The 52,750-nt window shown below is 68.1% G+C and carries 61 protein-coding genes (1 of these 61 cut by a window edge); 29 read left to right on the top strand and 32 right to left on the bottom strand.

Going from position 1 to position 52,750, the window contains the following annotated elements:
• Together cysE and O5O54_RS17135 are read left to right on the top strand one after the other, a co-directional pair.
• Positions 1-757: the 3' portion of a serine O-acetyltransferase gene (gene cysE / locus O5O54_RS17140; protein ID WP_279483049.1), read on the top strand. 65 nt of this gene lie to the left of the window's left edge; the window shows 757 of its 822 coding nt (coding positions 66-822); the start codon falls outside the window, past its left edge; the stop codon is at positions 755-757.
• Between the two features lie 73 nt (positions 758-830).
• The gene (locus O5O54_RS17135) at positions 831-1,040 is read left to right on the top strand and encodes a DUF3126 family protein (protein WP_279483048.1); all 210 of its coding nucleotides are present in this window, start codon (positions 831-833) and stop codon (positions 1,038-1,040) included.
• A gap of 90 nt (positions 1,041-1,130) precedes the next feature.
• On the opposite strand, the gene O5O54_RS17130 is transcribed toward O5O54_RS17135, so the two are convergent.
• The gene (locus O5O54_RS17130) at positions 1,131-1,724 is read right to left on the bottom strand and encodes a transglutaminase-like cysteine peptidase (RefSeq protein ID WP_279483047.1); all 594 of its coding nucleotides are present in this window, start codon (positions 1,722-1,724) and stop codon (positions 1,131-1,133) included.
• A 438-nt stretch (positions 1,725-2,162) separates the two neighbouring features.
• The gene (locus O5O54_RS17125) at positions 2,163-2,768 is read right to left on the bottom strand and encodes a PilZ domain-containing protein (RefSeq protein ID WP_279483046.1); all 606 of its coding nucleotides are present in this window, start codon (positions 2,766-2,768) and stop codon (positions 2,163-2,165) included.
• Positions 2,769-2,932: 164 nt separating this feature from the next.
• Between O5O54_RS17125 and O5O54_RS17120 the strand changes: the two genes are divergently transcribed.
• Positions 2,933-3,670 (top strand): rhomboid family intramembrane serine protease, encoded by a 738-nt coding sequence (locus O5O54_RS17120; RefSeq protein ID WP_279483045.1) that lies wholly within the window; start codon positions 2,933-2,935, stop codon positions 3,668-3,670.
• Positions 3,671-3,734: 64 nt separating this feature from the next.
• A complete protein-coding gene (locus O5O54_RS17115; RefSeq protein ID WP_279483044.1) occupies positions 3,735-4,172 on the top strand; it encodes a CBS domain-containing protein in 438 nt (145 codons plus the stop codon).
• A 7-nt stretch (positions 4,173-4,179) separates the two neighbouring features.
• Here the strand turns inward: O5O54_RS17115 and O5O54_RS17110 are convergent, their stop codons facing one another.
• The 3 genes from O5O54_RS17110 to folE form a co-directional block, all read right to left on the bottom strand.
• Complete coding sequence (locus tag O5O54_RS17110) at positions 4,180-5,157, bottom strand: patatin-like phospholipase family protein (RefSeq protein WP_407061725.1); 978 nt, start codon at positions 5,155-5,157, stop codon at positions 4,180-4,182.
• 117 nt (positions 5,158-5,274) lie between these two features.
• The gene (gene hisI, locus O5O54_RS17105; RefSeq protein ID WP_279483042.1) at positions 5,275-5,688 is read right to left on the bottom strand and encodes a phosphoribosyl-AMP cyclohydrolase; all 414 of its coding nucleotides are present in this window, start codon (positions 5,686-5,688) and stop codon (positions 5,275-5,277) included.
• Positions 5,685-6,305 carry a GTP cyclohydrolase I FolE gene (gene folE / locus O5O54_RS17100; RefSeq protein ID WP_279483041.1) on the bottom strand — a complete coding sequence of 207 codons (621 nt, stop codon included), beginning with the start codon at positions 6,303-6,305 and terminating at the stop codon, positions 5,685-5,687. Before folE ends, hisI begins: the two co-directional genes overlap by 4 nt.
• A 223-nt stretch (positions 6,306-6,528) precedes the next feature.
• Here folE and O5O54_RS17095 point away from each other — a divergent pair, with 223 nt between their 5' ends.
• The 4 genes from O5O54_RS17095 to thrS all read left to right on the top strand — a co-directional run bounded on the left by O5O54_RS17095 (position 6,529) and on the right by thrS (position 9,632).
• On the top strand, positions 6,529-6,972 hold the full coding sequence (locus tag O5O54_RS17095; RefSeq protein ID WP_279483040.1) for an iron-sulfur cluster assembly scaffold protein: 444 nt from the start codon (positions 6,529-6,531) through the stop codon (positions 6,970-6,972).
• Between the two features lie 2 nt (positions 6,973-6,974).
• Entirely contained in the window at positions 6,975-7,265 is a 291-nt protein-coding gene (locus tag O5O54_RS17090) for a nucleotidyltransferase family protein (protein ID WP_279483039.1), read from the top strand.
• Positions 7,220-7,537 carry a membrane protein insertion efficiency factor YidD gene (gene yidD / locus O5O54_RS17085; protein WP_279483078.1) on the top strand — a complete coding sequence of 106 codons (318 nt, stop codon included), beginning with the start codon at positions 7,220-7,222 and terminating at the stop codon, positions 7,535-7,537. The genes O5O54_RS17090 and yidD overlap by 46 nt, the downstream gene beginning before the upstream one ends.
• Positions 7,538-7,670: 133 nt before the next feature.
• On the top strand, positions 7,671-9,632 hold the full coding sequence (thrS, locus tag O5O54_RS17080; protein WP_279483038.1) for a threonine--tRNA ligase: 1,962 nt from the start codon (positions 7,671-7,673) through the stop codon (positions 9,630-9,632).
• Between the two features lie 25 nt (positions 9,633-9,657).
• Here the strand turns inward: thrS and O5O54_RS17075 are convergent, their stop codons facing one another.
• Positions 9,658-10,767 (bottom strand): hypothetical protein, encoded by a 1,110-nt coding sequence (locus O5O54_RS17075; RefSeq protein ID WP_279483037.1) that lies wholly within the window; start codon positions 10,765-10,767, stop codon positions 9,658-9,660.
• 146 nt (positions 10,768-10,913) lie between these two features.
• On the opposite strand from O5O54_RS17075, the gene O5O54_RS17070 reads away from it, so the two are divergent.
• The 3 genes from O5O54_RS17070 to O5O54_RS17060 are packed head-to-tail and all read left to right on the top strand — an operon-like array spanning position 10,914 to position 13,345.
• Positions 10,914-11,495: a nitroreductase gene (locus O5O54_RS17070; RefSeq protein ID WP_279483036.1), complete on the top strand. Its 582-nt coding sequence runs from the start codon at positions 10,914-10,916 to the stop codon at positions 11,493-11,495.
• Entirely contained in the window at positions 11,495-12,118 is a 624-nt protein-coding gene (locus O5O54_RS17065; protein WP_279483035.1) for a flavin reductase family protein, read from the top strand. The genes O5O54_RS17070 and O5O54_RS17065 overlap by 1 nt, the downstream gene beginning before the upstream one ends.
• A 51-nt stretch (positions 12,119-12,169) precedes the next feature.
• A complete protein-coding gene (locus O5O54_RS17060; protein WP_279483034.1) occupies positions 12,170-13,345 on the top strand; it encodes a DUF2336 domain-containing protein in 1,176 nt (391 codons plus the stop codon).
• Between the two features lie 2 nt (positions 13,346-13,347).
• On the opposite strand, the gene O5O54_RS17055 is transcribed toward O5O54_RS17060, so the two are convergent.
• The 3 genes from O5O54_RS17055 to O5O54_RS17045 form a co-directional block, all read right to left on the bottom strand.
• Positions 13,348-14,121, bottom strand: a complete 774-nt coding sequence (locus O5O54_RS17055) for an NAD kinase (protein WP_279483033.1) — start codon at positions 14,119-14,121, stop codon at positions 13,348-13,350.
• A gap of 81 nt (positions 14,122-14,202) precedes the next feature.
• Positions 14,203-15,342: a Gfo/Idh/MocA family oxidoreductase gene (locus tag O5O54_RS17050; RefSeq protein WP_279483032.1), complete on the bottom strand. Its 1,140-nt coding sequence runs from the start codon at positions 15,340-15,342 to the stop codon at positions 14,203-14,205.
• A gap of 67 nt (positions 15,343-15,409) precedes the next feature.
• Positions 15,410-16,798, bottom strand: coding sequence for an MFS transporter (locus O5O54_RS17045; RefSeq protein ID WP_347814892.1), 1,389 nt, complete (start codon positions 16,796-16,798; stop codon positions 15,410-15,412).
• A 150-nt stretch (positions 16,799-16,948) separates the two neighbouring features.
• Between O5O54_RS17045 and O5O54_RS17040 the strand changes: the two genes are divergently transcribed.
• Positions 16,949-17,599, top strand: coding sequence for an SOS response-associated peptidase (locus tag O5O54_RS17040; protein ID WP_279483077.1), 651 nt, complete (start codon positions 16,949-16,951; stop codon positions 17,597-17,599).
• 2 nt (positions 17,600-17,601) lie between these two features.
• Here the strand turns inward: O5O54_RS17040 and O5O54_RS17035 are convergent, their stop codons facing one another.
• Together O5O54_RS17035 and O5O54_RS17030 are read right to left on the bottom strand one after the other, a co-directional pair.
• On the bottom strand, positions 17,602-17,940 hold the full coding sequence (locus O5O54_RS17035) for a hypothetical protein (RefSeq protein ID WP_279483030.1): 339 nt from the start codon (positions 17,938-17,940) through the stop codon (positions 17,602-17,604).
• Between the two features lie 24 nt (positions 17,941-17,964).
• The gene (locus O5O54_RS17030) at positions 17,965-18,309 is read right to left on the bottom strand and encodes a DUF2934 domain-containing protein (RefSeq protein ID WP_279483029.1); all 345 of its coding nucleotides are present in this window, start codon (positions 18,307-18,309) and stop codon (positions 17,965-17,967) included.
• A 138-nt stretch (positions 18,310-18,447) separates the two neighbouring features.
• Between O5O54_RS17030 and O5O54_RS17025 the strand changes: the two genes are divergently transcribed.
• On the top strand, positions 18,448-19,530 hold the full coding sequence (locus O5O54_RS17025) for an enoyl-CoA hydratase/isomerase family protein (protein ID WP_279483028.1): 1,083 nt from the start codon (positions 18,448-18,450) through the stop codon (positions 19,528-19,530).
• On the opposite strand, the gene O5O54_RS17020 is transcribed toward O5O54_RS17025, so the two are convergent.
• The gene (locus O5O54_RS17020; protein WP_279483027.1) at positions 19,531-19,716 is read right to left on the bottom strand and encodes a hypothetical protein; all 186 of its coding nucleotides are present in this window, start codon (positions 19,714-19,716) and stop codon (positions 19,531-19,533) included.
• A 129-nt stretch (positions 19,717-19,845) separates the two neighbouring features.
• On the opposite strand from O5O54_RS17020, the gene O5O54_RS17015 reads away from it, so the two are divergent.
• Positions 19,846-20,835, top strand: a complete 990-nt coding sequence (locus O5O54_RS17015; protein ID WP_279483026.1) for an SDR family oxidoreductase — start codon at positions 19,846-19,848, stop codon at positions 20,833-20,835.
• Positions 20,836-20,880: 45 nt separating this feature from the next.
• Here the strand turns inward: O5O54_RS17015 and O5O54_RS17010 are convergent, their stop codons facing one another.
• Both O5O54_RS17010 and O5O54_RS17005 read right to left on the bottom strand, forming a co-directional pair.
• The gene (locus O5O54_RS17010; protein ID WP_279483025.1) at positions 20,881-21,057 is read right to left on the bottom strand and encodes a hypothetical protein; all 177 of its coding nucleotides are present in this window, start codon (positions 21,055-21,057) and stop codon (positions 20,881-20,883) included.
• A complete protein-coding gene (locus O5O54_RS17005; RefSeq protein ID WP_279483024.1) occupies positions 21,054-21,287 on the bottom strand; it encodes a hypothetical protein in 234 nt (77 codons plus the stop codon). Before O5O54_RS17005 ends, O5O54_RS17010 begins: the two co-directional genes overlap by 4 nt.
• 138 nt (positions 21,288-21,425) lie before the next feature.
• Between O5O54_RS17005 and O5O54_RS17000 the strand changes: the two genes are divergently transcribed.
• From O5O54_RS17000 to O5O54_RS16990, 3 genes are all read left to right on the top strand, one after another.
• On the top strand, positions 21,426-21,620 hold the full coding sequence (locus O5O54_RS17000; protein WP_279483023.1) for a hypothetical protein: 195 nt from the start codon (positions 21,426-21,428) through the stop codon (positions 21,618-21,620).
• A 167-nt stretch (positions 21,621-21,787) separates the two neighbouring features.
• Positions 21,788-22,987 carry an MFS transporter gene (locus O5O54_RS16995; protein WP_279483022.1) on the top strand — a complete coding sequence of 400 codons (1,200 nt, stop codon included), beginning with the start codon at positions 21,788-21,790 and terminating at the stop codon, positions 22,985-22,987.
• 31 nt (positions 22,988-23,018) lie between these two features.
• The gene (locus O5O54_RS16990) at positions 23,019-23,999 is read left to right on the top strand and encodes an asparaginase (protein ID WP_279483021.1); all 981 of its coding nucleotides are present in this window, start codon (positions 23,019-23,021) and stop codon (positions 23,997-23,999) included.
• A gap of 62 nt (positions 24,000-24,061) precedes the next feature.
• On the opposite strand, the gene O5O54_RS16985 is transcribed toward O5O54_RS16990, so the two are convergent.
• Entirely contained in the window at positions 24,062-24,808 is a 747-nt protein-coding gene (locus O5O54_RS16985; RefSeq protein ID WP_279483020.1) for a Crp/Fnr family transcriptional regulator, read from the bottom strand.
• 78 nt (positions 24,809-24,886) lie between these two features.
• On the opposite strand from O5O54_RS16985, the gene O5O54_RS16980 reads away from it, so the two are divergent.
• From O5O54_RS16980 to O5O54_RS16970, 3 genes are all read left to right on the top strand, one after another.
• The gene (locus O5O54_RS16980) at positions 24,887-25,189 is read left to right on the top strand and encodes a hypothetical protein (RefSeq protein ID WP_279483019.1); all 303 of its coding nucleotides are present in this window, start codon (positions 24,887-24,889) and stop codon (positions 25,187-25,189) included.
• Positions 25,190-25,345: 156 nt separating this feature from the next.
• Complete coding sequence (locus tag O5O54_RS16975) at positions 25,346-25,849, top strand: MarR family winged helix-turn-helix transcriptional regulator (RefSeq protein ID WP_279483018.1); 504 nt, start codon at positions 25,346-25,348, stop codon at positions 25,847-25,849.
• Positions 25,850-25,940: 91 nt separating this feature from the next.
• Positions 25,941-26,102, top strand: coding sequence for a hypothetical protein (locus O5O54_RS16970; RefSeq protein ID WP_279483017.1), 162 nt, complete (start codon positions 25,941-25,943; stop codon positions 26,100-26,102).
• Positions 26,103-26,112: 10 nt separating this feature from the next.
• On the opposite strand, the gene O5O54_RS16965 is transcribed toward O5O54_RS16970, so the two are convergent.
• From O5O54_RS16965 to O5O54_RS16955, 3 genes are all read right to left on the bottom strand, one after another.
• A complete protein-coding gene (locus tag O5O54_RS16965; protein ID WP_279483016.1) occupies positions 26,113-26,442 on the bottom strand; it encodes a VanZ family protein in 330 nt (109 codons plus the stop codon).
• Between the two features lie 190 nt (positions 26,443-26,632).
• Positions 26,633-29,011, bottom strand: coding sequence for an EAL domain-containing protein (locus O5O54_RS16960; protein WP_279483015.1), 2,379 nt, complete (start codon positions 29,009-29,011; stop codon positions 26,633-26,635).
• Positions 29,012-29,152: 141 nt separating this feature from the next.
• Positions 29,153-30,049 carry a LysR family transcriptional regulator gene (locus tag O5O54_RS16955; RefSeq protein WP_279483014.1) on the bottom strand — a complete coding sequence of 299 codons (897 nt, stop codon included), beginning with the start codon at positions 30,047-30,049 and terminating at the stop codon, positions 29,153-29,155.
• A gap of 139 nt (positions 30,050-30,188) precedes the next feature.
• Here O5O54_RS16955 and O5O54_RS16950 point away from each other — a divergent pair, with 139 nt between their 5' ends.
• From O5O54_RS16950 to O5O54_RS16920, 7 genes are read left to right on the top strand one after another with little or no spacing between them, the layout of a single operon-like run.
• The gene (locus tag O5O54_RS16950; protein ID WP_279483013.1) at positions 30,189-31,025 is read left to right on the top strand and encodes an ABC transporter ATP-binding protein; all 837 of its coding nucleotides are present in this window, start codon (positions 30,189-30,191) and stop codon (positions 31,023-31,025) included.
• On the top strand, positions 31,015-32,979 hold the full coding sequence (locus O5O54_RS16945; RefSeq protein ID WP_279483012.1) for a long-chain fatty acid--CoA ligase: 1,965 nt from the start codon (positions 31,015-31,017) through the stop codon (positions 32,977-32,979). The genes O5O54_RS16950 and O5O54_RS16945 overlap by 11 nt, the downstream gene beginning before the upstream one ends.
• Positions 32,976-33,854 carry a branched-chain amino acid ABC transporter permease gene (locus tag O5O54_RS16940; protein WP_279483011.1) on the top strand — a complete coding sequence of 293 codons (879 nt, stop codon included), beginning with the start codon at positions 32,976-32,978 and terminating at the stop codon, positions 33,852-33,854. Before O5O54_RS16945 ends, O5O54_RS16940 begins: the two co-directional genes overlap by 4 nt.
• 2 nt (positions 33,855-33,856) lie before the next feature.
• Entirely contained in the window at positions 33,857-34,930 is a 1,074-nt protein-coding gene (locus tag O5O54_RS16935) for a branched-chain amino acid ABC transporter permease (RefSeq protein WP_279483010.1), read from the top strand.
• Positions 34,931-34,965: 35 nt separating this feature from the next.
• Positions 34,966-36,207: an ABC transporter substrate-binding protein gene (locus O5O54_RS16930; protein ID WP_279483009.1), complete on the top strand. Its 1,242-nt coding sequence runs from the start codon at positions 34,966-34,968 to the stop codon at positions 36,205-36,207.
• Positions 36,208-36,210: 3 nt separating this feature from the next.
• The gene (locus O5O54_RS16925) at positions 36,211-37,002 is read left to right on the top strand and encodes an ABC transporter ATP-binding protein (protein ID WP_279483008.1); all 792 of its coding nucleotides are present in this window, start codon (positions 36,211-36,213) and stop codon (positions 37,000-37,002) included.
• Between the two features lie 23 nt (positions 37,003-37,025).
• Entirely contained in the window at positions 37,026-38,258 is a 1,233-nt protein-coding gene (locus O5O54_RS16920; protein WP_279483007.1) for a phenylacetate--CoA ligase family protein, read from the top strand.
• A gap of 9 nt (positions 38,259-38,267) precedes the next feature.
• On the opposite strand, the gene O5O54_RS16915 is transcribed toward O5O54_RS16920, so the two are convergent.
• The 11 genes from O5O54_RS16915 to O5O54_RS16865 all read right to left on the bottom strand — a co-directional run bounded on the left by O5O54_RS16915 (position 38,268) and on the right by O5O54_RS16865 (position 50,077).
• Positions 38,268-39,062 carry a thioesterase family protein gene (locus O5O54_RS16915; protein WP_279483006.1) on the bottom strand — a complete coding sequence of 265 codons (795 nt, stop codon included), beginning with the start codon at positions 39,060-39,062 and terminating at the stop codon, positions 38,268-38,270.
• Positions 39,059-39,910, bottom strand: coding sequence for a CoA ester lyase (locus tag O5O54_RS16910; protein ID WP_279483005.1), 852 nt, complete (start codon positions 39,908-39,910; stop codon positions 39,059-39,061). Before O5O54_RS16910 ends, O5O54_RS16915 begins: the two co-directional genes overlap by 4 nt.
• Positions 39,907-40,362 (bottom strand): MaoC family dehydratase, encoded by a 456-nt coding sequence (locus tag O5O54_RS16905; protein WP_279483004.1) that lies wholly within the window; start codon positions 40,360-40,362, stop codon positions 39,907-39,909. Before O5O54_RS16905 ends, O5O54_RS16910 begins: the two co-directional genes overlap by 4 nt.
• Entirely contained in the window at positions 40,362-42,218 is a 1,857-nt protein-coding gene (locus O5O54_RS16900) for a biotin carboxylase N-terminal domain-containing protein (RefSeq protein ID WP_279483003.1), read from the bottom strand. The genes O5O54_RS16905 and O5O54_RS16900 overlap by 1 nt, the downstream gene beginning before the upstream one ends.
• A gap of 2 nt (positions 42,219-42,220) precedes the next feature.
• On the bottom strand, positions 42,221-43,816 hold the full coding sequence (locus O5O54_RS16895) for a carboxyl transferase domain-containing protein (protein ID WP_279483002.1): 1,596 nt from the start codon (positions 43,814-43,816) through the stop codon (positions 42,221-42,223).
• A 7-nt stretch (positions 43,817-43,823) separates the two neighbouring features.
• A complete protein-coding gene (locus O5O54_RS16890; RefSeq protein WP_279483076.1) occupies positions 43,824-44,963 on the bottom strand; it encodes an isovaleryl-CoA dehydrogenase in 1,140 nt (379 codons plus the stop codon).
• A 119-nt stretch (positions 44,964-45,082) separates the two neighbouring features.
• Complete coding sequence (locus O5O54_RS16885) at positions 45,083-45,952, bottom strand: LysR family transcriptional regulator (RefSeq protein WP_279483001.1); 870 nt, start codon at positions 45,950-45,952, stop codon at positions 45,083-45,085.
• A gap of 194 nt (positions 45,953-46,146) precedes the next feature.
• Positions 46,147-46,773, bottom strand: coding sequence for a ZinT family metal-binding protein (locus O5O54_RS22475; RefSeq protein WP_407061724.1), 627 nt, complete (start codon positions 46,771-46,773; stop codon positions 46,147-46,149).
• A gap of 1,222 nt (positions 46,774-47,995) precedes the next feature.
• Positions 47,996-48,847: a zinc ABC transporter substrate-binding protein AztC gene (gene aztC / locus O5O54_RS16875; RefSeq protein WP_347814894.1), complete on the bottom strand. Its 852-nt coding sequence runs from the start codon at positions 48,845-48,847 to the stop codon at positions 47,996-47,998.
• A gap of 349 nt (positions 48,848-49,196) precedes the next feature.
• A complete protein-coding gene (locus O5O54_RS16870) occupies positions 49,197-49,412 on the bottom strand; it encodes a hypothetical protein (protein WP_279482998.1) in 216 nt (71 codons plus the stop codon).
• Between the two features lie 128 nt (positions 49,413-49,540).
• On the bottom strand, positions 49,541-50,077 hold the full coding sequence (locus O5O54_RS16865) for a PAS domain-containing protein (protein WP_279482997.1): 537 nt from the start codon (positions 50,075-50,077) through the stop codon (positions 49,541-49,543).
• 166 nt (positions 50,078-50,243) lie between these two features.
• Here O5O54_RS16865 and O5O54_RS16860 point away from each other — a divergent pair, with 166 nt between their 5' ends.
• On the top strand, positions 50,244-50,627 hold the full coding sequence (locus O5O54_RS16860; protein ID WP_279482996.1) for a helix-turn-helix transcriptional regulator: 384 nt from the start codon (positions 50,244-50,246) through the stop codon (positions 50,625-50,627).
• Positions 50,628-50,986: 359 nt separating this feature from the next.
• Here the strand turns inward: O5O54_RS16860 and O5O54_RS16855 are convergent, their stop codons facing one another.
• Genes O5O54_RS16855 through O5O54_RS16845 form a run of 3 tightly spaced genes read right to left on the bottom strand, consistent with a single transcriptional unit; the run spans position 50,987 to position 52,203 of the window.
• Positions 50,987-51,430, bottom strand: coding sequence for a DUF6691 family protein (locus tag O5O54_RS16855; protein ID WP_279482995.1), 444 nt, complete (start codon positions 51,428-51,430; stop codon positions 50,987-50,989).
• A gap of 3 nt (positions 51,431-51,433) precedes the next feature.
• Entirely contained in the window at positions 51,434-51,850 is a 417-nt protein-coding gene (locus O5O54_RS16850; RefSeq protein ID WP_279482994.1) for a YeeE/YedE family protein, read from the bottom strand.
• Positions 51,851-51,852: 2 nt separating this feature from the next.
• A complete protein-coding gene (locus O5O54_RS16845) occupies positions 51,853-52,203 on the bottom strand; it encodes a metalloregulator ArsR/SmtB family transcription factor (RefSeq protein WP_279482993.1) in 351 nt (116 codons plus the stop codon).
• A 171-nt stretch (positions 52,204-52,374) separates the two neighbouring features.
• Here O5O54_RS16845 and O5O54_RS16840 point away from each other — a divergent pair, with 171 nt between their 5' ends.
• Positions 52,375-52,674, top strand: a complete 300-nt coding sequence (locus O5O54_RS16840; protein WP_279482992.1) for a hypothetical protein — start codon at positions 52,375-52,377, stop codon at positions 52,672-52,674.
• Positions 52,675-52,750 lie beyond the last annotated feature (76 nt).

Raw genomic sequence — 52,750 nt, 5'->3', positions numbered from 1 at the left:
CCGCGAGGAAGCGCTCTCGGCCAGCGAGCGCGAGCCCGCGCTGAGCGGCTTCCTGTATGCGACCATTCTCAACCACCGTTCGCTGGAAGCCTCGATCGCGCACCGTATCGGCCAGCGGCTCGACCATGCCGACCTGCCGGCTTGCCATATCGAGCAGGCCTTCGAGGAGATGACGGCCGCGCGAGCCGAGTGGGGCGGGGTCCTGCGGATCGACCTCCAGGCCGTGTTCGACCGCGATCCGGCCTGCGAGCGGATGATCGAGCCCTTGCTCTATTTCAAGGGCTTCCACGCCATCCAGACCCACCGGCTGGCGCACTGGCTCTGGAACGAGGGGCGAAAGGACTTCGCGCTCTACCTCCAGTCCCGGTCGTCCTCCGTCTTTCAGACCGACATCCATCCGGCCTCGCGCATGGGGCGGGGCATCTTCCTCGACCATGCCACGGGTCTCGTCGTCGGCTTCACCGCCACGATCGGCGACAATGTCTCGATCCTCCAGGACGTGACGCTCGGCGGCACGGGCAAGGAGTTCGGCGACCGGCACCCCAAGATCGGCAACGGCGTCTTGATCGGAGCCGGGGCGAAGATCCTCGGCAACATCAAGGTCGGCGACTGCTCCAAGATCGCGTCCGGCTCGGTCGTGCTGGCCGAGGTGCCCGCGAACTCGACCGTCGCCGGCGTGCCCGCGCGCATCGTCGGGAGCTCCGGCTGCGCCGAGCCGGCTCGGGCCATGGACCACAATTTCTCTCGCGCAGATTGAGCGCGGGCATCCGATCGGCCTCCCGGCCGTTATACCCCTCGACGCGCGGGACGCGCCCAAGGAGACTGACCACGTGAAGCCCGACGAAATCCGAAAGCTCGAAGCCTATCTCAACCGCACCTTCAAGACCTCCGGCATCCAGGTGAAGGCCATGCCGCGCAAGAAGGACACGGCCGAGATCTACGTGGGCGAGGACTTCGTCGGCACGGTCGGCAAGGACACGGACGAGGGGGAGACCTCCTACCACGTCACCATCACCGTCCTCGATATCGACCTCGATTGACCGCCCCCTGGGCGGCGACGAACTGACAGGCATGAACGAGAAAGGCCGGCGCGACGCCGGCCTTTCTCGTTCGGGAAGGGAAGGGCGCGGTCAGCGCACGCTGCCGACCAGCATGTCCCGTCCGTCCTCGATCGCCACCCACTTGGCCGAGTTCTGCTCGGACTGCCGCTTGAGGTAGCGATAAGGCGTCAGCGTCCAGTCCTGGGCGCGCTTGTCGAGGTTGTCGAGAACGATGTCGCCGCGATCGGTGCGCACGGTCAGGACGGCATGGCCCTCGCCGTTCGGCTGCCGGACCACGGTGATGAGGAGAGCCGAGCGCGGGAAGCCCTCGCGCTCCAGCATGTACTGCTTCAACAGGACGAAGTCTTCGCAGTCCCCCTCGATCGAAGGGTAGGACCAGAGCTCGGGAACGCCGTGCATCTCCTGGTCGGTGCGGGGGATGATCCCCTCGTTCACCGCGTTGTTGACCTCGACGATCGTCGTCCAAGTGCGGTCGCTCATCTGGATCAGGCCAGTCGTCGCATTGGGGCCGCACGTATCCGGGTAGGACTTGCAGAACTCGAAATGGCCGATCGGCTGGGACGTCGGCCCACGCAGCCGCATTCCGGCTTCGGCGGCGCTCGCCGAAAAGAGGCCGGCGGCGAGAAGGGCGAACGACGAAAGGATGCGGGTCGAGAACTGCACGGTCGGTCTCCAGCGGTGACGGACCCACAGTCGCAGACCGGGTTTACTTCAAGTCCAAGCGCGAAGTGCGGATTTTCATCGAATATTCCGCGAATTGTTCAGATGTTTTGCTTGCCGCGGACTGAACAAACGACGTTAAGGCGCAGTTGCCGGCCGCAATGCTTCGATAAGCATGCGGTCCCCGCATGCACGAAGATGAAGGCGGGCCGAGCGGGGAGGGGCAGGGGACGGGGCGAGACGGGCCGAAAGGTTAACGCGGCCGTCCGTCAAGCGTTAACGCGTCGCCTGCGGGCGGCGACGCGGGATGGGCGCCGGCCCGCCTCACTCGTTAAGGGAGGATGGACGAGATCCTAACGGCCGCGTGGTCACGCGCCGGCAGGCCGACAAGAGCGGCCCGCGATATCCACAGGTTTGGTGAACGAATCGACGCTTTTCGGCTCAGCCGAGGTGGTCGAGGAGCGACTCGCGCGTCTGGAGCGAGGAGAACTCGATGGCGACCCCGTCCTCGAGCTGGCGCACGACCCGGCCCGTCATGGTGCCGAGCGTCAGGCGCGAGCCGATCGCCGGGCGGACGGCGCACGAGATCGCGGCGCCGGACAGCGACAGGTCGTTGATCCGCACGTCGTAGCCGCGCCCGTCTTCCAGCACCATGCGGATCATCGGGTTGCGCGGCTCGATACGCTCGTGGCGCCGGTCCTCGGGCAGCGAGAGCTCGGACCGGTTGGCCAGCCACATCAACTGGGCGGCCAACTTCTCGCGCTTGCGCTCCGTGGCGTTGAGCACCAGGGCGAAGCCGCCGGGGAAGCTGCGCGCGACGATGCCCTCCAGCCGGCCGACCTGGTCGGCATAGAGGATGACGCGTTCGCCCTTGGTCGCCTCGACGGGCGTGACGACGCCGACGTCGCCCGGCGACATGTTGTTCACGCGGCAGGGGTATTCGCGCTGGTCCTCGAGCATGAAGCGACCGAGAAGATCGATCGAGACGCGCTTGAAGTGACGGCGGTCTTCCGTCACGGCAAGGGTCTTGGGCAAGGTGTTCAGCATGATCAGGCCCGCTTCTCTCGTATCCAAAAGATAAGCGGGAAGCGTTAACGGGGCCTTTCCCCGGTCCCCCTGCGGAAACCGATCGGGAACCTGTTTCCCGCATTCGACGCATTGCCCCGGGCGCGCCAGGCGATAGAACGTGGCGGCCACCTGGAGTTTGCCCCTTGTCCCCCGATCCCCGCTTCCCCCCGCACGACGAGCCTCCGCAGCGCGTGCCCGCCTTCAACGTGCCGGGCATCGTCCTCGTCCTCCTGGCGCTGCTCGCCGTAATCCACTGGGTGCGGGTCGAATGGCTGGACGACGTCCAGGCCGCCTGGACGCTCCTGAACTTCTCGTTCCTGGCCGGGTGCTACGGGTCGCCCGACGCGCTCTGCCTCCTGCGCGAGCCGTTCGCCGGCTGGGTCTCGCCGCTGACGCACGCCTTCCTGCACGGGGACTGGACGCATCTGGCGACCAACGCCGTATGGATGCTCGCCTTCGGCACGCCGGTCGCGCGGCGGCTGGGCGTCGGCCGGTTCCTCGCCTTCTGCGCCTTCGGTGCGGTGGCCGGGGCAGCGCTCTTCTATGTGGTGAACCCCGACCTCATCCAGCCGATGATCGGCGCCTCGGGCGTCGTCTCGGCGCTGATGGGGGGCGCCGCCCGTTTCGCGCTGGGCTCCATGGGGCGCGGCGACGTCGCCTACGCGCCGCTCCTGTCCATCCCCCGGAGCCTGTCCGACCGGACCGTGCTCTTCTTCATCATCGTCTTCTTCGCCACCAACCTCGCGCTCGGCTCGGGTGCCGGCCTCCTTCTCGGGGAGGGGAGCGCCATCGCGTGGGAAGCGCATGTCGGCGGCTTCCTGTTCGGCTTCCTCTGCTTCTCGGTCTTCGATCCGCGCCGGCAGCACCCCGTGGGGATCTGACGCCGGTTGCGAAGCGCGTAGCTTCGTCGCACCATAGCCTCGACAACGATGGAAGGAGGCCATGATGACCGTACGTCGAATTCTCGAAGCCAAGGGCCGGGACGTCGTGACGATCGAGCCGGCCACCACGGTCGCCGACGCCGTCCGGCTTCTCGCCGAGCGCAAGATCGGTGTCCTCGTGGTGACCGGGTCGGGAGGCGAGCTCGCGGGCATCCTGTCCGAGCGGGACGTGGTGCGGATCGTGGCGGGCGGCGGTACCGATGCGCTGTCGGGCACGATCGCCGACGTGATGACGCGAGACGTGACGACGGCGACCGAGGAGACCACGGTAGACGAGGCCATGGAGATCATGACCCGCCGGCGCTTCCGCCATCTGCCGGTCTGCGTCGACGGGCGGCTCGTCGGCATCGTGTCGATCGGCGACGTGGTGAAGCGCCGGATCGAAGCGGCCGAGCAGGAGGCCGAGGAAATGCGCAGCTACATCCACGCCGCGGCGGGCTGAGGTTTCGTCAGGTCGCGGGCAGGCATTCCTGAAGCCGGCGGATTTCGTTCATGGAGCGCATCGTCTCCTCGTAACCGAAGGCGATGCATTCCTTGGCCCGGAAGAACTCCGAGAGGCCGATGTCGCGCACCCGCGGATGCACCGAAAGGTCGGGCGGGTCGCCGGCGAGGCGAGACCGCGAGATGCGGTCCTGGATGATGTTGAAGGCGTCGACCACCGAACGGGCGATGCCGATCTTGTCCCGCCGGTTGTCGGCCGGCATGCGCGCCGTGGCGAGGGCGTCGACCGGGCTTTCCGGCGCGTCGGGATCGGTGTTCTCCGCCTTCATGCGCAGCACGGCGGCGCGGCCGAACAGGTCGTAGTGCAGATTGACGGCCACCACGAGCGGCTGCTCGTAGGCGCGGCAGACGGAGACTGGCACCGGATTGACCAGCGCGCCGTCGAACAGGCGCCGACCGCCGCACTCCACCGGCAGGAAGATGCCGGGAACGGCGTAGGAGGCGCGCATCGCGAGCACGAGCGAGCCGGAGTCCATCCAGACCTCGTGCCCGTTCCGCCCTTCCGTGGCCACCGCCACGAAGGGTCGGTCGAGATCTTCGATCCGGGCGTCCTTCAGGGCGCTGACCAGCCGAGCGTTCAGCCGCATGCCGCCGATCAGCCCTTCTCCGCTGAGCCTGAAGTCCAGGAGCCCCATCAGCCCGCGCCGCGTCAGCGACAGGGCGAAGGCCTCCAGCTCGTCCAGCCGCCCCGCGAGATAGCAGCCGCCGACAAGGGCGCCGATCGAGGTGCCCGCGATCATCGAGACGGGGATGCCGGCCTCGTCCAGCGCCCGCAGCACGCCGATATGCGCCCAGCCGCGCGCCGCGCCGCCCCCGAGCGCGAGGGCCACGCCCTTGCGCGGCGCCTGCCGCTCGGGCGGCTTGGCGGCGCCCGCCCCCTTCTCCGCCACGGCGCGTTCGGCTTGCCTGAAAATGCGATCCAGCATCATGTCCATCGTCCATCGGCCGGCTTTTCCAGCCTAGGATGGGCCTCTGGCCTTTCCGCTCCATGGACGATCAGCGTTAACGCGGACACAACATGTTGTGCGGCGCGGCACGAACTGTCATCCGCCCGTCAAAGTGCCGCCATCCGCCCCGAGCGTGACCCTGCGGTAGAAGCAGGTCGGGCGGTGCGTGTGACACGTGTCCTCGGGCCTGGCGACCGAGACCTTGATCCACACCGCATCCTGGTCGCAGTCCACCCGCATCTCGCGGACACTCTGCAGCGCGCCCGACGTCTCGCCCTTCTTCCAGAGCGCGCTGCGCGAGCGGCTCCAGTAGTGAGCGACGCCGGTGCGGATCGTGAGGTCCAGAGCCTCGGAGTTCATATGCGCGACCATCAGCAGGCCGCCGCTCTCGGCGTCGGTCACCACGGCGGTCACGAGGCCGGCCGCGTCGAAGCGCGGCGTCAGCGCCGATCCCTCCTCCAGTTCGTCCTTGGGGCCGGGAGGGGGGAAGTTCGTGCCCGACGCGCTCACCGGCTGCCGACCATCGCGAGGAAGCGCGTCTGCTCTTCCCGTTCGTCGCGGAACGAGCCGTAGAAGCTGGTGGTGACGGTGGTGGAGCCGTGCGTGCGGATTCCGCGCATGGACATGCACATATGCTCGGCCTCCAGCATCACGGCCACGCCCTTGGGCGTCAGTGCGCCGTCAATCACGGCGGCGATCTGCTCGGTGAGCTTTTCCTGCGTCTGGAGGCGGCGCGCGAAGATTTCGACCACGCGCGGGATCTTGGACAGACCCAGAACCCGCCCGTCCGGCACATAGGCGACATGCGCCTTGCCGATGATCGGCACCATGTGGTGCTCGCAATGCGACGTGAACGGGATGTCGCGCAGGAGCACCATTTCCTGGTAACCCGCGACCTCCTCAAAGGTCCGCGTCAGGACGTCGGCGGGCTGCTGCCCGTAGCCGCCGTAGAGCTCCTCATAGGCCTTAACCACGCGACGCGGCGTGTCGAGAAGGCCTTCGCGGCCGGGATCCTCGCCGATCCAGCGCAGAAGCGTCTCGACGGCGGCCTCCGCCTCCTCGCGCGTGGGGCGGCTGACCGGTTCGGCCGCAACGGCCGAGGCGAGCTTTCTGATCGTGGCGTCCATGATGAACCCTGAGCCGAGGCGACTGCGCCGAAGGGACCGATGCGTCTTCGCCGCCGCGATCCGAAGGCCCGTTGATGTTATAGTGTACCAAATCCGTCAAGCGGCGGATCCTGGCCGCATCGTCCGGGCGCCTTCCGACACCGCGATGCGACCCCTATATAGACATGGTCGGCGGCGCTTCCCAGCACTGCCGTTCCTCGATGCAGCGTCCACGGGACAAGCCATGATCGACGATCTCTACAACGACAGAATTCTCGATCTGGCCGGCAACATTCCGCGCATCGGGCGTCTCGCGGCACCGCACGGCTCGGCCAAGGCCCATTCCAAGCTCTGCGGCTCGACCGTGACCGTCGATCTCGCGCTGGAGAACGGCGTCGTGTCGGACTTCGCGCACGAGGTGCGCGCCTGCGCGCTCGGTCAGGCGTCCTCGTCCGTCATGGCCCGTCACATCCTCGGTGCGACGCCGGACGAGTTGCGCGCGGTGCGCGAGGCGATGGAGCGTATGCTGAAGGCCGGCGGACCGCCGCCCGAGGGGCGCTTCGCCGAGTTGCGCTATCTCGAACCGGTACGCGACCACAAGGCGCGCCACGCCTCCACCATGCTGACCTTCGACGCGGTGGTCGAGGCGCTCGCCAAGGCCGAGGCCGAGCACCGGGAGGTCGCCTGACCATGCGTCCGTCGGAAGCGCTGGAGCGGCATCGCGAAGAGGTGCGCGCCATCGTTCGCCGCTTCGACGCAGACAACCCGCGCCTGTTCGGCTCCGTGGCGCGCGGCGAGGACGTCGAGGGCAGCGACATCGACATCCTGGTCGATCTGCCGCGAAGTGAGTCGTACCGTCAGATCTTCCGCATCGAGGATGCCATCGAGACACTCCTCGGATGCAAGGTGGAGGTCTATCCCGCCGACAATCCGAAATCGCGCTTCTACGAACGAATTTCCGAAGACCTGAGGCCGATTTGACCGGCCGTAACTACGCCGGCCCCTGGCGCCGCACGCCGGGCCGTCTCTTCGGCACCGGCTTCGTGCGGCTTTATCAGCTCACCTTCTCGCCGCTGGTCGGCGGTCATTGCCGGCACGTTCCGACCTGCTCGGAATATGCCTACGAGGCGATCGCACGGCATGGGCTCCTTCGCGGTGGCTGGCTGGCGGCGCGGCGCGTCGGGCGCTGCGGGCCGTTCGGCTCGGGCGGCCTCGATCCCGTGCCGGACGAGGAGAAGCCTGCCGGACGCTGACCTCGCCGTCCCGTCCCTGCTTGCGCTGTCCCGAAGCGGTGGTAGAAGTCGCGCCTTCGCTTGAGGGGCGCGTGCCCCATCGATCCAGCTTTCCCGCAATCGTTGGCGGGGGTGAGCACTGAAGGACCATGCCATGATCGACCTCGTCTTCCCCGACCAGTCCGTCCGCTCCTACGAGCCCTCCGCAACCGGTGCCGACATCGCGGCCGGCATCTCCAAGTCGCTCGCCAAGAAGGCTGTCGCCTACGCCCTGGACGGCGAGGTCCGCGACCTCTCGGACCCCGTGGGGCGGGGTGGACGGCTCGAGATTCTGACGCGCGACGATCCGCGTGCGCTGGAGCTGATCCGCCACGACACGGCGCACGTGCTGGCCGAGGCGGTGCAGGAGCTCTGGCCGGGCACGCAGGTGACGATCGGTCCCGTCATCGAGAACGGCTTCTACTACGACTTCGCCAGGGACACGCCCTTCACGCCCGACGACCTGCCGGTCATCGAGAAGAAGATGGCGGAGATCATCCGCCGCAACGCGCCCTTCACCAAGGAGGTCTGGTCGCGCGAGGAGGCGCGCCGCGTGTTCGGCGAGAAGGGCGAGACCTATAAGGTCCAGCTCGTGGACGCGATCCCCGAGGGCCAGGACCTCAAGATCTACCGCCAGGGCGAGTGGTTCGACCTCTGCCGCGGCCCGCACATGGCCTCCACGGGCCAGATCGGCGAGGCCTTCAAGCTGATGAAGGTCGCGGGCGCCTATTGGCGCGGCGATTCGAACAACCCGATGCTGACGCGCATCTACGGCACGGCCTGGGCGACGCCGGAGCAGCTCAAGTCCTACCTCCACATGCTGGAGGAGGCCGAGAAGCGCGACCATCGCCGGCTCGGCCGCGAGATGGACCTCTTCCACTTCCAGGAGGAGGGGCCGGGCGTCGTCTTCTGGCACCCCAAGGGCTGGTCGCTGTTCCAGGATCTCGTCGCCTATATGCGCCGCCGCCTGAAGGGCGACTATGCCGAGGTGAACGCGCCGCAGGTGCTCGACAAGTCGCTCTGGGAAACGTCCGGCCACTGGGGCTGGTATCGTGAGAACATGTTCCAGGTGCAGTCGGCGGGCGACGAGGCGGAGGACAAGCGCGTCTTCGCCCTCAAGCCGATGAATTGCCCCGGCCACGTGATGATCTTCAAGCACGGCCTGAAGTCCTATCGCGAGCTGCCGATCCGTTATGCCGAGTTCGGCACGGTGCACCGCTACGAGCCGTCGGGCGCCATGCACGGGCTGATGCGCGTGCGCGGCTTCACGCAGGACGACGCGCACATCTTCTGCACCGACGAGCAGATGGAAGCCGAGTGCCTGAAGATCAACGACCTGATCCTCTCGGTCTATCGCGATTTCGGCTTCGAGGAGATCGTGGTCAAGCTCTCGACGCGCCCCGAGAAGCGCGTCGGCACGGACGCCATGTGGGACCGCGCCGAAAGCGTGATGCGCGACGTGCTCAAGACCATCGAGGCGCAGTCGGGCGGGCGCATCAAGACCGGCATCAACGAGGGCGAGGGCGCCTTCTACGGCCCGAAGTTCGAGTACACCTTGAAGGACGCGATCGGCCGCGAATGGCAGTGCGGCACGACGCAGGTGGACTTCAACCTGCCGGAGCGGTTCGGCGCGTTCTATATCGACAGCAATTCCGACAAGGTGCCGCCGGTGATGATCCACCGGGCCATCTGCGGCTCGCTGGAGCGCTTCCTCGGCATCCTGATCGAGAACTTCGCGGGCCACTTCCCGCTCTGGCTGGCCCCGACGCAGGTCGTCGTCGCCACGATCACCTCCGAGGCGGACGACTACGCCCGCGAGGTGGCGGAAGAGCTGAAGGCTGCGGGCATGCGTGTCGAGATCGACGTGCGCAACGAGAAGATCAACTACAAGGTCCGCGAGCACTCGCTCGCCAAGGTCCCGGTGATCCTCGTCTGCGGCAAGCGCGAAGCGGAGGAGCGTTCGGTCAACCTGCGCCGCCTCGGCTCGCGCGACCAGGAGGCGATGAGCCTTGCCGACGCGCTGACGCTTCTCGCCGACGAGGCCGTCGCGCCCGACCTCAAGGCGCGCGCCGCCTGAAACCTATCTCGCCGGCGGCTGGTTCTCAGTCGCCGGTGCCGACCTTCGGGTCGTTGGGATCGACGAGGTCGCTGGTCAGGACCTCGACTTCCTCGTTCTCGCCCGGCCGGACCGCCACCTCGCGCTGGAAGATTCGGTCCTTGTTGCGGGCGACGAGGACGTAGTCCCCTTCCGTCAGCACCATGGAGGCGAAGGCGCCGACGCTTTCCTCGATGATGTCGCCCTGGGCCGAGGTCACCGACCAGGCCGTGTCCGCCAGCGCCTCGCCGCCCTTCTCGCGCACGAGCTTCATCGTCACCTCGGCCGCGCGGTGGTGAAGCGTCGCGTCGGTGATCTTGCCGGCCTCGACCCGGATGTCGGCGCGCGCCACGGCGTTCACCGAGCCGTAGCGCGAAATGACGTGGTAGTTTCCGGCATTCAGGCGCAACACGGCACCGGGATCGACGTCCGTGGCGAGGAGCCGGCGTTCGCCCCCGGCATCGGCGCTGTAGACGTCGAAGCGCAGCTTATCCTTCGAGAGCACCTTGCCGTCGAGGATCGCGGCGTGGAGGCGCAGGCCGCCTGCATCCAGCGCCACGGTCTCCTGCGTGTCCTCGCCGGAAAAGTCGATCCGCTTCGTCATGCCGGCGCGGCCGAAGCCGACATGAAGCAGATAGCCGCCGGCCGGAACGTCGAAGCTCGCCTGCGGGCCTTTGGCCATGGCGACGACGGGCAGCTTGCCGTCGGGGCCGGGCAGGGGGGCGAACAGGCGCCAGACCAGATCGGACGGGATTTCCGGCCCGTCCTTGCCGAGCGTCGCCTTGAGGCGAAGGCTCTTAGGCGGCCGCACGATGTCGAGTTGCGGCGTCGGCGGTGGTGCGAAGCCGCGCAGCGAAGGCAGATCGATATTCGAGCCGAGACCTTCGTCCGGCCGCTCGGGCAGCGCGATCGGCTCAAGCCGGCGCATGCCGACCGACGGGGCGACGCCGATGTCGCGCGATTGCGGGTCCTGCGGTATGGCGGACGGCGAAGCGTAGGCGCCCGGTACGTCCGGGCCGCCGTTCGGGCCGGGCGGGGCATCCTGTGCGGAGGCCGAAGCGTGCGGAAGGAGGACGGCCGCGAGGGAGACGGCGATGCCGGGCGCGCGCTTGATCAACCTTCATCCTCCACAGGCCTTGCCCCGGTCGAGGCCATCAAAGCCATCTCGTCGTCCATTTCAAGGCGGAGCCGCGATTGCGCGGAGGACAGGTTGGCGCCATCGCCGAGTTCGGCTAGGTCGGACGCAGCGAAGAGGAGCCTGCCATGATCGACGCCAAGACACTTCTGGCCACCCGCCGTTCGGTCTCCATTCCCGGCCTTCAAGCGCCGGGACCTTCCGAAGCGGAGCTTGGGGAGATCCTGTCCGCCGCCTCGCGCGTGCCGGACCACGGCAAGCTGGCGCCCTGGCGCTTCATCCTGTTCCGGGGCGCCGCCGCGCCCGCGATCGGTCGGGCGCTGGCCGACCTCGCCGAGCGCCGCGAGGGACCGCTCAGCGACGCGCGCCGCGCCTTCGAGGAAGCGCGATTCACCCGCGCGCCGCTCGTGGTCGGCGTCGTCTCGACCGCCAAGCCGCATTTCAAGATCCCGGAATGGGAGCAGGTCCTGTCGGCAGGCGCCGCGACCATGAACCTGATCCATGCCGCCCATGCCAGGGGCTATGCGGCCAACTGGATCACCGAATGGGTGGCCTACGACGAGGACGCCAAGGCGCTGATGGGCATCGCCCCGGAGGAGAAGATCGTCGGCTTCGTCTATATCGGCACGGCGAGCGAGGTACCGAGCGACCGGCCGCGACCGGACCTCGCGGCCGTCGTTTCCGACGCGCCCATGCCGGCGGGCGTCTGATGTTCTACGAGACCGCCACCAACGACCACGGCCTGCCGCACGATCCGTTCAAGGCCATCGTCGCGCCCCGCCCGATCGGCTGGATCTCGACACGCGCCACGGACGGGACGACCAACCTCTCGCCCTACAGCTTCTTCAACGCGCTGTCGGACAAGCCGAAGCTCGTGATGTTCTCCTCGACCGGCATGAAGCACAGCGCGGGCAACGCGATCGCGACCGGCGAGTTCGTGGTGAACCTGGCGACCCGCGATCTGGCCGAAGCGGTCAACGCCTCGTCGGTTCCCGCGCCCCAGGGGGTAAGCGAGTTCGCGCTCTCGGGCCTCACCGAAGCGCCTTGCCGGCTCGTGGCCGCGCCACGTGTCGCCGAGGCGCCGGCGGCGCTCGAGTGCCGCCTGACGCAATGGTTCCGCCCCGTCGGCCTCGACGGCGCGGAAGGCGATGCGGTGATGGTGATCGGCCAGGTGGTCGGCATCCACATCGACGAGCGCATCCTGCGCGACGGGCGCATCGCGCTGGACCTCGCCCGTCCGCTGTCGCGGCTCGGCTATCTCGACTTCGCCTCCACGGAGGAGGCGTTTCCGATGCGCCGCCCGAAGTACGACGAGGCGTCCCGGCAGGGTTAAGCGGCCCTTTCGGAACGTGGTGAACCGTTTCTTAAAGCTTTGAGCTCCACCATGGTCCGCATCGGTTTCCTGCGGATCATGGAACTCATGCTGGCACAGCAATTCGTCTACTGGTGCGAGACCGCGTCTGCCGCAGAGCGCTGCGCGGCCGTCGCGATGCTGGCCGACGCCGTGGTGAACCGCAAGTTCCTGCCGAGCGACCTGCGCGAGGCGGAGGCCGCCCTGATGGTGGCCGCCGAGGACCCGTCGCCGCGCGTGCGCCGTGCGATCGCGGACGGCGTCGCATCGGCTGGCAACGCGCCCCGTCAGCTCGTCCGCCTCCTGTCCAGGGACATCGACGACGTCGCCGTTCCGGTCATCGTCCTGTCGCCGCTCCTGACGGTAGAGGATCTCTGCGACCTCGTGCGTGCCGGGCGCCCGGCCGTGTCCCTGGCGGTCGCCAAGAGGCTTCAGCTTCCCGCGACGGTGGCCGCCGAGATCGTCGCCGGCGGTGATGCCGTCGCCTGCCTCGAACTTGCTCGCAACCAGACGGCCGAGCTGGAAGGCGCTGCGCTCTGCCACCTTGTCGAAGAGGCGGCGCAGGCGAGCGACCTGCGCTTCGCGCTGCTCCAGCGCGGCGACCTTCCGGCGGGCCTTCGCCATGCGCTCCTGTCCTGCCTCGGCGACGCCCTGTGCCGCTCGGCCCTCGTCGCCAACATCGTCGGCCCCACGCGCGCCGAGCGGCTGCGCCAGGACGTCCACGAGCAGGCGACCGCCTCCCTGATCGACAGCGTCAAGGCGGACGAGCTTTCGGCCTTCGTGGAGCAGCTCCGCGGCACCAGCCAGCTCAACGCCGCCGTCCTGGTGCGGGCGGTGTGCATGGGCCGGATCGACCTCTTCGCCGCCTCCATGGCGCGACTGACGGGCCTGTCCGACGAGCGCGTGCGCTCGGTGATCGCCGACGCGCGCGAGCCCGCCTTCATGGCGCTCGCCTCGGCCGCCGGTCTGCCGAAGACCGTCGTGCCGCTGCTCCTGTCGGCCGTGCGCGTCTGGAAGGACATGGCGGGCGACGATCGCTTCGACCATGCCGACGTCGCGTCGTCCGTCATGGAGCGCGTCGTGATCGCGTTTCGGAAGGATGCGGACGGAGCGGAAGCCGACGAGCTGTCGCGGCTCCTTCATCGCATGTCCTGCGAAATGCAGCAGGCCTCCGCGCGCCGGCGGACCGACCGCTACCTCGCTGCCTGAGGTCAGTAGCGGAACTGCTCGGCCAGGATTCGCTCGTCCCAGGAGTGCTCGGCGTCGAACAGGATGAGGCTGCGCAGATCGGCCGATTCGCGGATGCGGATCGACTGGACCGACTTCACCTCTCGATGGTCCGCCACCGCATTGACCGGCCGCTTCTGCGCTTCCAGCACCTCGATATCGACGATCTGGTGTCGCGACAGGAGCGCGCCGCGCCAGCGCCGCGGCCGGAAGGCGCTGACGGGCGTCAGCGCGAGCAGCGGCGCGCTGATCGGCAGGATCGGCCCCTGGGCCGAGAGGTTGTAGGCCGTGGAACCGGTCGGCGTCGCGACCAGCACGCCGTCGCAGACCAACTCCTCCAGCCGCGTCTTGCCGTCGATGCTGATCTTAAGACGCGCCGCCTGATAGGACTGGCGGAACAGCGCCACCTCGTTGATCGCCAGCGCCGAATGGGGGAGGCCGTCGCCGTCCACCGCCGTCATCTCCAGGGGATGGATCTCGGTCTCCGTAGCCCTCTCCAGCCGTTCGGAGAGACCGTCCTCCCGATATTCGTTCATCAGGAAGCCGACGGTTCCCTTGTTCATACCGTAGATCGGCTTGCCCGTGTCCATGAAGCGGTGGAGGACATGCAGCATGAACCCGTCGCCACCGAGCGCCACGATGACCTCGGCGACCTCCGGCTCGACCGTGCGGTAAAGGGAAGACAGCCGCTCGGCGGCGTCGGCGGCTTCCGGCGTGTCGCTCGCAAGGATGGCGATGGGGCGTGACGTGCTCTGCATGACGATCCGATGGGGACGGGCTGGCCGCCGACGCTCGGCACGAACCTAGCCGCAACGGACATGGGCGCAAGCCCTCGGGCGTCAGAACGTCGAGCGCGGCCGATAGGGCATGGGAAAGCGCTCGGCGCTTTGTGCCACGATCGAGAGTTCCGTGACGTGGAGCGCGAAGGCGTCCGCGAGCGGCGCGCGGGCGCCCGCACGAATCGCTTCCGCCATCGCGGCCGGCCCGCGCATGAAGTCCATTCGCGACGAGGTTTCGGGCACGACGGCCTGGCTCGACGACACAGGCACGCGTTTCCCAAACCAGTGCTTCAGCGGGCGCCCGCGCTCCAGCCGACGCATCACCTTGCCGAGGACGCCGACGCGCGGTCGCCAGTGGCCGGCCGTGTCACGCAGGTAGACGGGAGAAGCCGCGTTCCAGCCGTCCGTCAGCGACAGGACGCCTTCGGTGCCGACGACATGCAGCGACCGGTCGCTCGGTGCCGCAAGGCCGCAGGTGAGGCGGGCGACGGGGCCGCTGCGAAAGCGAAGACAGGCGATCGAGAAGTCGTTGGCGATCTCGCCGGGGGCTTGGCCCGTGCCCTTGTCGGGAAAGAGCTTGGCCGAGAAGGCCGTCATCTCTTCGACAGGCCCGAAGAACTCGCACAGCCACGTGAGGTAGTAGCCGGCATGCTCCAGCGTGCAGCCGACGGCGAACTCGTCCTCCGCCGGCCAGGGCGCGCCCGACAGGCTGCGCCAGGAGCGGTAGTTCTCGCGGAAGACCATCGAGTCTTCCATCTCGGCATAGACGAGGCGCGGCTCGCCGATCGCACCGTCGACGATTGCGCGGCGAAGACCCTGCGCGGCTTCCCCGAGGACGGAGGACGGAGCCGAGGCGATCTGGAGCCCCTTCTCGCGCGCCAGAGCGACGAGGTGCTCGGCTTCGCCGATGTCCATCGCGAGCGGCTTCTCGGAATAGACGTGGCGCCCGGCTTCGAGGCAGGCGCGCGAGACGGCGTAATGGCTGGACGGGTTGGTGAGGTTGAGGACGAGCCCGATCGCGGGATCGGCCAGCAGCGCATCCAACGTCTCGAAGACACGGGCGCCGTGGAACGCCGCGAAGCGTTTCGCGGCCTCCGGATCGCGGTCGAAGACCCCGACGAGGCGCAGTTCCGGATGGTTCGGCAGCGTCGTCATGTAGTAGTCGGCGACGAAGCCGCAGCCGACGATCGCGATGTCCATGGCGGGCTCCGGGTGCTGAGACGATCCCTCTCTGCCATCGAAGCCGATAAGGAATCGCCAACGGTCGCTACCCGCCGGCGGCCATGTCCTCCGCCTGGACGGCGCGCGCCGGCGCTGCCGCCGGTTGCGGCTCGTAGCGGCGCAGGAGGCTCGGCACGATGCCGGTGGCGGCGAGAACGGCGGCCAGCAGGAGAGCGGCCTTCAAGGGCTCCGCAGCGACGAGCCCGAGCATCACCGCCACCAGCGCGACACCGAGCGACTGGCCGACGAGCCGCGCGGTGGACTGGATGCCGCTTGCCCCGCCGCTGCGCTCGCGCGGAGCGCTGGTGATCAGGATCTTGTTGTTGGGCGTCTGGAACAGGCCGAAGCCGAAGCCGGCGAGTGCCAGCCGCCAGACGAGGTCGGCGTCGCCGGCGCCGGTCGGCAGGAACACGAGCGCCAGGAGGCCGGCGGAGAACAGGACGAGGCCGAGCGCGCTGAGGCGTCCCGGATCGTAGCGGTCGGCGAGGCGGCCGGAGACGGCGGCGGCGATGGCGGTCGCGATCGGCCAGGGCGTGAGCAGAAGGCCGGTCTCGGCGGCCGAGCGCCCGAGTTCATCGTGCAGCAGGAAAGGCAGCGAAACGAAGGCGATGCCCTGCGCGCCGAAGGAGCAGACCGAGGTCGTCGCCGACAGGGCGAAGATCGGGCGCCGGAGGAGATCGACCGGCAAGATCGGCTCCTCCATCCGCAACTGCATGCGCACGAAAAAGACACCGACCACGAGCCCGGCGGCGAGGAGGCCCAGCGAGGGTAGCAGTCCTTCCGAATGGCCGATCCCATTGACGCCGGAGATCACCATGCCGAAGGTCGCGGCGCTGAGAAGCGCGCTGGTGATGTGGAATGGGCGGTTCGATCGCGGCGTGTCGGGGAGGGTTCGCGAGCCGGCGACCAGCGCGAGCAGCCCGATCGGCACGTTGATCAGGAACAGCGCCTGCCACGAAGCCACCGACAGGATCGCCCCCGCGATGGAGGGGCCGGCGGCGGACGAGACGCCGACCACGATGGCGACGCGCCCGACCGCGCGGCCGAGGCGCGAGGCCGGAAAGATGAAGCGTACGAGCGCGATGTTGACGCTCATGACGCCGGCCGCGCCCATGCCCTGCAGGACGCGGGCGGCGATCAGCATGTCGAGCGAGCGCGACAAGGCGCAGGCGAGGGAGGCCAGCGTGAAGATACCGAGGCCCGTGAGGTAGACGCGGCGATAGCCGAGAATCTCGCCCAGCCGCGCGAGCGGCAGGAGAAGGACAGTAACGGCGAGCTGGTAGCCGTTCACCACCCAGATCGCCTCGACCGGCTGGATCCCGAGGTCCTGCGTGATGGGCGGCAGGGCGACGTTGGCGACGGTTCCGTCGAGAACCGCCACGAACAAAGCCATGGCGATGGTGGCGAAGGCGAGCCGGCGGCGAAGGGGTGGCAACCCGTCCTGATGCATGGGAGACCGATCGAGCGTTGAGCAACCCGAGCCGGCCGGGGGGACGCTGGTCCGAGAGCTGGCGGGGGCTAGTTGTCCGGCGATGCAGCATAGGCCTGCCCCGCGGGCAAGTCCTCATTCGTAAGGGAGGCTGCGATCTGCAACCTTTATTCGATCACCACCTCGCAATCCGCGATGCGGCGATTGTTTCGCGCCTCGCGCGACGATCTCGGCAATCTCGCCGCCATGCCCGCCGTCTTTCCCGATCAGGCCGCGCCGATCTTGCGGATGGCGGACGGCGAGCGGGAGCTTGCGCTCGCCCGCTGGGGCATGCCGTCCCCGCAGTTCGCCCTGAAGGGCCGCAGCACCGATCCCGGCGTCACCAACATCCGCAACACGGCGAGCCCGCACTGGCGGCGCTGGCTGTCGCCGGCTCATCGCTGCCTCGCGCCGTTCAACGCCTTCTGCGAATACGAGACGACGGACGATGGTGCCAAGGTGCCGGTCTGGTTCGCCGCCTCGCCCGAGCGTCCGACGCTCGCCTTCGCCGGCATCTGGACAAGCTGGACCAGCACGCGGCGAAAGGCGGAAAGGGAGGTGACCGTGGACGCCTTCGGCTTTCTGACGACGACGGCCAATGCCGTCGTCGCCCCGATCCACCCGAAGGCCATGCCGGTGATTCTCACCGAGCCGGAGGAGATCGACCTCTGGTTGGAAGCGCCGTGGGACGAGGCCAAGACGCTGCAGCGCCCGCTCCCCGACGACGCGCTGCGCATCGTCGCGAAGGGCGAGCGCAGCGACGGTTAGCCTTACGCCTTGAAGTCGAGTTCGGCCGGGCTGCCGGTCACCCGGTCCTCGGCTTGGGCGCGGACGGCCTCGTCTTGGTCGGCGAGGCCGTCCTCCGTCTCGTCGTAGCCGGTGCCCGGCATCGGCGCGGTGACTTCGCTGCGCGGCTCGGCGCGCACGTCGAGCCGGGTCGCGTCGTCGTCGGCCGGCGAACCGGCGCGACGGTCGGCGGGATCGCGCGCGGCTTCCGCCGTCGCGCTTTCGAGAAGAGCGCGGTCGGCCGCGCTGATCTCGGACGTCTCGGCGAATTCGCTGCGCTGCCGGTCATTCGGCACGCGCTGCTCGGGGAAATCCTTGGCCATCTTGGTGATGCTCCTTGACGCGCCTCAGGCGCGGGTGCCCTGCGAGGGCACGGTGTTGTCGGGATCGGCGTCGTCGTCGTTGGCGCCGGTCGTTTCGCGGGCGGCCTGCCAGCTCGGGCCGCGCGCCCCTTCGCCGATGTCGGTCAGTTCGGGAAACTCGCCCTGGTTCTCGAAGGCGACGGCCGGCTCAGGCTCGTCCTCCAGCGTTTCCTCGACCGGCGTCAGGGTCGAGCCGTAGCTGTCCTTCAGGGCGACGATCTCGCGCGCCTGCAGCCAGTGCGATTCGGCACGCCCGTCCGGACGTCCTTCCGATTCCCAGATCTCGTGCGCCTTCTGGCGAACCCGCTCCTCGTCCAGCGTCGTGCTCATGTGCTTCGTCCCGTTCACGTCAGTCGTGATGGGACTACGCGCGAGCCGCCGCGCCGGTTGCATGGCCCGGTCGTCGCACGCCGTGACAGGGGTCGCTTTTCCGGGCAGGCTGGCACCCTGTTTGGGAGGATGGACCGCATGACCGAAGAGCAGCCGACGATCGTCGTCACCCGCGAGGGCGGCGCGGGCATCCTGCGGCTGAACCGCCCGAAGGCGCTGAACGCGCTGGACCTCGACATGGTGCGCGCCCTGCGCCGGGCGCTCGACGCCTTCCTCGACGACCCGGCCGTGGCCCTCGTGATCCTCGAGGGCACCGGCGAGCGCGCCTTCTGCGCCGGCGGCGACATCCGCGCCGTGGCCGTGAGCGGCCGGGCGGGCGACGGGATCGCGGAAGCCTTCTGGCGCGAGGAATACGAGCTTCTGTCGCGCCTCGCCCATGCGACAAAGCCGATCGTCGCGCTGGCGGACGGCATCGTCATGGGCGGCGGCGCGGGGCTGGTGATGCATCTGAAGCACCGCGTCGCGACCGAGCGCGTGCGCTTCGCCATGCCGGAGGTCGGCATCGGCTTCCTGCCCGATGTCGGCGCGACTTTCGTCCTGCCGCGCTTGGAGGGTGCGTTCGGCCGATACCTCGCTCTGACCGGCGAGACGGTCGAGGCGGGGGATGCGCTGGCCGCCGGCCTGCTCGACCGCTGCGTGCCGTCGAGCCGGACAGCCGAGCTGCGCGCCGCGCTGATCGGGCTGGATCCGGGCGCAAGCCACGCGGACGTCGAGCGCCTGATCGCCGACCGTGCGGAGCTGCTCCCCGCGCCGCTCATCGCCCGCCACGGCGAGGCCATCGCCGCGGCCTTTTCGCGCCCGGAGGTCGAGGCGATCGAGGCGGCCTTGGAGGAGATGTCGAGCGATGCGGCGCAGGGCGAGTTCGCCGCCCGGACCCTGGCGACCATGCGCGGCCGCTCGCCCTGGTCTATGGCGCTGACCCATGCGCTTCTGGCGGAAGGTTCCCGGAGCACGACGCTGGAGGACTGCCTCGTCCGCGAGTTCCGCGCCGCCTGTTATTGCCTGCGCGTCGAGGATTTCCACGAGGGCGTGCGCGCCGCCGTCATCGACAAGGACCGCAACCCGCGCTGGCCCTCGCTCGACGAGGGCTGGCGTCAGCCGCCGCTCGCCGAGATCCTGCGCGAAGTGCCCGGACGGCCGGATCCCGTCTTCGCCGATTGATCAGTCCTCGGACGAGGGCGCCTTCGCGTCGAGCTGGCGGGCGAGCTCGACAGCCGTGCCGGAAAAGGTCCTGCCGCGTTCGGGGTCGCGGAAGCACTTCCAGAGGCCGGTCTTCTTGTCGCGCTTCCAGCCGGCCTTGGCGATCTTCGCCTCGGCGGCGGTTTCGTGCGGCGTCTTGAAGGCCATCGGCTCGGCTCCCTGTCGTGTCCGCCGCCTTCATACGCAACCTCGTCGCGGATGCGAAACCCCGGCAACCATTCGGCCGTCCGGGCCTTCTGCCATCGACGCCAGACGCAAGGGGATCGAAGGTCGGACATGACGAGAACGGTGGTGATCACGGGCGGAACGGCGGGCATCGGCCTTGCCACCGCCGAGACATTCGCGCGCGACGGGTGGAACGTCGGAATTCTGGCGCGTGGCGAAGAACGGCTGCGGGAGGTGGAGGAGCGGCTGCGCGCGCTCGGCGTGAAGGCGCTGGGCATCGCGACCGACGTGTCGGACGCCGACGCGGTGGATGCCGCGGCGGAGCGCTGCGAGACGGAGCTCGGCCCGATCGAGGCCTGGATCAACAACGCCATGGCGACGGTCGTCGCGCCCGCCGACCAGATCTCGCCCGACGAGTATCGCCGCGTGACGGACGTCACCTATCACGGGCAGGTCTTCGGCACGCTCGCCGCCCTGAAGCGCATGCGCGCGCGCGACCGCGGCACCATCGTGCAGGTGAACTCGGTGCTCGGCATCCGGCCCTTCCCGCTCCAGTCCGCCTATGACGGCGCCAAGGCGGCGGCGCTCGGCTTCACCAACGCGCTGCGCGGCGAGCTCGGCCATCTCGGCAGCAATGTGCAACTCGTCACCGTCTTTCTGCCGGCGGTGAACACGCCGCAGTTCGACGGCTGGGCTCGCAACAAGGTCGGCCGGCGGCAGATCGCGCCCGATCCCGTCTACGACGCACGCCTGTGCGCCAACGCCATCCATTTCGGCGTGCTCCATCCACGCCGCGACATCTGGGTCGGGCGCACCACGGTGATGGCGAGCCTCCTGCAGCGCCTCTGGCCGAACGCCGCCGACGTCCAGTCGCGCAGCGGCTGGGAGGGCCAGCTCTCCGACGAGACCATTCCGCGGATCGAGGGAAACCTCTTCGAGCCGGGGCAGGGGCCTGCGCGGATCGAGGGACCGTTCACCGATCGCACGCTCGCCTCGCGCCACACCTTCTTCACCAGCCGGCAGCGCGACGTCGCGGTCCTGGGGCTGATCGGCGCCGGCGTCCTCGGTCTGGCGGCGGCGTTCAGGCGTCGCCTGTCCTGACGCCGCAAGCGGGGCCGCCGACCGGTTTCGGCGGCCTCGGCCCGTTCAGGGGCCGCCCGCGACCGATCCCATGACGACCATCACGAGGTCGTCGAGATCGACCGGGCCATTCAGCGTCACGCCCTTCTCGGTTTCCTCGACCGTCAATCGACCTTCGCCGATCTCGGCCTGGCGCCGAAGTTCGGCGACGATCGCCTCGCGGATGCTGTCCTCGACCGTCATTGACCGGCCTCCGGCCTGCTGGTCCGGACGCCCGGCGGATACTGGAGCCCGCCGGCGCTCGTTTCGTCCACCTCCTCGGCGGAAAGCGTCTCGTCCCGCGCCTCGGGTTTGCCATCGGCGGCCGCCACCTCGACCAGATCGTTGTCGAGCCCGGCGAACTGGGCCTCGATCTGCCGCGCGTCCTCTTCGGGTGTGCCGGAATCCGGCCTTTTGGTCGTATCGTTTGTCATTTCCTCAGCTCCAGCTGGTGTCGCATGGAGCGGGAACGCGCGGATGCGCGCTGCGCTCCGAGATTTGACCGTGGACGGCGCGACAATGCCGCCGAACGACCCATATCCGCTGTCGAGACGAAACCGGGAAGCAGCGCCTTGGCCAAGTTCGACAAGCCCTCCAACCGAAAGCGCGGTTCGCTCTGGGCGGTGGTGACGGCTGTCGTCGTGACTACGGTCCTCTATTTCATGTTCTTCTCCAGTCGCGAGGGCGAGCGGCCTGTCACGAACCCCGGCGGCGGCGTGACGACCGGCGCGGCGCCCGTGACCGGGGGCTCGACGCCGGCGCAGTAGGACGGGCCGCCTGACCGTTGCCCGCGTTCTGCGGGCGCGGCCAAAGACAGCGAGATGCCCTGGCGACAACCTGTGCGATCACATGCTAGAGGATCCAGCGATCCGTTCGTCGGCCTTATCATGCGGCCGCGAAGCGGGGAGCGCGAGGCCGAGAGCCGGGGTTCGTCATGTCATCCATATCCGTCGCGTCGCAGCCGCTGCCGCAAAAGACCACGCTCTCGATCCTCGTGGCGATGAGCGCCTGCCACATGCTGAACGACGTCATGCAGTCGCTGCTGGCATCGCTCTACCCGCTCCTCAAGGCGAACTACGCGCTGGACTTCGCCCAGATCGGTCTCCTGACCATGACGTTCCAGGTCACGGCCTCGCTGCTGCAGCCGGCTGTCGGCGTGGTCACCGATCGCTGGCCCATGCCCTATTCGCTGCCTGTCGGCATGGCATCGACTCTGGTCGGTCTGCTGCTCCTGTCCTCCGCCGGCAGCTTTCCGATGCTGCTCCTGGCGGCGAGCCTGATCGGCTTCGGCTCGGCCGTGTTCCATCCGGAAGCCTCGCGCGTCGCGCGAGCGGCTTCCGGCGGCCGGCACGGCTTCGCGCAGTCGCTGTTCCAGCTCGGCGGCAACGCGGGCACGGCGCTCGGCCCGCTGCTCGCGGCCTTCATCGTCCTGCCCTACGGCCAGCACAGCATCGCCTGGTTCGCCGTCATCGCCTTCACCGGCATGGCGATCCTCACCTGGGCGGGCAACTGGTACGCGGCGCACCGCCGGGCGCAGATCGGTCGGGGCCCGGTCAGCCGCGCTCTGCCGCTGCCGCGCAACACGGTGCTGATGGCCGTGGGCATCCTCGTGCTGCTGACGGCCACCAAGAACGTCTACATGGCGAGCTTCTCCAGCTACTACACGTTCTACGTCATCGACCGCTTCGGCCTGTCGGTGCGGGAGGCGCAGCTCATGCTGTTCCTGTTCCTCGGCTCGGCGGCGGCCGGCACGTTCCTCGGCGGGCCGATCGGCGACCGCTACGGCGCCCGCTTCGTGATCTGGTTCTCCATCCTCGGCGTCATCCCGTTCGCGCTGGTCCTGCCCTATGCCAACCTGCCGCTGACGGCCGTCCTGACGGCGGTGATCGGCTTCGTCCTCGCCTCCGCCTTCCCGGCCATCGTGGTCTTCGCACAGGAGCTCCTGCCGGGGCGGGTCGGGCTCGTCGCCGGCATGTTTTTCGGCTTCGCCTTCGGCGCGGGCGGGCTCGGGGCGGCCTTCCTCGGCGATTTCGCCGATACGGCCGGCATCGAGTTCGTGTATCGGACCGTGTCCTTCCTGCCGCTTCTGGGGCTGGCGACGATTCTCCTGCCGAGGATCCCGTCGATGCGCTGAAGCCGGCGGCCTTCGTCAGGAGAGCCAGACCATGCCGCGCATCCGACTCGTCACCACCGGCGGAACCATCGCGTCCCGCGCAGAGACCGCGCAGGCGGACGCCGACGTCGTGGCCTCGATCCAGGGCGAGGCGCTGCGCGCGGGGCTCCACGACCGCTTGGAGGGCATCGAGATCGAGGTGGACGACTTCTGCAGCGTCAACTCGTTCTCGATCGACCTGCCGCTCGCCTTCGCTATGGCCCAGCGCATCGACGCGCATCTGTCGGACCCCGCCTGCGACGGTGTGGTGGTGACGCACGGCACCGATACGATGGAGGAGAGCGCCTATCTCGCCGACCTCGTCGTGCGGTCGCAGAAGCCCGTCGTCTTCACCGGCGCCCAGCGCAGCGCCGATGCGCCCGACACGGACGGGCCGCGCAACATCGCCGAAGCCGTCCGGCTCGCGGCGGCGCCGGAGGCGGCCGGCCTCGGGGCGACCATCCTGTTCGAGAGCGAGTTCCACGCGGCGCGCGACGTCACCAAGACGCACACCTCGCGCACCGACACGTTCCGCTCGGGCGAGCACGGCAAGCTCGGCGAGGTGGACGGGACGCTGGTGCGCATTTACCGCCGCCCGGTGCTTCGTCGGACCTTCGCGCCGACGCGCATCGAGACCGGCGTCGACCTTGTGCGCATGGCCATGGGCGCTTCGGACCGCGTTCTCCGCTTTCTGGCGAGCGAAGGCGCGCGCGCCATCGTGGTGGAAGGGTTCGGCCTCGGCAACACGCCGCCCGCAGTGACCAAGGCCGCGGCCGAGATCATCGCGGCCGGCATCCCGGTGATCGTGACCTCCCGCTGCCCGGAAGGCCGCGTGAAACCGGTCTATGGCAACGGCGGTGCGAAGGATCTGGAGCGGGCGGGAGCGATCTTCGCAGGGGACCTCACGGGCGCGAAGGCGCGTATCCTCGCGGCGGTCGTGCTGGGATGCGAAGGCGCCGACCTTCGCGGCGCCTTCGCCGAACTCGGCGGCTGATCCGCGGGCTTCTCGAAGGCCGTTTCGGGCGTTCCCGCCAAGCAGACCGGCGGGCCTGTCTCCTACTCCTTGGCGCCTGCGCGCACGCGCGAAGCGGGCGCCAGGATCAGGCGCTCGTACTCATCCTCTGGAATGCCGTAGCAACCGGCGGCGATCTCCTCGAGCCCCCTGCGGTCCAGGATATGGATGCGCCCGCGCGTCGCCCTGATCAGGTGGGCGCCCTCGAGAACGTGAATCTCGTTGGTCACGCCGGAGCGCCGCACGCCGAGCATCAGCGACAGGAACTCGTGCGTCAGAGGCAGATCGTCGCTTTCCAGCCGGTCGTGTGACATGAGCAGCCAGCGCGCCAAGCGCTCGTTGATGTTGTAGCGACCGTTGGCCAGAGCCGAATGCGAAAGCTGCAACTCGTAGCAGTGGATGTAGCGCAGGAGCAGGTTGCGCAACGCCTCGTCCTGCTGCGCGATCCTCACCAGCAGCGACGCCGGTATGCGCCACGCCGCGCCGACCGTCTGCATGAAGGTCCGGTGCGGCGTGTGGTCGACGCCGTGCAGCACGTAGAAGCCCGTCATGCCTTCAGGGCCGACATGGCCGACCTCGATCTCCTGCATCCCGTCGCGGCTCGTGGCCACCATCGAGGCCAAGCCGCTTTCGAGGAAGTACACGTGTTCGAGCGCGACATTCTCATGCACGAGGACGGCGCGGACCGGCAGTTCGATGAACTCGAGATGTGGAGACAGACGCGCAAAGCTTTCCGCCGTCGCGACGGCCAGGAGGCGATTGCGCACGCTGGACTGCACCCTTGCCGCCATTGGCGTCTCGATTTCTCCGCATGAGCGCTTGGCCGAACCGCATGTTCAGGTAGCGGTATCGGAGCTGGAAAGCTGCTTATGCGGGAAGGACAGGCCTCGCTCCATACGGGCATGCTCTACGGTACGCTTCTGACAGTATTTGGTCGGCGCTCGATTGCCGCTTATCCGTGCGACCGGCACGCTCCGCTTGTCGCCATCGAAGGGGCGGAGTTTGCCGAATTCGATGGGGTGCGCCGCGAGGCGGTCCGCAGTCCTCGTGAGCTCTTGGCCGAAACGCTGCTCCGCAGCGAGATCGTCAACGAGCGCATGATCGAATTCTGCGCCGTCAACGGTCAGCTCGTCGATATCATCTGGTTGAAGGACCAGATTCACCTACCATAAGATGGGGGGTGAATGGATCGTGCCCTATGAATATTCAGCTAGTTACTTCCGAGAAAGGTGCGTTTTCGCACATTAAGAGGGAATATTTGCGATTTTTCATGGACAGCTCAGATTGCTGAGTCACATGAGGTGATATCTCAACCCGGAGTAGCTCCCATGGAACTTTCAGCACATGCCGGCGCACAGGGGTTAAAGTACAGAGTGCCCAGAGGGCGGACGGACGCACGTCATGAGACGATCCTAAGTGCGGCCTTGGCTACATCGCAGTCGCTTCGCGCGTTCTTGGGATTGAAGCTGGCCAAGCTGGGTCTGGCGTCCGGCCAGGATCGACTGCTGATCGCGCTGGCCGACAACACGAGCCTCAGCGTTTCGGCCCTGGCGGACGAATTGAACGTCCGTCCCTCGACGGTTTCCAAGATGATGGATCGGCTGGCCGCGCGCGGCTACACGCAGAGGTTACCCGATCCGGCCGATGCCCGGCGCATCAACCTCCAGCTCACGCCCGACGGCGAAGAGATCTGCACCCGGCTTCGCACGCTGTGGCGGGACATCGACGCCGAGCTGACCGCCGACCTCTCCGCCCATGAGAAGGCCTGTATCTCGGACGGTATCGCGCTTCTCGACACAAGGATCGCTTACCGCCTGCGCCGATTGCGATAGGGTCGCCTGATCACCTCGTCGTGAACCTTGCCGCACGATCTTTCCGCGTGCCTCTTTAACTCCTAGTTTTGGTTAACGAGGAGGCGACACCATGGAGACCGAAGCACGGGCCGCTCCACAGTCCGCTGAGGAGGAGCGGCAGGAACGGCCGCCATTGCGAGACGAAATGCGGCCGGCGCGCGGTCTTCTCGTCGGGATCGCGCTGTCGTCCATCTTCTGGCTGGGACTGCTGGTTCTCTGGCTCGCGCTGTAGAGGCGCCCGCTCAGCCGCGCTGCCGGCGCGCGATCATGAGGTTCGTCAAGGTCGCGATCGCCGCACCGCAAGCCGCGCCGCCGGCCTTCACCATCGCGTCGCCCCACCGCGCGTGACGGGTCGGCGAAAGTTCCTGCAGCCACTCGATCCCGATCGCGGCGACCACGATCGCGAGGCCGACCAGCAGCCAATGCCGGGGATAGGCGAGCACGAACAGACCCGCGAGAAGCCCGAAGGCGAGGGCGCGGTCGCCCTGCACGGACATCACGTCATGCGGACGCAGGCCGATCGGCGATACGGTGACGAACAGGACGGCGACCAGCGCAAGCCACGCGGCCACGCGGCAGGCACGATGCAGCTCAGGCTGCCGGATCCATCGCCGTGCGCCCGATAGAGCGGACACGGCGGTACGCGGCGAGCGGGGCGGCATTCGGCTGGGGTGGTTCATCGGCGCATTTGGACCATGTGACGCTGGGCCGAGCCTTATCTCCACCCGGGCGTGGCCGCATTCGGACCGGGAGGCCGAAAGGTCAGGACCCGACGCCGCGGTCGGGCGCAAGAAGCCGGTTTGCGAAGCTTGCCAGGGGCATCGGCTTGCCGAAGAGATAGCCTTGTCCCTCGACCACCCGCTCACGCAGATAGGCGGCCTGGCCCGGCGTTTCGATCCCTTCGGCGATGACCTGCAGATCGCATCCCCGCGCCATCCGCAGGACGGCGTCCACGATCCCCTGGTCCTTCCGGTCGGTCTCGATGTCCCGGACGAACGACCGGTCGATCTTGAGGCGGGTGATGTCCAGTTGCTTGAGGAACGTGAGCGAGGCGTAGCCGGTGCCGAAATCGTCGAAGGCGATGCCGACATCCATCCGGCGCAGGCGGGACAGGTGCTGCGCGATCGTGCGCTCGTTGCGCAGGACGATATTCTCGGTGATCTCAAGCTCCAGCGCATGGGCCGGCAGCCCGCTGGTGGCCAGCGCCTCCTCCACGCGTTCGACGAAGTCCGGCTGGCGGAGCTGCGCCGCGAAGAGGTTCACGCCGACGCGGAAGCCCGCCTGCCCTGCGCGGCCGCGGATCCTCATCGCGTCGCGGCATGCGGTCGAGAGAATCCAGTCGCCCACAGGGGAGGCGAGGGAACTGGCCTCGAGCACCGGCAGGAACGCCGCCGGGGCCAGCACGCCGAGATAGGGGTGGTTCCACCGGATCAGGGCTTCGGCTCCGACGACCCGGTTGCCCGTGAGTCGCACCTGCGGCTGGTAGTAGAGCTCGAAGTTCCGGCAGTCCCACGCCTCCCGCAGGTCCTCCGCCACGCTGAGCCGGTCCTTGGCCGCCTTGCGCAGTTCGGGGGTGAACAGGCGCACGCGCGCCCTGCCGTTCGCCTTGGCGTCGTAGAGCGCGAGATCGGCCGCCAGCATGAGATCGTCCGCCGAGACGCTCTGCGACTGTGACGGCATCAGCCCGACGCTCGCCGATAGATGGGCGATCTCGTCGCCGATGGGAATCGGCGTCTCGATGGCTTCGATCAGCCGTCGGCCGGCCTCGGCGATCCGGAGAGGATCGGCCGTCCCGCGAAGGATCACCGCGAACTCGTCGCCGCCCAGGCGGGCCAGGAGATGCGGTTCGCCGACGATCGTCCGGGCGCGGCTCGCGACCGCGCGCAGGGCTTCGTCGCCCCCCGCATGGCCGAACGCGTCGTTGATGTCCTTGAACCCGTCGAGGTCGAAAAGGAGCAGCGAGAAGGAGGTCCCGCTCTCCAGATGCTCGGCCACGCAGGTCGCCAACGTTTCCTGGAAGCGGGCGCGGTTGGCGAGGCCCGTCAGGCTGTCGGTATAGGCGAGGGTGCGGATGCGCTCCTCGACCGACAGCCGTTCGCTCTGGTCGCGGAAGGCGATCACGGTCTGAACACTGCCGGCGAGCCGCACGTCGCTTCGCAGGACCCGCACCGGCAGGAACCCGCCGAGGCTCGTCGCGAGGCGTGCATCGGTCTCCTCCCGTTCCGGCAGGGCGCGGAGGTCGAGATCCGGAAGCAGCGTATCGAGCGCCCGCCCGGTGAGCTCTTCCCTGGAGAACCCGGTCAGCCGGGCGAGGCTGTCGTTGGCGGTGACGACGCGGTCTCCCTCGCAGATCGCCAGACCCTCCAACCCAAGATTGGCGAGTTCGCCGAGCCTTCTGCGCTCGTAGCGTAGCTTGGCCTTGGCCGCGAGGGTGAGCCGCAGCCCGAGGATCGCGACGGCCGCCAGGATGGAAGAGACCACGGCGACGATCGGCGCGAGGGTTTCGGGGGGGATCGTCCAGGCCGGAAGGGCGACCCGCGGGTCGAACTCGAGGGTCATCGCGACCATTCCGCCGATGTGGAGGATGCCGATGGCCAGAACCAGAAGCGGCGCTCCGGCGAGGCTCACGACCCGCTTACGCTCCACCGACGCAAGGGTCGCCAGGCCGAACACGGGAAGCGACCCGAGGAGCGTCGACCAGACGACGAGGAGATCCCAGTGGATGTGCCCGCGCACGACATAGGCCGCCTGGCCGACATAGTGCAGGACCGCGACGCCGAGCCCGATCACGACACCGCCGGCGAAACGCCTCCAGCGCTCGCGCCGACCGAGCGAAAGCATCAGCCCGGCGCCGATGCCGACGATCGCCAGGACAAGCGACAGCGCGGTGGTCACGGGCTCGAAACCCGACTGCATGCCCGGCCGGAAGGCGAGAAGGGCGATCATATGGGTCGCCCAGGCCGTGCAGCCGGCCGAGAGCAGCGCGAGAAGCGCCCACTTTGTGCGCTCCCGGCCTTGCAGCCGGCTGGCATGGCGCGCGACCGAGAACGATCCGTAGATTCCGACGAGGCAAACGACGACCGCCAGGCTCAAAAGCCTCGGATCGTTCAGGACGCCTACGCAGGTCAACAGAACGTTCATCGCTCCTCCTGGGGGCAGGAGTAGATTCCAACTCTTAAGAACCGAACGAACGAGGCTAGATCGCGTGCGATCGATGCGCGAAGATACCCGAAATTTTCCTTTGCCGCTCACCGATCCGGGGGAGGACGGGGGCGGGTGCCTTTAGCCCTGCTCGCTGAGCCTGCCGGCCAGGAACTCGATGATCTGCTGGCCGAGGGGCCCCGGCGCGCGGTCGATCGACCAGGCCGCGCCCAGCGCACGAACGGGATGGAACCGGTTGTCGGCGCTGCGAAGACGTTTGACGACGCCGGCCGCCTCCTCGTCGGCGAAGAAGACCTCGTTGGTGAAGCACCAGCCGAAGCCGCCGGTGACGAGCATCCGGATGTGTTCTAGGTCGTTGGAGGTCCAAACGTCCGGCCCGAACACGCGCCCCAGGCGCTCGACGTCGACGCTCGGGCTCCCGATGAAGTAGATCTGCCGCTCCGACTGGAACGCTTCGATCGGGATCGGCTGCGGCAGACGCGAGAGCGGATGCGTCGCCGACGCGACCGGCCACATCGTCACGTTTCGGAACGAGCGGGCCGTCATGTCGGGCGGCACGTTGGCGAGAAAGGTCAGCGCGAAGTCCACCTCGCCGCTGCGCAGGGTCTCCCACAGCGTGTTGAGCGAACTCGTGAAGAGCTGGACGCGGGCGCGGGGCTGGGTGGCGTCGAAACCCTGGAGCGCGTCGCGCAGTGCCGTCAGCGGGAACAGGACGTCCACCGCGATGCGGATACGCATTTCCTCGCCCTTTTCCAGCGCCTTCATGTGCGCCGTCAGGCGCCGCGCGCTTTCGACCAGGAACGTCGCCTCCGCGAACACCGCCCGGCCGCGTTGCGTCAGGGTCGCCTCCCGCGACGCGCGATCGATCAGCGGGAAGCCGCACTGCCGCTCCATCTGCGCGACCGCGTAGGACACCGAGGACACCGCCCGGTTCAGCCGCCGCGCAGCGCTCGAGAAGCTGCCCTCTTCCACGACGGTCACGAAGGTGCGGAGCTGGTCGATCAGGTTGGGGTTCATTCGATGGGTCCGAACGATTCATCCGATAGATTACGTATTCCTGAAAGCGAACCGCTTTGATAGCCTCTTCTTGGTTGCAGCGATTGGGAGATCGAGGCGGCCGACAATGGCACTGACAGGCTCTGGGAGGAGGCGGGTCATGCAGCATCCGACGGCGCTCGTCGCCGCCAGCCCACACGCGTCCGCGAATGCGGCAGGCCGGCCCGAGGCCTTGGCCTGCGAAGGGGTGAGCCGCTGGTTCGGCGGCCTCCAGGCCCTCAAGAGCGTGTCCATTCGCGTGGGACAAGGGGAGATCTTCGGCCTCGTCGGTCCGAACGGCTCGGGCAAGACGACCCTCGTCAACGCCATCACCGGCTTCTATCCACCCCAGGAAGGCGCGATCCGGCTGCATGGGCAGCGGATCGAGGGAACGCGGCCGCACAAGGTCGCCAAGATGGGCGTCGCCCGCACGTTCCAGAACGTCGCCCTGTTCCGGGGCATGAGCGTTCTCGACAACATTCTCATGGGCCGGCACATCTTCATGCGCCCCTCGGCGCTGGCCGCCTTCTTCTATCCGGTCTGGGCGCAGAAGGCGGAGACCGCCAATCGCCGCAAGGTCGAGGACGTCATCGATCTCCTGCAGCTCCAGAGCGTGCGCGACGAGCATGTCGACACGATCCCGCTCGGCCTCCAGAAGCGGGTGGAGCTTGCCCGCGCGCTGGCCGCCGAGCCGCGCCTTCTGGTCCTCGACGAGCCGATGGCCGGCATGAACCAGGAAGAGAAGGAATACATGGTCCGCTTCATCCTCGACGCGCGCGAGGAGCTGGGGCTCACCGTCCTCCTGATCGAGCATCACCTCGACGTCGTGACCGCCATCTGCGACCGCGTGGTCGTCCTGAACAACGGGACGCGCATCGCCGAGGGGCCGGCGCGCGAGACCATGGGCGATCCGGCCGTGGTCGCCGCCTATATCGGGGGAGCCGCTCATGCTGCATGACGGGGCGACCATCGCGGCAGGAGTCCGAGCCCTGCATCCCGGCTGGCGCGACGGCGACACGCTGATCGCCGCCTTGAACGAGAACGCCGAGACGCACGGGAACACCGTCGCGATCCGCGAGCGCGACCGCGGCATCTGGCAGGAATGGACCTGGAAGACCTATCGCGACCGCGTCCTGGAACAGGCGGCCGGGTTCGAGGCCGCCGGGCTGAAGGCCGGCGATGTTGTGCTCGTCATCGGCGACAATCGCGCCGCCCTCTACGTCGCGATGCTGGCCGCGATCTGCCTGCGGGCCGTGCCGTCGCCCGCCTATTCCGACGTGGCGCCCGAGGAACTCGCCGGCCAGGTTCGGCGGGAGGGCATCCGCTTTGCCGTGGCGGAGGACCAGGAACAGGTCGACAAGCTCCTTGTCGTGCGCGAAAGCGTTCCAGACCTCGCGACGATCGCCTATGACGACCCGCGCGGGCTGAAGGGCCGCGAGCCCCCGGGCGTCGTCGCGCTGGAGAGCCTGCTCGACCAAGGGCGCGCGCGGCTCGAACGTGAGCCGGCCCTGCGCGAGGCGCTTCTCGGCCGTGCCGGGGTCCATGACGTCGCGGTGCTCCTCCATTCGTCGGGCACGACGGGGGCGCCCAAGGGCATTCCGCTCAAGCACGGCCATCTCCTGTCGGGCGTTCGCAACGCCGCCGCCGCCGGATATTTCCGCGAGGGCGAGGTCCACATGGCCTACCTGCCCATGGCCTGGGTGGGCGACTTCCTGTTCTCGCTGGCCGCCGCGATCACGCTCCGCTTCGTGGTCGCGATCCCCGAGCGCCAGGAAACCGCCCAGCACGACCTGCGCGAGATCGCGCCGACGATCTACTTCTCCTCGCCGCGCGCCTGGTCGAACATGTTGACGCGCGTCCAGGTCGGCATGGAGGAATCGACGCGCGGCAAGCGCCGCCTGTTCGAGCATTTCGTGCCCTTCGCCGTCGAGCTGGAGCGACGCCGGCTGGAAGGGCGTGAGCCGTCGGCGATCGAGCGGCTGCGCTGGCAGATCGGCCGGCTCCTGGTCTTCGGGCCGCTTCTCGACCAACTCGGTCTCGCCCGCGTCCAGCGTCCCTACACGGCGGGCGAGGCGATCGGCGAGGAGGTCTTCCTCTTTTTCCGCGCCCTCGGCCTCAACCTTCGCCAGTTCTACGGCCAGACGGAGAATTGCGCGCTCGCCGTCGCGCAAGGGGCGGGGGACCTCCAGCTCCATACGGTGGGCCGACCGTTTCCGGGCGTCGAGGTTCGGATCGACGAGACCGGCGAGATCCTGATGCGGGGCGACAACGTCTTCGACGGCTACCACGGCGACGAGGCGGCAAGCGCCAAGGCGCTCGACGGCGGCTGGCTGCGCACCGGCGACGCGGGCCAGGTCGAGCTGGACGGGCAGATCGTGGTGCTCGGGCGCGTGTCCGAGGTCGTTCATACGGCCGCCGGCACGCGCTACATCCCGACCTATATCGAGAACCGCCTGAAGTTCTCGCCCTATATCCGCGACGTCTGCATTGTCGGGCGCGGGCGCCCGTCGCTGGCCGCCATCGTCTGTATCGACTTCGAGGCCGTCGGCCATTTCGCGCAGGAGAACGCGGTCTCCTACACGTCCTATGCCGATCTGTCGCAGAAGCCGGAAATCCTCGACCTCGTCGAGCGCACGATCGGAGGCGTCAACAAGCGCCTGCCGGAAGGGCTGGCGATCCAGCGCTTCGTCAACCTCCACAAGGAATTCGATCCCGACGACGGCGAGGTGACCCGCACCCGCAAGCTGAAGCGCGACGTGATCGAGCGGCACTACGGCCCGATCGTCGAGGCGCTCTACGACGGCCGCGAGCGCATCGAGTTCGAGGCGCGCGTCGCCTACGAGACCGGCGCGGAGGGTGTCTTGAAGCGCGAGCTGACGCTGCGCGGCGTCGGCAAGGGGAGGGCGGCATGAGCTACTTCGTCGAGCTTCTGGTCAACGGCGCGCTGACGGGTCTCATGTACTCGCTCGTCGCGCTCGGCATCGTCCTCATCTACAAGTCGTCCGGCGTGCCGAACCTCGCACAGGGTGCCGTTGTTCTGATCGGCGCCTATGTGGTCTGGCTTCTCGTCGCGGCCGGTCTGCCGCTGCTCGTCGCCGTGCCCGTGGCCTGCATCCTGATGTTCGGCTTCGGCCTCGCGGTCGAGCGCTTGCTCCTTCGTCGCATGGTCGGCCAGCCCATCATCATGGTGGTGATGCTGACGCTGGGCCTGGAAATCTTCCTGCGCGGCCTCGGCCCCGGCCTCCTCGGCGCGGCGCCCAAATCGCTCGACCTCGGCGTGGACCTCTCGCCCATCATCGTCGGCGACGTGTTCATCAACCGCGACTATCTCTGGGGCGGCGCGATCGCGCTCCTTCTGATCGGCGCCTCGCTCCTCTTCTTCCGCACCCGGCTCGGCACCAAGCTGCGCGCGGTCTCGGACGACCATGTGTCGTCCTGGGCGGTCGGCATCTCGGTGGAGCGCGCGATCGGCATCTCCTGGGGGCTCGCAGCCGTGGCAGCGGTGGCGGCCGGCACGCTCTGGGGCTCGGTCCAGGGCGTCGACTGGACCCTGTCGGCCCTCCTGTTTCCGGCGGTGGCGGTGGTGATCCTCGGCGGGGTGGACTCCATCGTCGGGGTGCTGGTCGGCGGGCTGCTCGTCGGCATCCTCGGCTCGGTCGTGCCCGGCTACCTCGACTCGCTGGTGGGCGGGGGCACGCGCGACGTCGTCACCTCGCTGATCATCCTTTTCACCATCATGGTCCGGCCCTACGGCATCTTCGGCCGCGAGGACATCGAGAGGATCTGACGATGTTCTATAGGCTCGCCGGCGTCCACCACACGACCTATCGCTCCGATGCCCGCCTCTGGCGCGTGCCGGCCGACCGCTACGCGCTCTGCCTCGTGCTCCTGCTGGCCGTGGCCGCGCCCTTCCTCGTGTCGCCGCTCTATCTCGGCTCCTACCTTCTGCCTTGGCTGGTCTGGAGCGCGGCGACGCTGTCGCTCACGCTTCTCATGGGCATCGCCGGCCAGCTCCATTTCGGTTTCGCGGCGGTGATGGCGATCGGCGCCTACACCTCGATCCATCTGACCCGGGCGGGTGCCCCCTTCGAGCTCGCGCTGATCGGGGCCGGGCTCGTCTCGGCCGTGATCGGCTGCGTCTTCGGCGCGGCGGCGCTGCGGGTGAAGGGCCTCTACCTCGTCATGGCGACGCTCGCCATGCAGTACCTTGTGGATTGGGTCATCATCAACGTGCCGGCCATCTCGGGCGGCGCGCAGGCAACGCTCCAGACCCCGCGCGTCTCGCTTCTCTTCCTGCCGCTGGACGGCCCCTGGGCGCGCTACTGGGCGGCGCTCGCCTGGGCCGTGGTGGCCGCGCTCTTCATCCTGAACGTCAAGCGCACCGCCTTCGGCCGCGCGCTCGTCGCCATCCGCGAGAAGGACTTCGCGGCGGCCGTGATCGGCGTCGATCCCTTCCGCACCAAGCTCGTCGCCTTCTTCACCTCGTCCTTTCTCGGCGGCGTGTCGGGTGCGGTGCTCGCCTTCTGCTACTACCGCGCGGTCACGCCGGAGCAGTTCACCTTCAACGTCTCGATCCAGCTCGTCGCGATGGTGCTGGTCGGCGGTCTCGGCTCGGTCATCGGCGCGTTCCTGGGCGCGGGCTTCGTGCTGCTCGCGCCGATCGTCCTCACCAACCTGGTGATCGCGCTGTCCGGCGCCGGATGGCTCTCCGTCTCGACCAATCTCCTCTCGCACATCCCGATGATGGCCTATGGCGCCCTCATCGTCGGCTTCCTCCTGATGGAGCCGCTCGGCATGGCGAAGATCTACGACAACATCCGAAACTACTTCCTCGTCTGGCCCTTCCGCCACGCGAGACGCTGACCGCCCACACACAAGAAAAACCGGAGGAGACCATCATGCATCGCCGTCTCGCATCGATCGTCGGAGGGCTCGCCCTTTCGCTCTGTCTGTCCGGCGCGTCCCTGGCGCAGGAAACGATCAAGTTCGCCATGCCGCAGGATTTCACGGCCGTCTACACGTTCGTGACGGGCGAATACAATCAAGGCCAGCGCGACTATCTCACCCTCGTCAACGAAGAGGGTGGTATCGACGGCCACAAGTTCGAAGCCCTCGTCTCCGATACCGGCAACCAGCCGCAGCGTGGCATCGAGGCCTACAACCGGGCGCGCGACCAGGGCGCGATCCTCTTCGATTTCCTTTCGACGCCCGTCTCGCGCGCCCTCGTGCCGCAGGTGCTGCAGGACAAGGTGGTGATGATCACGCCCGTGCACGGGCGCGGCGACGCCTCCGACGGCGAGACCTTCCCCTACATCTTCCCGATGATGGCGACCTACTGGAGCCAGGCGACGGTGCTGGCCAACTGGATCGAGGAAAAGGGTGGCGGCCTTGCCGGCAAGAAGATCGCCCTCGTCCACATCGACAGCCCGTTCGGCCGTGAGCCGATCAATGTCCTGAAGGATCTGGCAGCCGAGAAGGGGTTCGAGGTCTCGACCTTCGCCTATGCGAGCCCCGGCAACGAGCAGGGCTCGACCTGGACCGAGGTGCGTCGCTACCGGCCCGATTACGCGCTGATCTGGGGCGCGGGCGGCGGGCAGGCGGTGTCCGTGCGCGAGGCCATCCGCAACGGCATCTCGGCCGACAAGATCCTGTCCGTCGTCTGGCTCACCGAGACCGACGCGCGCACCGTCGGGCCGGACGTGATGAAGGGCGTCAAGCGCTTCGAGGCCGTTGCGCCCGGCAAGGACAACCCGATCCTCCAGCGCATCGAGGAGAAGGTCGTGGCGCCGGGCAAGGGCGCCGGCAATGCCGAGCTGGTCGGCTCATCGGCCTACAATCTCGGCGTCGCCACCATGGCCGTCGCGGTGGAGGCGGCCCGCCTCGCGCTGGCCGACGGCGGGGGCGAGCTCACGGGCGAGCGCCTCAAGGACGGGTTCCAGAAGATCTCGAACTTCAACGCAGAAGGCCTGATGCCGCCGATCACCATCACGCCGAAGGACCACCAGGGCGGCGGCTTCGGACGCGTGTCCGAGTGGGACGGCCAGGCCTGGGTGCCGGTCACCGACTGGGGCTCGCACTACGGCGAGATCGTCCAGAAGGAGATCGAGGCCGGCGCCAAGGGCTTCCGCGAGGGACGCTGAGCCATGGCCCTCCTGTCGCTTTCCAATGTCGAGGTGATCTACGACCGCGTGTTTCTCGCGATCAAGGGCGTGTCGCTCCGGCTGGAGGAGGGCGGCATGGTGGCGCTGCTCGGTGCCAACGGCGCGGGCAAGTCGACGACGCTGAAGGCCATCTCGGGGCTGCTCGGCCCCGAGCGCGGACAGGTGACGCGCGGCGAGATCACGTTCGACGGGCGCGACGTGCGCGCCATGGGCCCGCCCGACCGGGTGGGCGCCGGCATCGTCCACGTCCTGGAAGGGCGGCGCATCTTCGGGCACCTGACGCCCGACGAGAACCTCGTCGCCGCCTTTCCGCTGAAGGGCTCGCGCGGCGAACTCGACGCCCTGCGCGACCGGGTCTACGCCTATTTCCCGCGCCTGAAGGAGCGGGCGCGGCACAAGGCCGGCTATCTCTCGGGCGGCGAGCAGCAGATGCTGGCGATCGGCCGCGCCATGATGTCCAGCCCGCGCCTCATCATGTTGGACGAGCCGAGCCTCGGCCTCTCGCCGCTCCTCGTCTCGGAGATCTTCGCCATGATCGGCGAGATCAACCGGGCCGAGAAGCTGTCGGTCCTGCTCGTCGAGCAGAACGCGGCGGCGGCGCTGCGCATCGTCGACCACGCCTATCTCATCGAGAACGGTCACGTGGTGATGGACGGCTCGGCCGAGACGCTGCGCGCCAACCCGGACGTCCAGGAGTTCTATCTCGGGGGCGGCGGCAAGGTCGACTACCACAACGTCAAGCACTACCGGCGGCGCAAGCGCTGGCTCGCCTGACGCGGCATCGGAAGGACATCCTCATGCAGGGCTTCGACACGACCCTCGCCCGGCGCGAGCCGGCGGCGCGCACGGCCGCGCAGTTCTCTCGCCTCCGCGACCTCCTCGGCCGCGCGCTGGAAACGGCGCCGGGCTGGAAGGCGCATCTCGGCGAGATCGATCCGCACGCGGTCGGAACGCCGGAGGCGCTGTCGCGGCTGCCCGTCCTGCGCAAGTCCGACCTGCCGCGCCTGCAGGGCGAGCGTCCGCCCTTCGGCGGCCTTGCCCTGAGAGAGCCTGGCCGCCTGGCGCGCCTCTTCGTCTCGCCGGGGCCGATCCTCGACCCGGAAGGCTTCGGCAGCGACTGGTGGGGCGCCGCCCGCGCGCTTCATGCGCTGGGGCTGGAGGCTGGCGACGTGCTCCACAACAGCTTCTCCTACCACCTGACCCCGGCCGGCGCGATGTTCGAGAGCGGCGCGCATGCGCTGGGTTGCGCGGTGATCCCGGCCGGCACGGCCGGCTCGGAGGCGCAGGTCGAGGCTATTGCCCGCTTTGGCCCGCGAGCCTATGTCGGCACGCCCGACTTTCTGAAGGTGCTGCTCGACAAAGCCGCCGAACTCGGCGCGGACGTCTCCTCCCTCCGCCTGGCGCTCGTTTCGGGTGCCGCGCTGCCGGCCTCGCTCAAGCGCGAGCTGGAAGGGCGGGGTCTGACCGTGCGGCAGGCCTACGGCACGGCCGATCTCGGCATCATTGCCTATGAGACCGGCGCGGCCGAAGACGGCATGGCGATCAGCGAGGACGCGATCGTCGAGATCGTCGCGCCGGGAACGGGCGACCCGGTGCCGGCGGGCGAGGTGGGCGAACTCGTCGTCACGCGTCTGAACGAAGATTATCCGCTCTTCCGCTTCGCGACGGGCGACCTTACCGCGCTTCATACGAGCCCGGCCGCGGACGGCATCACCGCGCCGCGCATCCGCGGCTGGATGGGCCGGGCCGACCAGACCACCAAGGTGCGCGGCATGTTCGTGCGCCCCGAGCAGGTGGCGGCCGTGGCCCGCCGTCATCCCGAGGTCGGGCACCTGCGGCTCGTCGTGACGCGCGAGGGCGAGCGCGACGTGATGGTGCTCCATGCGGAGGGCGCCGATGAAGGCGTGGCTTCCGCGCTCGCCGAAACGCTGGCGGCCGTCACGAAGCTGCGCGGCACCGCGCGGATCGTCTCGCCCGGCTCGCTGCCGCGCGACGGCAAGGTGATTGCCGACGAGCGGCGCTACGACTGACGGCGCCGTTCAGCGCGGGCGCACCGTCAGGCTCTGCGCGACGGAGCCGAGCGGCCCGTCGGCATCGTGCAGGATCGTGTGGGTGAGGCCGATGCCGACCGGGCCGAAGCTCACCGCCGTGTCAAAGCCGAGCCAGTCGCCGACGGGCTCGCGCAGGAGATGCACCGTCAGATCGACGTTCGGGAAGAGCGCCGTTTCCGGACCGCAGCGGGGGGTCATGCCGTTGGCGAAATCCACCATTCCCAGCATCCGCGCGGTCTGGCCGACGCTCTCGCCGCCGATCAACGCCACCTCGGTCCGCAGCCAGCCGCGCGCGCGGCCCAGCGCCAACTGCTCGCGCCGGCCTTCCAGCGTGCGCACGCAGGCGCCCTCCCAGGTGCCGTCGAACGTATGGGCGCTCAGCGACTCGCGCGCGGGCATGGGGTCGAGCGCCGAACCGGCGATCGCGCCCGTGTCATAGGCCTTCAGGAGCCAGGCGCGCGCGAGCACGCACGGCCGGCCGTCGTAGTGGAGGCGCGCCTCCACCAGCTCGATCGTGCGGCCGGGGCGCAGCACGCTGACCTCGAGCGTCACCGTGCCGATCGGGATCACGCCGAGGATGTCGTAGGACAGGCGGGCCAATACCAGCCGGTCGTCGCCGCGCCGCCGCGCCATGTCCGCGTCGATCGCATGGGCGATGAGCCCGAGCGCCGGCGCGATGTGCTGCTCGGCGGGGTTCCAGGCGCCTTCGGTCATTCGCGTGGCGCGAAAGGCGTTCTCGCCTTCGCGCTCGAAATAGCAGGCGGATTCGGCAGTCTCGGTCATTCGCTTTCCCCTGCGCGGGCCAGAAGCTTGCGGGCCTGGACGAGATGGGGCGCATCCATCATCCGCCCATCCACCTGAAGCGCGCCGGCATCCGGCGCGGCGGCGAAGGCGGCAACGATGCGACGGGCAATCGCGATCGCCTCCGCGTCCGGCGTGAAGGCCGCGTTGATGATGGCGACCTGGCTCGGATGGATCGCCATCATGCCGGTGAAGCCGTCACGCGCCGCCCGGGCCGCGAAGGCCCGGAGGCCGGCCTCATCGCGAAAGGCGGGATAGACCGTCTCGATCGCCGCCACCCCGGCCGCATGGGCGGCGAAGAGGGTGAGGGAGCGGGCGATCTCGTAAGGAGCCGTGAAGCGCCCGTCCGCCTCGCGGCTCGTGGCGGCGCCGATCGCAGCGGGCAGATCCTCTGCGCCCCATGTGAGCCCGGCAAGCCGGTCCTTCACGTCGGCATAGGTGCCGAGCCGGAAGATCGCGGCCGGCGTTTCCGTGGCGATCGGCAGGATCGGCGCCGCGATGCCGGCCGCTTCGAGACGTTCGGCGCAGGCGAGGACACTGGCGCTCCCCTCCGCCTTCGGCTGCATGATCGCGTCGGGCGAAAGGCCCCGCAGGGCCTCGAGGTCGGCGTCGAAGAGCTGCGTGCCCAGTGGATTGACCCGGACCAGAAGGCGCGCCCTACCGCGCACCTCGGCGAGCCGCGAGGCGACGGCCGCCCGCGCCGTGGCCTTGGCGGCTGTGGCGACGGCGTCTTCGAGGTCGAGGATCAGCGCGTCCGCGCCGCTCGCCTCCGCCTTGGCGAAGCGCTCGGGCCGGTCGCCGGGCACGAAGAGGAGCGATCGCAGCCTCATGCCGCGTCCCGACGCTTGACTAGCGCCGTGCGCAGGCATTCGCAGACGGTCTCCTCGCGCTGGTTCAGCATGCGGTGCGCGAAGGTCACGATGCCCGCGTCCGGGCGCGAGCGACTATCCTTCAGCGCATGGATCTCCGTCTCTGCGCGTAGCGTGTCGCCGATGAAGACGGGCTTGGGATGAACAAGCTTGTCGTAGCCGAGATTGGCGACCAGCGTGCCGAGCGTCGTGTCGCCGACCGACAGTCCCACCATCAGCGAAAACGTGTAGGTGCCGTTGACGAGGATGCGGCCGAACTCGCTGGCGCGCGCGGCTTCGGCGTCGAGATGCAGCGGCTGCGGGTTGTGGGTCATGACCGTGAACAGGAGATTGTCCGTCTCCGTCACGGTGCGGCGGATTTCGTGAACGAGGCGATCGCCGACCGTCCAGTCCTCGAAATGGCGTCCGGCCATCAGCTTTCCCCGCGCTCGATGCGGGCCACCAATGTACCCTCCGGCACCTGTGCGCCCTTCGTCGCCTTCAAGGTGGTCACCGTCCCGTCGAAGGGCGCCAGCAGCGCCTGTTCCATCTTCATCGCCTCCAGGACCATGAGCGTCTCTCCCTTGGCCACAGCCTGGCCCTCGGCCACGTTGACGGCGATGATCGTCCCCGGCATGGGCGACAGGATCGCCCCGTCGCCTTCGCTCTCGCCGCCGGCCCGCTCGGTCCGGGGGAGGCCGAAGGGCCAGGCTTCCCCGTCGAGGAAGGCGACGCCGTCGGCCACCACGACGGTGCCGGCATGCGCCTTCGGGCTGGCGCGGCGCGGCTGCCCGCCGAGTTCCAGGTCGATCTCGATGTCCGGAGGAGCGTTCAGGCGGAAGCCGGGGAGGCCGGTCCAGGGATCGCCGGTCGGCGCGGGCACGAGGGCCGCCGCCGCAGCCTCGGCGACGGCCAAGGGCGGCTCGGTGCCGGGAACGAGGTCGCTTGCGTGGCGCTCGATGAAGCCGGTATCGATGCGCCCGGCGACGAAGTCCGGATGGCTGGCCGCCCGCGCCAGGAAGCCCGCGTTGGTCTTCACGGGCCAGACCTGCACCTCGCGCGCCGCCCGCGCGAGCAGGCGCGCCGCGTCCTGGCGCGTGTCGCCGTGGACGATCAGCTTGGCGATCATCGGGTCGTAGTGGGGCGTGATCGTCCCGCCTTCGGCTACGCCGCTGTCGATCCGCACGCCCGCGGGAAAGCGCAGCCGGTCGATCGGGCCGATGGAGGGCAGGAACCCGGTCGCGGGGTTCTCCGCGTAGAGGCGCGCCTCCATGGCCCAGCCGCGGATCGACAGCGCGTCCTGCCGCAAGGGCAAGGGCTCGCCGCTCGCCACCCTGAGCTGCCATTCCACGAGGTCCTGGCCGGTGATCGCCTCCGTCACGGGATGCTCCACCTGGAGGCGCGTGTTCATCTCCATGAACCAGATGCGGTCGGCCCGAAGCCCCTGCGACCCGTCGGCGATGAACTCGATCGTGCCGGCGCCGACATAGTCCACGGCCTTCGCCGCCCGCACCGCCGCATCACAGACGGCGTCGCGCACCGCGTCGCTCATGTCGGGGGCAGGGGCCTCCTCGATCACCTTCTGGTGGCGGCGCTGCAGCGAGCAGTCGCGTTCGAAGAGGTGGACGACGTTGCCGTGGCGGTCTCCGAAGACCTGAACCTCGATATGGCGGGGCGCGGTGATGTAACGTTCAAGGAGCACGCGGTCGTCGCCGAAGGACGCCGCCGCCTCGCGTCGGCAGCTATCCAAGAGGGCAGGGAACTCCGAAGCGGCATCGACGCGGCGCATGCCCTTGCCGCCGCCGCCGGCGACCGCCTTGATCAGAAGCGGAAAGCCGACCGCCTCGGCCTCCCGGGCCAGCCGCTCGGGCGACTGGTCGGCGCCGAGATAGCCCGGCGTGACGGGCACCCCCGCCTCGATCATCCGGGCCTTCGCGGCGTCCTTCAGGCCCATGGCGCGGATGGAGAAGGCCGGTGCGCCGACCCAGACGAGGCCGGCGGCCTCGACGGCCTCGGCGAACTCGGCGTTTTCCGACAGGAAACCGTATCCCGGATGGATGGCCTGCGCGCCCGTTGCCCGCGCGGCTTCGAGGATCCGGTCCTGCCGGAGGTAGCTGTCGCCGGCCGGCGCGGTGCCGATGCACACCGCCTCGTCGGCTTCCGCGACGAAGGGCATGCCGGCATCGACGTCGGAATGAACCGCCACCGTGCGGATCCGCAAGCGCCGGGCGGTGCGGATGATGCGGCGGGCGATCTCGCCCCGGTTGGCGATGAGGAGGCTGGTGATCATCGTCACATCCGGAACAGGCCGGCGCGCGGGCGCTCCGGAATGGGAGCGTTGAGCGTGGCCGAGAAGGCGAGGCCGAGGACGTCGCGGGTCTGGGTCGGGTCGATCACGCCGTCGTCCCAGAGGCGGGCCGTGGCGTAGTAGGGGTTGCCTTCGTCCTCGTATTTCTGGCGGATCGGCGCCTTGAAGGCTTCCGCCTCCTCCGGCGTCCAGGTTTCGGCATCGCGATGGACGGTGGCAAGCACGCTCGCCGCCTGTTCGCCGCCCATCACCGAGATGCGCGCGTTCGGCCAGGAGAACAGAAAGCGGGGCGAGTAGGCCCGGCCGCACATGCCGTAGTTGCCGGCGCCGAAGCTGCCGCCGAGCAGGACGGTGATCTTCGGGACGGTGGCGGTGGCGACGGCGGTGACGAGCTTGGCGCCGTTCTTGGCGATGCCCTCGCCTTCGTAGCGACCGCCGACCATGAAGCCCGAGATGTTCTGGAGGAAGAGAAGCGGCACCCGGCGCTGGCATGCGAGCTCGATGAAGTGGGCGCCCTTCAAGGCACTTTCGGAAAACAGGACGCCGTTGTTGGCAAGGATCGCCACCGGCATGCCCCAGATGTGCGCGAACCCGCAGACCAGCGTCGTGCCGTAAAGCGCTTTGAATTCGTGGAACTCGGACCCGTCCACCAGCCGGGCGACGACCTCGCGCACGTCGTAGGTGGTGCGCAGGTCCGCCGGGACGACGCCATACAGCTCGGCCGGGTCGAGGAGGGGCGGGCGCGGGGGCAGAGTCTTGATATCGGCCGCCTTCGGCCGGTTGAGCGTTCCGACGATGTCGCGCACGATCAGGAGCGCGTGGCTGTCGTTGTCGGCGACATGGTCGACCACGCCGGAGCGCCGGCCGTGCGTTTCGGCACCGCCCAGCTCCTCGGCCGAGATGACCTCGCCCGTCGCGGCCTTCACCAGGGGCGGGCCGGCGAGGAAGATCGTGCCCTGGTTGCGGACGATCACCGTCTCGTCGCACATGGCCGGCACATAGGCGCCGCCCGCCGTGCAGGAGCCCATGACGCAGGCGATCTGCGGGATGCCCGCCGCCGACATCTGTGCCTGGTTGAAGAAGATGCGGCCGAAGTGGTCGCGGTCGGGAAAGACCTCGGCCTGGTGCGGCAGGTTGGCGCCGCCCGAATCCACGAGATAGATGCAGGGGAGCCGGTTCTCGAAGGCGATCTCCTGCGCGCGCAGGTGCTTCTTTACCGTCATCGGGAAATAGGCGCCGCCCTTCACCGTAGGGTCGTGGGCGACGATCATGCATTCGCGGCCCGACACGCGGCCGATGCCGGCGATCATGCCGGCGCCCGGCGCGGCGTCGCCATACATCCCATTGGCTGCAAGCCCGCCGATCTCGAGAAAGGGGGAGGTGGGGTCGAGAAGGCGTCCGACCCGGTCGCGTGGCAGGAGCTTGCCGCGCGCGACGTGGCGGGCGCGGTGCTCGGCCGAGCCGCCGAGCGCAGTCGCCGCCGTCTTCTCGCGCAGTGTCTGCGCGAGGGCCAGATTGTGCGCGGCTTGCGCGGCGAAGGTCTGCGACCCGGTGTCGATCAACGAGCGGAGCGTCGGCATGGCGGACCTACTGGACCCTCGGCGCATCGCCCTTGACGAGTTCGCGGCCGACCAGCATGCGGCGCATCTCGTTGGTGCCGGCGCCGATATCGAGGAGCTTGGCGTCGCGCCAGTAGCGCTCCACCGGCCAGTCGCGCGTGTAGCCCGCGCCGCCGAGCGCCTGGATCGCCTCGCCCGCCACGCGCACGGCGCTCTCGGAGGCGAAGAGGATGCAGCCCGCCGCGTCGAAGCGGGTGACCCGGCCGGCGTCGCAGGCCTTGGCGACGGCATAGCAATAGGAGCGCGAGGCGTTCAGCGCGACATACATGTCGGCGACCTTCGCCTGCATGAGCTGGAAGTCGCCGATTGGCCGGCCGAACTGCTTGCGCTCGCGCACATAGGGAAGGACCACGTCGAGGCAGGCCTGCATGATGCCGACCTGGATGCCGGAGAGCACCACCCGCTCGTAGTCGAGCCCCGACATCAGCACCTTCACGCCGCCGTTGAGCGGCCCCATGAGTTGGGCATCCGGCACGAAGCAGTCGTCGAAGACCAGTTCGGCCGTCGGCGACCCCCGCATGCCGACCTTGTCGATCGTCTGCCCGATCGAGAAGCCCGGAAAGTCCTTCTCGATGAGGAAGGTCGAAATGCCCTTGGAGCCGGCCTCCGGGTCGGTCTTGGCATAGACGACCAGCGTGTCGGCATGGGAGGCGTTGGTGATCCAGAACTTGGTGCCGTTGAGGCGCCAGCCGCCGTCCACCTTGTGGGCCTTGAGCTTCATCGACACGACGTCGGAGCCCGCGCCCGCTTCCGACATGGCGAGGCTGCCGACATGCTCGCCGGAAACGAGCTTCGGAAGGTACTTCGCCTTCTGCTCCGGCGTCGCCCAGCGGCGGATCTGGTTGATGCAGAGGTTGGAATGGGCGCCGTAGCTCAGGCCGATCGCGGCGGAGGCGCGGCTCACCTCCTCGCAGGCGACGAGATGCTCGAGATAGCCGAGGCCGAGGCCGCCGTGCTCCTCCTCCACGGTAATCCCGTGGAGACCGAGCGCGCCCATCTCGGGCCAGAGTTCGCGGGCGAAACGGTCCTCGCGATCCACCGAAGCGGCGATCGGCTCGATCCGGTCGCGCGCGAAGCGGCGGGTGGTGTCGCGGATCGTGTCCGCCATCTCGCCGAGGCCGTAATCCAGTTCCGCCAACGTGCCCTCCCAAGCCTGTCGTGACGACACTACGACCTCCGCCCTTGCGGGCAAAATTGAAAGATGCGGCGACTGATCATAGAAGTCTTCTATGACTGAAGCGAAGAGGCGAGCGCCTCGGCGAGTGCATCGAAGATCGGCACTCGCGCTTCCGACTGCCGTGCCGGCACGAGCCATAAGTCGCGTCGGAAGGCGAAGTCCTCCAACGGCACGCGCACGACTCCCTGTTCGGAGAAGCCGTCAGGCATCACGGTGAGGCCGATGCCCGAGCGCACATAGGCCAAGGCCTTGTCGTCGCTGGTGGTGCGGGCGGAGAAGAAGGGGCGGACGCCGCGGGCCGTGAAGAAGCGGCTGGTCTCAGGGAGTAGCTCGCAATGGCGGCGCACGAGCATCGGCTCGTTGACGAGGTCCTCGGCCCGCAGTCGACCGCGCCCGGCCAGCGGGTGCGAAGCACTGAGCGCCAGCGAATAGCCTTCCGACGCGATGCTCCGGCCTGCGGCGCGATCCGCATCGTCGCGCAGGATCGTCAGCGCCACGTCGATCCGACCGCGCGCCAGCCGGGTCCGGAGGTCGCGCTCGTTTCCCTCCACGATCTCCAGCCGCTCGCCGCCTCCTCGGGCCTGCCAGCCGAGAAGGAAGCGCTCGATCCACCGGCGGGGAACGGTGGTCAGAATGCCAAGGCGGACAGTCGGGACGGAGACGGCGCCCGCCGCCTCGCGCTCGGCCGCAGTGAAACCGGCCTCGATCGCGCGGGCATGGGCCAGAAGCGCCGCCCCGGCCTGGGTCAGTTCGACGCGCCGGTTGGTCCGGTGGAACAGCGTGCGCCCGAGCCCCTGCTCCAGCTTGGCGATCCCGACCGAAAGCGTGGGCTGCGTCACATTGCAGGCGGTTGCGGCGCGGGAAAAGTTGCCCGTGTCCACGACGGCCAGGAAGTAGCGCAGATGATAGCGGTCGATCATAGGTCGTTTCTATGGGCTACGCGCGTCGTCGGGCAAGGCTCCGTTTCGATCGATGTGCCCCGGCGCACGCGGTGTCGCGCCTTTGCGGAGGATTCGATGACGGTCTTCTGAGACGAAAAGGCGGGCGCCGTGTCCTGGCGCCCGCCTTTTCAGTCATCGGTCCCGGTGGCTTTCCTGGCAGCTGGTCGCTGTGGTCAGTGCGCCAGCATCTCGCCGACGATCTGCTTCGCATTGAGCGAGGACGGGTAGTAGGTGGGCCAGTTCGTGACCTCCTCCAGAAGGGCGGCGCGGTCGTCGCCCCAGTAGAGATGGTAGTGGTCGGCCTTGGCCGGCGCGATGCCGTGGTCGCTGAACTGGATGAACTGCGGAGCGTCGGCGTCGCCGTCCGTCTTCCTGAAGATGAAGCGAACCCCGCGGTTGCCCTTCTTGTAGGTCAGGGTCTCGCGGCCGTCGTAGACGTAGGAGCCCTTGGTCGGTTTGCCGTCCTTGTAGAAGGTGACGGCGTCGCCCTCGATGGTGATGCGCTCGACGTCGGTGCGATAGCCGGTCTCGTATTCGGCCTTGATCTCGGCCACGCTCTTGGTGCCCTTCTCGGCCTTGTGCTGCCAGACCGGCTCCAGCGTACCGTCCTGGAGGTACGGATAGACCGACTGCCAGTCGCCGGCATAGTCGGACAGGGGGCGGTCCTGGATCTGGCTGTCCTCGAAGTAGCCCGCATAGATCTGCGGATCGCCGTGGCTGTGCGCGTGGCCCGAATGATCGTGGCCGTCGCCCTCGTGCACCACGCCGCTGCCGCCGACCACGACGAGATTGTAGGGCATGCCCTCGACAGTGATCGTGCCGGTCTCCTCCAGCGTCTCCTTCGCGATCCGGCGGACGAGGCCCGCCTTCGGGTCGGTCATGATCACCTCGTCGCCGGCCATGGCCAATTTCGGACGAGGATCGTTCCAGTGCCCGTCCATGGAGGTCGGTTCCGTCACGCGAGCGCTTTGCGCGATGCGTGCGTCGAGAACATCCACCTGATGGAGCGTGCCGTCTTCGGTCAGCACGTAGGCGAAGCGGGCATTGGCGGGATCGAGGGTGAAGTCGACGCGTCGGAACGGCAGATCGACATAGCGCAGGTGCGGCTCGTCGGTCGGATCGACCACCACGAGGCCCTTGGCCCCGTAGTTGCCGAGGAACACCTGCAGGCTCTTGGAGCCTAGAAGCGTGCCGGTGCTTTCTCCGGCGGGGAAGTCGGCGGGATAGGGCAGCATCCGGAACGAGGGGCCGTCCGCCCCGGCGCTGACCGTGAGGATGCCCTCGCTGCACCCCGTCGCCAGATAGGCGCCGGAAAAGGCCTCGCCGTGAATGCCGGTGCAGGCGGCGACCTCGCCGACGGGCGTGCCGTCCGCCTCGACCTGCCGGAGGCCGACGCGCTTGGGCGCTGCGTCGCCTTCCACGGGCGCGTCGGAAGCGACGCTGGTCACCCACGCATTGCCGATGGGCGCGACATAGCCGTGATGCGCCCGGTCCTGGGGGAGGCGCGTGGTCTCGATCCGGCCCCCGGAAAGCGCATGCGCATCGAGGATCTCGGCATATCCCCCGCGATCGAAGTTGATCGCGACCTTGCCGCCGTGGTCGATCAGATGAAAGGGCCGAGGCCCGTTCAGCGTCCCCGGGACGGCGGCGGGATCGGCGATGGCGATGTCGGAATGGTCGCCGTGGGAATGGAGCGAGATGCCGCTGTCGATGACGTGGACGGCATCGTCGTCGGACTGGACCGCGACGACGGCCGACCCTTCGTCGACGGCGAAGAGCTTGCTCTGGCCGGTCGTGTCGAACGACCAGCGCCGGCCGGGGTCTTCGAGATCGAAGGCGGTGATCCGGGGGGCGGTGTGGTCACCGACGAACACGCGGTAGAGTGTCACGTCCTCATGGCCGTGCGCGGCTTCCTCGGCGAAGGCATTGGCGGCAAGGACGAGCGAGATGCCCGACGCGCAGGCGAATGATCGCAGCATGGTGGTCTCCGTAGAAATGGTGTTGGGAAAGGGGCGTGCCGCGTCAGTTCGGGGCGAGCGCCGTCGCGATGGTCCGCGCGTTGTGACGCATCAGGTCGGCATAGGTCGGCGCCGGGCCGTCCGGGGGCGAGAGCGCGTCCGAATAGAGCGTGCCGCCGAGTTCGAGGCCCGCCTCGGACGCGATCTGCCGGACGAGGCGCGTGTCGGAAATGTTCTCCGCGAAGATCGCCGTCGCACGGCGCTCACGGATCTCGCGGACCAGAGCGGCGACATCCGCCGCCGAGGCTTCCGAGCCCGTCGAAACGCCTTGCGGTGACAGGAAGGTCACGCCGTAGTCGCGCTCGAAGTAGCGGAAGGCGTTGTGGCCGATGACGCCCGTCCGCCTGTCGGCGGGAACCCCGGCCAAGGTCTGCCGGATCTCCCCGTCCAAGTCGGAGAGCACTTCGGTGTAGCTGGCCGCGTTAGCCTCGTAGTCGGGGCAATGGGCGCGATCTGCCTCGCAGAAAGCTTCTGCGATGTTGCGCACATAGACCTTGGCGTTGCCGATCGACTGCCATGCGTGCGGATCGTTGGGTGTCGCGTGAAAGGTCGCCCGGCCGCCGGTGAAGTGGTAATGCCCGCCGCTCGGATCGACCAGGGCATCGATCCCACCCGCAAGTTCGACCATCGGCGCTTGGGTTCCGCTCGCCTTCACGATGCGCGGCAGAAAGCCCTCGAATGCCAGGCCGTTGACCAGCACCACATTCGCACGCGCAAGGGCTTTTGCGTCAGCGGGTTTCGGTTCGAACACATGGGCGTCCGCGTCGGGTCCGACCAGCGTCGTTACGTGGACATGGGACCCGCCAACCTCCCGAGCGAAGTCGCCGAGGATGGAGAAACTGGCAACGACTTGCAGGGAGGCATCCGCAGCCGGCGCGACCGAAGAGAACAGTATAACGTAACAAATGGCGGCAAATCGAAGGATGGAAGGCGACATGGTTTCCGATGGTCTGATCGGGGACGGGTAAACTTCTCTCGAAGGAAGCGGGCGACTGGTTTCGCTTGCCGAGACGCGAATCTCGAATCACACCGATCGAGACCCATTCCGTTATGTCATAACATATAGATCGTATCAACCAGGGTGAGCCTCGCGTCAGCCCGTCGCCAGCCTGCCCAAACCGAGGGCGCGTTTTCGCGCTTGTCGAAGGAACCGTCTAACGTCGCGCACGGACGGGCTCCGACCGATGACCCTAAGATGAGGCTGGTCAGCGTGCTTCGTTCGCGGAGATGTCCTTATCGCTTCGAGACAGGCTTCGATGGGAGAGGATGGGATCGAGGTGAGAGGGAAGGTCCGAACCGGCTCGCGGCTTCAGGGTCCGCGATGTTCGAGCTTCGGGGATGGTGAAGGCGCGTACGGCGAGCACGGTGGCGACGACGCACGCAACGATCAGATACGAGAAAGGGATCGCACGTGAATCCATGATTCCGTCCTTCCTCGAGGCGAGTGAATGCGATCAGGAGTTATCGGCTTCTGTCGTGGTCGGATCGGGGGGGCGTTGCATCACGTTCCAGTGCCTTGCCATCCCTCAGCGTTCGTCGGTCGGCCGGTTCAATTCCGTCTGAAGAGGCCGGCGAGTTGAAAGCCAGCTTCCAGCAACACCGCTGCGATCAATTTGGAAAGGGTGGGTCTCGACAGTCTCGCCGCCGCCAGGCGAGCCTCGGTGAGATGTTCGATCACCTCCTCTAGGTTCGTTGCGTCGTCGGTCTTGGCGTTCTGTTCCGCATCGATCCGGCTGAGGTAACCGGAGATGTGCGACGGGTTTCCGGCCGGGTCCCGGAAGCAGCGCCCCGACGAACGAACCCAAACCGTGCCATATTCCACGCTGACCATTCGGTACTCGGCAAGAAAGATTTCCTCACCCTGCAAGGCAATGGCGACTTGCCGCCGAAGCCCGTCCCGATCGTCCGGATGGATCGCCGCGTAGAACCGTTCTGTCGCCACTCCATGAATGCCGACATCGCTCGGAATGTTCGCGTAGAGGCAGACGTCGCTGCAAGCAATGACGATCCCGGTTTTGACGTTCCAGGTCCAGACGCCGAGAAAATTCTGGGGCGCAATCGGAGGCCGCGCCGTCCGCTCACTCATTCCATGCCTCGACGAATAGCCTGCTTGAAGCGTGAGCCCGACCATATTCAATCGAGGATTGAATGTCGAAATCGTACGTTATTGATATATGATGCGACACGCAGGGAGCGATGTGCTTGCATGTCGCTCAAACATCGTCGCGCAGAGTGAGGATAAGACTCGGCCTATGCCATCAACAGACGAGCTGGATCGCAGCATCGGCGATCGGATCAAGACGGCTCGCCTCCGCCGGCAGATGACGCTGGCCGCGCTCGCTGCCGAGTTGGGCCTGACATACCAGCAGATTCACAAATATGAGACCGGCCGGAACCGGATCAGCGCAAGCACGCTGTTCAAAGTGGCGGACTGCCTCGGTGTCGATCTCACCTTCTTCTTCTCGAAGGATGCGGGTTCTTGTGATGGAAAGCCCGCCGGGACCGTTCCGAACAGCCTTGGTGACGAGGAGTTGCGCGTCGCCCTTTCTCGGGTCGAGGACGGTGAGGTCCGCGAGAAATTGACCGAACTGGTCAATGTCTTGGCGGACGCGGCTGCGTTTCGGCGGCACCGGTGACGCCCTCGCAGGCCCGCTGAGGGCAAACATAGGTGGCCTCTATGGGGAGCCTGCGGATCGCTGTGACTGCCTGGACGCCATCGGCGAACCGGCAATCATAACTACTGCGTGTAAGGGCAGCCTGATGGACGGCGTTTGTCCTATCGGTTGTGATCCAATCCTGTCGATCCGGCGGAACCGATAGCGCATCGCGGCAACCATTCAGCAGACTTCGTTGTCTCTTCCTATGCGATCGCGCTGGAGCGATCGTGGTGGCGAGTTCTCGCTCCTCTCTTCCCCATCCTCCTGTCCGGGACCATGCTTGTTGGGCACGCGATCGGCGTTCAGCATGGCCGGGCGGAGTTCAAAGGGTCAAACCTCTAGCCGCTCGTGTTTGCCGGAGCCTCTGCGGAGCGTCCGAGCGTAAAGCGGAAGAGCAGCGTGCCGGCGATCAGCGCCGCGACGAAGACGAGTGCGGGGAGAGGGGCCAGGCCGATTGCGGTGAGCGCTGGACCTGGGCACAGGCCCACGAGACCCCAGCCGATCCCGAACACCAAAGAGCCTCCGAGAAGCCGACCATCGACATCGCGCCGCTCCGGAAGCTCGAAGCGAGACGCTGCCAGCGGACGCTTCATACGCCGCGCGAGCGCAAAGGCCGGAGCCGTCACGACGATTGCGCCGACCATCACGAAGGCGAGGCTCGGATCCCACGCGCCGAAGAGATCGAGGAAACCAAGCACCTTGGCCGGATCCACCATTCGAGAAAGGACGAGGCCGGTGCCGAAAAGCAGGCCGGCCAAGAGTGCAGCAAGATGACGCGTCATCGATCAGGCTTCGAAGAGATGGCGGACGACGAAGACGGTGACGGCGGCGCTTGCCATGAAGGTAAGGGTGGCAGCCACCGATCGTCCCGAGCCTCGCGCTATGCCACAGACGCCGTGGCCGCTGGTGCAGCCCGAGCCGAGCCTGGTGCCGAAGCCGACGAGAAGACCCGCGATCGCGACAACGGGAAGCGCCGCATCCACTTGTATGGACGGCAGCTCGAAGCCGGCGAGCCAAAGCATGGGCACAGCGGCGAACAAGCCGAGAAGGAACGCGAGCCTCCACCCAGGCTGCAAGCCCGGCGGCATGAGGGCACCATCGAGAATGCCGCTGATGCCGGCGATGCGTCCGTTGGCCAACAGGAGGATCGCGGCCGATAGGCCGATCAGCATGCCGCCGAGGGCTTCTCCTATAGAGACCATGATCACGCCCGCCGCTCGCCTTCCAAGGAAACAGGCAAGGCGGGCGCAGCGCCAGTGTCTTCGGGGGGGCAGAACAGACCCTGGAGGGTCGAGAAAAGAGATTCGATACGGGCGTCGGCGATGCGGTACCACAGCGTCTGCCCCTCCCGTCGATAGGCGACGATGTCCTGGTCACGAAGAATCGCCAGGTGTTGCGAGAGGGCGGATTGTGAAAGGCCTACGGCCTCCGCGAGTGAGCCGACACTGGCCTCGCCCATCTGCAGAAGCCTGCACAGGAGCATGAGCCTCCGCTCGTTGGATATCGCTTTGAGAATGTCGGCGACTTCGTTCGCCTTCGCTTCGAACACCTTCATGCCCTCCGTGATCACATAGAATATAAGGATTATCTAAATTAGACAAATCTAATATCAAAGCCATCCTAGATGGCGCTCGGAGTTTCGAACGCGGTTGTGATCGACACTCGTGGATAGCCCTTCGCCGAAAAGCGACCTAGTTTTGGTGCCATGCATACATGGACGAAATGGTTGGCGACGGCGGCGATGGCCTTGGGCTTCTTGGTCCAGGCAACACTGGCGCTTTCCCTGACCGCGCAGGCCGGAGCATGTAGGCAGGAGGCGGTGGTATCGTTGACGGTCGCCGGCGACACGGCATCGGACGAGGCTGGTCAGACGCAGACCTTGGAATGCAAGCTTCTGGCTGACATCGCCGGCAACAGCCCTTCGGACCTACCGCTTCTCGTGCGGTCCCTGCCGCTGGATCGCAGTGCCGACGAAGTTCCGCACTGGTCGTTCGACGGGCTCGATCGACCGCCGAAGCACGACTAGTCGCCGGACACCTTCACCGTTTCCGTCTCCGTGGCTGGTCGATGCTCCTCCCGCGAGCGAATTGCCGCCAGCCCAT

The sequence above is a fragment of the Aureimonas sp. SK2 genome, assembly GCF_029813115.1.
In the GTDB taxonomy this organism is placed as follows: domain Bacteria; phylum Pseudomonadota; class Alphaproteobacteria; order Rhizobiales; family Rhizobiaceae; genus Aureimonas.
This window is presented reverse-complemented; position numbering and strand designations above follow the sequence as displayed.

Excerpts from the sequence above, each read along its gene's own strand:
- O5O54_RS17125 (WP_279483046.1), bottom strand. The coding sequence starts at position 2,768 with ATGCTGAACACCTTGCCCAAGACCCTTGCCGTGACGGAAGACCGCCGT.
- O5O54_RS17115 (WP_279483044.1), top strand. The coding sequence starts at position 3,735 with ATGACCGTACGTCGAATTCTCGAAGCCAAGGGCCGGGACGTCGTGACG.
- O5O54_RS17110 (WP_407061725.1), bottom strand. The coding sequence starts at position 5,157 with ATGCTGGATCGCATTTTCAGGCAAGCCGAACGCGCCGTGGCGGAGAAG.
- folE (WP_279483041.1), bottom strand. The coding sequence starts at position 6,305 with ATGGACGCCACGATCAGAAAGCTCGCCTCGGCCGTTGCGGCCGAACCG.
- O5O54_RS17095 (WP_279483040.1), top strand. The coding sequence starts at position 6,529 with ATGATCGACGATCTCTACAACGACAGAATTCTCGATCTGGCCGGCAAC.
- O5O54_RS17090 (WP_279483039.1), top strand. The coding sequence starts at position 6,975 with ATGCGTCCGTCGGAAGCGCTGGAGCGGCATCGCGAAGAGGTGCGCGCC.
- thrS (WP_279483038.1), top strand. The coding sequence starts at position 7,671 with ATGATCGACCTCGTCTTCCCCGACCAGTCCGTCCGCTCCTACGAGCCC.
- O5O54_RS17070 (WP_279483036.1), top strand. The coding sequence starts at position 10,914 with ATGATCGACGCCAAGACACTTCTGGCCACCCGCCGTTCGGTCTCCATT.
- O5O54_RS17065 (WP_279483035.1), top strand. The coding sequence starts at position 11,495 with ATGTTCTACGAGACCGCCACCAACGACCACGGCCTGCCGCACGATCCG.
- O5O54_RS17060 (WP_279483034.1), top strand. The coding sequence starts at position 12,170 with ATGGTCCGCATCGGTTTCCTGCGGATCATGGAACTCATGCTGGCACAG.
- O5O54_RS17055 (WP_279483033.1), bottom strand. The coding sequence starts at position 14,121 with ATGCAGAGCACGTCACGCCCCATCGCCATCCTTGCGAGCGACACGCCG.
- O5O54_RS17050 (WP_279483032.1), bottom strand. The coding sequence starts at position 15,342 with ATGGACATCGCGATCGTCGGCTGCGGCTTCGTCGCCGACTACTACATG.
- O5O54_RS17035 (WP_279483030.1), bottom strand. The coding sequence starts at position 17,940 with ATGGCCAAGGATTTCCCCGAGCAGCGCGTGCCGAATGACCGGCAGCGC.
- O5O54_RS17030 (WP_279483029.1), bottom strand. The coding sequence starts at position 18,309 with ATGAGCACGACGCTGGACGAGGAGCGGGTTCGCCAGAAGGCGCACGAG.
- O5O54_RS17025 (WP_279483028.1), top strand. The coding sequence starts at position 18,448 with ATGACCGAAGAGCAGCCGACGATCGTCGTCACCCGCGAGGGCGGCGCG.
- O5O54_RS17020 (WP_279483027.1), bottom strand. The coding sequence starts at position 19,716 with ATGGCCTTCAAGACGCCGCACGAAACCGCCGCCGAGGCGAAGATCGCC.
- O5O54_RS17015 (WP_279483026.1), top strand. The coding sequence starts at position 19,846 with ATGACGAGAACGGTGGTGATCACGGGCGGAACGGCGGGCATCGGCCTT.
- O5O54_RS17010 (WP_279483025.1), bottom strand. The coding sequence starts at position 21,057 with ATGACGGTCGAGGACAGCATCCGCGAGGCGATCGTCGCCGAACTTCGG.
- O5O54_RS17005 (WP_279483024.1), bottom strand. The coding sequence starts at position 21,287 with ATGACAAACGATACGACCAAAAGGCCGGATTCCGGCACACCCGAAGAG.
- O5O54_RS16995 (WP_279483022.1), top strand. The coding sequence starts at position 21,788 with ATGTCATCCATATCCGTCGCGTCGCAGCCGCTGCCGCAAAAGACCACG.
- O5O54_RS16990 (WP_279483021.1), top strand. The coding sequence starts at position 23,019 with ATGCCGCGCATCCGACTCGTCACCACCGGCGGAACCATCGCGTCCCGC.
- O5O54_RS16985 (WP_279483020.1), bottom strand. The coding sequence starts at position 24,808 with ATGGCGGCAAGGGTGCAGTCCAGCGTGCGCAATCGCCTCCTGGCCGTC.
- O5O54_RS16980 (WP_279483019.1), top strand. The coding sequence starts at position 24,887 with ATGCGGGAAGGACAGGCCTCGCTCCATACGGGCATGCTCTACGGTACG.
- O5O54_RS16975 (WP_279483018.1), top strand. The coding sequence starts at position 25,346 with ATGGAACTTTCAGCACATGCCGGCGCACAGGGGTTAAAGTACAGAGTG.
- O5O54_RS16970 (WP_279483017.1), top strand. The coding sequence starts at position 25,941 with ATGGAGACCGAAGCACGGGCCGCTCCACAGTCCGCTGAGGAGGAGCGG.
- O5O54_RS16960 (WP_279483015.1), bottom strand. The coding sequence starts at position 29,011 with ATGAACGTTCTGTTGACCTGCGTAGGCGTCCTGAACGATCCGAGGCTT.
- O5O54_RS16955 (WP_279483014.1), bottom strand. The coding sequence starts at position 30,049 with ATGAACCCCAACCTGATCGACCAGCTCCGCACCTTCGTGACCGTCGTG.
- O5O54_RS16950 (WP_279483013.1), top strand. The coding sequence starts at position 30,189 with ATGCAGCATCCGACGGCGCTCGTCGCCGCCAGCCCACACGCGTCCGCG.
- O5O54_RS16945 (WP_279483012.1), top strand. The coding sequence starts at position 31,015 with ATGCTGCATGACGGGGCGACCATCGCGGCAGGAGTCCGAGCCCTGCAT.
- O5O54_RS16940 (WP_279483011.1), top strand. The coding sequence starts at position 32,976 with ATGAGCTACTTCGTCGAGCTTCTGGTCAACGGCGCGCTGACGGGTCTC.
- O5O54_RS16935 (WP_279483010.1), top strand. The coding sequence starts at position 33,857 with ATGTTCTATAGGCTCGCCGGCGTCCACCACACGACCTATCGCTCCGAT.
- O5O54_RS16930 (WP_279483009.1), top strand. The coding sequence starts at position 34,966 with ATGCATCGCCGTCTCGCATCGATCGTCGGAGGGCTCGCCCTTTCGCTC.
- O5O54_RS16925 (WP_279483008.1), top strand. The coding sequence starts at position 36,211 with ATGGCCCTCCTGTCGCTTTCCAATGTCGAGGTGATCTACGACCGCGTG.
- O5O54_RS16920 (WP_279483007.1), top strand. The coding sequence starts at position 37,026 with ATGCAGGGCTTCGACACGACCCTCGCCCGGCGCGAGCCGGCGGCGCGC.
- O5O54_RS16915 (WP_279483006.1), bottom strand. The coding sequence starts at position 39,062 with ATGACCGAGACTGCCGAATCCGCCTGCTATTTCGAGCGCGAAGGCGAG.
- O5O54_RS16910 (WP_279483005.1), bottom strand. The coding sequence starts at position 39,910 with ATGAGGCTGCGATCGCTCCTCTTCGTGCCCGGCGACCGGCCCGAGCGC.
- O5O54_RS16905 (WP_279483004.1), bottom strand. The coding sequence starts at position 40,362 with ATGGCCGGACGCCATTTCGAGGACTGGACGGTCGGCGATCGCCTCGTT.
- O5O54_RS16900 (WP_279483003.1), bottom strand. The coding sequence starts at position 42,218 with ATGATCACCAGCCTCCTCATCGCCAACCGGGGCGAGATCGCCCGCCGC.
- O5O54_RS16895 (WP_279483002.1), bottom strand. The coding sequence starts at position 43,816 with ATGCCGACGCTCCGCTCGTTGATCGACACCGGGTCGCAGACCTTCGCC.
- O5O54_RS16890 (WP_279483076.1), bottom strand. The coding sequence starts at position 44,963 with ATGGCGGACACGATCCGCGACACCACCCGCCGCTTCGCGCGCGACCGG.
- O5O54_RS16885 (WP_279483001.1), bottom strand. The coding sequence starts at position 45,952 with ATGATCGACCGCTATCATCTGCGCTACTTCCTGGCCGTCGTGGACACG.
- O5O54_RS22475 (WP_407061724.1), bottom strand. The coding sequence starts at position 46,773 with ATGCCCTACAATCTCGTCGTGGTCGGCGGCAGCGGCGTGGTGCACGAG.
- O5O54_RS16870 (WP_279482998.1), bottom strand. The coding sequence starts at position 49,412 with ATGGATTCACGTGCGATCCCTTTCTCGTATCTGATCGTTGCGTGCGTC.
- O5O54_RS16865 (WP_279482997.1), bottom strand. The coding sequence starts at position 50,077 with ATGAGTGAGCGGACGGCGCGGCCTCCGATTGCGCCCCAGAATTTTCTC.
- O5O54_RS16860 (WP_279482996.1), top strand. The coding sequence starts at position 50,244 with ATGCCATCAACAGACGAGCTGGATCGCAGCATCGGCGATCGGATCAAG.
- O5O54_RS16855 (WP_279482995.1), bottom strand. The coding sequence starts at position 51,430 with ATGACGCGTCATCTTGCTGCACTCTTGGCCGGCCTGCTTTTCGGCACC.
- O5O54_RS16850 (WP_279482994.1), bottom strand. The coding sequence starts at position 51,850 with ATGGTCTCTATAGGAGAAGCCCTCGGCGGCATGCTGATCGGCCTATCG.
- O5O54_RS16845 (WP_279482993.1), bottom strand. The coding sequence starts at position 52,203 with ATGAAGGTGTTCGAAGCGAAGGCGAACGAAGTCGCCGACATTCTCAAA.